The sequence below is a fragment of the Pseudomonas sp. SWRI77 genome, assembly GCF_014269105.1.
Classification (GTDB): Bacteria; Pseudomonadota; Gammaproteobacteria; order Pseudomonadales; family Pseudomonadaceae; genus Aquipseudomonas; species Aquipseudomonas capeferrum.
The window spans coordinates 115344-171463 of sequence record NZ_JABWRV010000001.1 but is presented as its reverse complement, the minus strand read 5'-3'; the positions used below and the strand labels follow the sequence as shown (position 1 = coordinate 171463).

54 protein-coding genes (1 of these 54 only partly in view) are annotated in these 56120 nt (G+C 62.7%); 42 read left to right on the top strand and 12 right to left on the bottom strand.

Going from position 1 to position 56120, the window contains the following annotated elements; all coding sequences use genetic code 11:
- Together amn and HU766_RS00770 are read left to right on the top strand one after the other, a co-directional pair.
- Window positions 1–173: the end of an AMP nucleosidase gene (amn, locus tag HU766_RS00775; protein ID WP_033701693.1), read on the top strand. The gene continues 1291 nt to the left of window position 1, outside the view; only the last 173 of its 1464 coding nucleotides appear in the window; its start codon lies off the left edge, out of view; it ends in the stop codon at window positions 171–173.
- A 6-nt stretch (window positions 174–179) separates the two neighbouring features.
- Window positions 180–815, top strand: coding sequence for a pseudouridine synthase (locus tag HU766_RS00770; protein WP_047582401.1), 636 nt, complete (start codon window positions 180–182; stop codon window positions 813–815).
- 54 nt (window positions 816–869) lie between these two features.
- Here the strand turns inward: HU766_RS00770 and HU766_RS00765 are convergent, their stop codons facing one another.
- Together HU766_RS00765 and HU766_RS00760 are read right to left on the bottom strand one after the other, a co-directional pair.
- Entirely contained in the window at window positions 870–1073 is a 204-nt protein-coding gene (locus tag HU766_RS00765) for a DUF2788 domain-containing protein (RefSeq protein WP_033701689.1), read from the bottom strand.
- Between the two features lie 53 nt (window positions 1074–1126).
- Window positions 1127–1603 (bottom strand): Lrp/AsnC family transcriptional regulator, encoded by a 477-nt coding sequence (locus HU766_RS00760; protein WP_003249795.1) that lies wholly within the window; start codon window positions 1601–1603, stop codon window positions 1127–1129.
- 397 nt (window positions 1604–2000) lie between these two features.
- Between HU766_RS00760 and HU766_RS00755 the strand changes: the two genes are divergently transcribed.
- Entirely contained in the window at window positions 2001–2828 is an 828-nt protein-coding gene (locus HU766_RS00755; protein ID WP_095063854.1) for a DUF6515 family protein, read from the top strand.
- 11 nt (window positions 2829–2839) lie between these two features.
- Here the strand turns inward: HU766_RS00755 and HU766_RS00750 are convergent, their stop codons facing one another.
- Together HU766_RS00750 and HU766_RS00745 are read right to left on the bottom strand one after the other, a co-directional pair.
- Entirely contained in the window at window positions 2840–3709 is an 870-nt protein-coding gene (locus tag HU766_RS00750; RefSeq protein ID WP_186652650.1) for a cation diffusion facilitator family transporter, read from the bottom strand.
- A 25-nt stretch (window positions 3710–3734) separates the two neighbouring features.
- Window positions 3735–4154: a polyribonucleotide nucleotidyltransferase gene (locus HU766_RS00745; RefSeq protein ID WP_186652648.1), complete on the bottom strand. Its 420-nt coding sequence runs from the start codon at window positions 4152–4154 to the stop codon at window positions 3735–3737.
- A gap of 117 nt (window positions 4155–4271) precedes the next feature.
- On the opposite strand from HU766_RS00745, the gene hrpB reads away from it, so the two are divergent.
- Entirely contained in the window at window positions 4272–6797 is a 2526-nt protein-coding gene (gene hrpB, locus HU766_RS00740; RefSeq protein ID WP_186652646.1) for an ATP-dependent helicase HrpB, read from the top strand.
- Window positions 6798–6803: 6 nt separating this feature from the next.
- Here the strand turns inward: hrpB and HU766_RS00735 are convergent, their stop codons facing one another.
- Window positions 6804–7388 (bottom strand): hypothetical protein, encoded by a 585-nt coding sequence (locus HU766_RS00735; RefSeq protein WP_186652644.1) that lies wholly within the window; start codon window positions 7386–7388, stop codon window positions 6804–6806.
- A gap of 107 nt (window positions 7389–7495) precedes the next feature.
- On the bottom strand, window positions 7496–8152 hold the full coding sequence (locus tag HU766_RS00730) for a YciC family protein (RefSeq protein WP_047582415.1): 657 nt from the start codon (window positions 8150–8152) through the stop codon (window positions 7496–7498).
- A gap of 167 nt (window positions 8153–8319) precedes the next feature.
- On the opposite strand from HU766_RS00730, the gene HU766_RS00725 reads away from it, so the two are divergent.
- From HU766_RS00725 to HU766_RS00710, 4 genes are all read left to right on the top strand, one after another.
- Window positions 8320–9081, top strand: a complete 762-nt coding sequence (locus tag HU766_RS00725) for a DUF2076 domain-containing protein (RefSeq protein WP_186652642.1) — start codon at window positions 8320–8322, stop codon at window positions 9079–9081.
- Between the two features lie 57 nt (window positions 9082–9138).
- A complete protein-coding gene (locus HU766_RS00720; protein ID WP_156311438.1) occupies window positions 9139–9633 on the top strand; it encodes an NYN domain-containing protein in 495 nt (164 codons plus the stop codon).
- Window positions 9634–9835: 202 nt separating this feature from the next.
- Entirely contained in the window at window positions 9836–10756 is a 921-nt protein-coding gene (gene yedA, locus HU766_RS00715) for a drug/metabolite exporter YedA (RefSeq protein ID WP_186652640.1), read from the top strand.
- 55 nt (window positions 10757–10811) lie between these two features.
- Window positions 10812–12143, top strand: a complete 1332-nt coding sequence (locus tag HU766_RS00710; protein WP_033701681.1) for a DEAD/DEAH box helicase — start codon at window positions 10812–10814, stop codon at window positions 12141–12143.
- Window positions 12144–12216: 73 nt separating this feature from the next.
- Here the strand turns inward: HU766_RS00710 and HU766_RS00705 are convergent, their stop codons facing one another.
- Both HU766_RS00705 and HU766_RS00700 read right to left on the bottom strand, forming a co-directional pair.
- On the bottom strand, window positions 12217–13464 hold the full coding sequence (locus tag HU766_RS00705; RefSeq protein ID WP_186652639.1) for a TIGR03862 family flavoprotein: 1248 nt from the start codon (window positions 13462–13464) through the stop codon (window positions 12217–12219).
- Between the two features lie 149 nt (window positions 13465–13613).
- Window positions 13614–14528: a histone deacetylase gene (locus tag HU766_RS00700; RefSeq protein WP_186652638.1), complete on the bottom strand. Its 915-nt coding sequence runs from the start codon at window positions 14526–14528 to the stop codon at window positions 13614–13616.
- 191 nt (window positions 14529–14719) lie between these two features.
- Between HU766_RS00700 and HU766_RS00695 the strand changes: the two genes are divergently transcribed.
- The 7 genes from HU766_RS00695 (at window position 14720) to HU766_RS00665 (ending at window position 20974) form a co-directional block, all read left to right on the top strand.
- The gene (locus tag HU766_RS00695; protein ID WP_033701678.1) at window positions 14720–15289 is read left to right on the top strand and encodes a GNAT family N-acetyltransferase; all 570 of its coding nucleotides are present in this window, start codon (window positions 14720–14722) and stop codon (window positions 15287–15289) included.
- A gap of 95 nt (window positions 15290–15384) precedes the next feature.
- Window positions 15385–16254: an acyl-CoA thioesterase II gene (tesB, locus tag HU766_RS00690; protein WP_033701677.1), complete on the top strand. Its 870-nt coding sequence runs from the start codon at window positions 15385–15387 to the stop codon at window positions 16252–16254.
- Window positions 16251–16841, top strand: coding sequence for an HAD family hydrolase (locus HU766_RS00685; protein ID WP_033701675.1), 591 nt, complete (start codon window positions 16251–16253; stop codon window positions 16839–16841). Before tesB ends, HU766_RS00685 begins: the two co-directional genes overlap by 4 nt.
- Before the next feature lie 71 nt (window positions 16842–16912).
- Window positions 16913–17923: an NAD(P)-dependent alcohol dehydrogenase gene (locus HU766_RS00680; protein ID WP_033701674.1), complete on the top strand. Its 1011-nt coding sequence runs from the start codon at window positions 16913–16915 to the stop codon at window positions 17921–17923.
- Window positions 17924–18105: 182 nt separating this feature from the next.
- The gene (locus tag HU766_RS00675; RefSeq protein ID WP_238338544.1) at window positions 18106–19158 is read left to right on the top strand and encodes an ABC transporter substrate-binding protein; all 1053 of its coding nucleotides are present in this window, start codon (window positions 18106–18108) and stop codon (window positions 19156–19158) included.
- Window positions 19155–20216, top strand: a complete 1062-nt coding sequence (locus HU766_RS00670; RefSeq protein ID WP_258714173.1) for an iron ABC transporter permease — start codon at window positions 19155–19157, stop codon at window positions 20214–20216. Before HU766_RS00675 ends, HU766_RS00670 begins: the two co-directional genes overlap by 4 nt.
- Window positions 20213–20974: an ATP-binding cassette domain-containing protein gene (locus HU766_RS00665; protein ID WP_186652636.1), complete on the top strand. Its 762-nt coding sequence runs from the start codon at window positions 20213–20215 to the stop codon at window positions 20972–20974. Before HU766_RS00670 ends, HU766_RS00665 begins: the two co-directional genes overlap by 4 nt.
- 158 nt (window positions 20975–21132) lie before the next feature.
- Here the strand turns inward: HU766_RS00665 and HU766_RS00660 are convergent, their stop codons facing one another.
- Window positions 21133–21834: a FadR/GntR family transcriptional regulator gene (locus HU766_RS00660; protein ID WP_186652635.1), complete on the bottom strand. Its 702-nt coding sequence runs from the start codon at window positions 21832–21834 to the stop codon at window positions 21133–21135.
- 256 nt (window positions 21835–22090) lie between these two features.
- On the opposite strand from HU766_RS00660, the gene HU766_RS00655 reads away from it, so the two are divergent.
- From HU766_RS00655 to gabP, 3 genes are all read left to right on the top strand, one after another.
- Window positions 22091–23443 carry an MFS transporter gene (locus HU766_RS00655; protein ID WP_186652634.1) on the top strand — a complete coding sequence of 451 codons (1353 nt, stop codon included), beginning with the start codon at window positions 22091–22093 and terminating at the stop codon, window positions 23441–23443.
- Between the two features lie 19 nt (window positions 23444–23462).
- Window positions 23463–24818: a glucarate dehydratase gene (gudD, locus tag HU766_RS00650; protein WP_186652633.1), complete on the top strand. Its 1356-nt coding sequence runs from the start codon at window positions 23463–23465 to the stop codon at window positions 24816–24818.
- Window positions 24819–25197: 379 nt separating this feature from the next.
- Window positions 25198–26589: a GABA permease gene (gabP, locus tag HU766_RS00645; protein ID WP_186652632.1), complete on the top strand. Its 1392-nt coding sequence runs from the start codon at window positions 25198–25200 to the stop codon at window positions 26587–26589.
- Window positions 26590–26700: 111 nt separating this feature from the next.
- Here the strand turns inward: gabP and HU766_RS00640 are convergent, their stop codons facing one another.
- Entirely contained in the window at window positions 26701–27564 is an 864-nt protein-coding gene (locus tag HU766_RS00640) for a LysR family transcriptional regulator (RefSeq protein ID WP_186652631.1), read from the bottom strand.
- 176 nt (window positions 27565–27740) lie between these two features.
- On the opposite strand from HU766_RS00640, the gene HU766_RS00635 reads away from it, so the two are divergent.
- The 24 genes from HU766_RS00635 to HU766_RS00520 all read left to right on the top strand — a co-directional run bounded on the left by HU766_RS00635 (window position 27741) and on the right by HU766_RS00520 (window position 54797).
- The gene (locus HU766_RS00635; protein WP_186652630.1) at window positions 27741–29288 is read left to right on the top strand and encodes an MFS transporter; all 1548 of its coding nucleotides are present in this window, start codon (window positions 27741–27743) and stop codon (window positions 29286–29288) included.
- Between the two features lie 117 nt (window positions 29289–29405).
- Window positions 29406–31799: a TonB-dependent siderophore receptor gene (locus HU766_RS00630; protein ID WP_186652629.1), complete on the top strand. Its 2394-nt coding sequence runs from the start codon at window positions 29406–29408 to the stop codon at window positions 31797–31799.
- Window positions 31800–32665: 866 nt separating this feature from the next.
- Window positions 32666–32932, top strand: coding sequence for a hypothetical protein (locus tag HU766_RS00625; RefSeq protein WP_095063969.1), 267 nt, complete (start codon window positions 32666–32668; stop codon window positions 32930–32932).
- Complete coding sequence (locus tag HU766_RS00620; protein ID WP_095063844.1) at window positions 32922–33686, top strand: DotI/IcmL family type IV secretion protein; 765 nt, start codon at window positions 32922–32924, stop codon at window positions 33684–33686. Before HU766_RS00625 ends, HU766_RS00620 begins: the two co-directional genes overlap by 11 nt.
- A 2-nt stretch (window positions 33687–33688) precedes the next feature.
- The gene (locus HU766_RS00615) at window positions 33689–34708 is read left to right on the top strand and encodes a DotH/IcmK family type IV secretion protein (protein ID WP_186652628.1); all 1020 of its coding nucleotides are present in this window, start codon (window positions 33689–33691) and stop codon (window positions 34706–34708) included.
- Window positions 34705–36147, top strand: coding sequence for a DotG/IcmE/VirB10 family protein (locus HU766_RS00610; protein ID WP_186652627.1), 1443 nt, complete (start codon window positions 34705–34707; stop codon window positions 36145–36147). The genes HU766_RS00615 and HU766_RS00610 overlap by 4 nt, the downstream gene beginning before the upstream one ends.
- Window positions 36148–36157: 10 nt before the next feature.
- Window positions 36158–36778, top strand: a complete 621-nt coding sequence (locus tag HU766_RS00605) for a type IV secretion protein DotF (protein WP_095063841.1) — start codon at window positions 36158–36160, stop codon at window positions 36776–36778.
- Between the two features lie 14 nt (window positions 36779–36792).
- Window positions 36793–37377 carry a type IV secretion protein DotIE gene (locus tag HU766_RS00600; protein WP_095063840.1) on the top strand — a complete coding sequence of 195 codons (585 nt, stop codon included), beginning with the start codon at window positions 36793–36795 and terminating at the stop codon, window positions 37375–37377.
- 37 nt (window positions 37378–37414) lie between these two features.
- The gene (locus tag HU766_RS00595; protein WP_095063839.1) at window positions 37415–37795 is read left to right on the top strand and encodes a hypothetical protein; all 381 of its coding nucleotides are present in this window, start codon (window positions 37415–37417) and stop codon (window positions 37793–37795) included.
- A gap of 73 nt (window positions 37796–37868) precedes the next feature.
- Complete coding sequence (locus tag HU766_RS00590) at window positions 37869–38615, top strand: HNH endonuclease (RefSeq protein WP_095063838.1); 747 nt, start codon at window positions 37869–37871, stop codon at window positions 38613–38615.
- A 63-nt stretch (window positions 38616–38678) separates the two neighbouring features.
- Window positions 38679–41741: a type IV secretion protein DotO gene (locus HU766_RS00585; protein WP_095063837.1), complete on the top strand. Its 3063-nt coding sequence runs from the start codon at window positions 38679–38681 to the stop codon at window positions 41739–41741.
- Window positions 41742–41752: 11 nt separating this feature from the next.
- The gene (locus tag HU766_RS00580) at window positions 41753–44692 is read left to right on the top strand and encodes a TraM recognition domain-containing protein (RefSeq protein WP_095063836.1); all 2940 of its coding nucleotides are present in this window, start codon (window positions 41753–41755) and stop codon (window positions 44690–44692) included.
- A gap of 109 nt (window positions 44693–44801) precedes the next feature.
- Complete coding sequence (locus tag HU766_RS00575; RefSeq protein ID WP_095063835.1) at window positions 44802–45419, top strand: hypothetical protein; 618 nt, start codon at window positions 44802–44804, stop codon at window positions 45417–45419.
- 2 nt (window positions 45420–45421) lie between these two features.
- The gene (locus tag HU766_RS00570; protein ID WP_227696470.1) at window positions 45422–45946 is read left to right on the top strand and encodes a transglycosylase SLT domain-containing protein; all 525 of its coding nucleotides are present in this window, start codon (window positions 45422–45424) and stop codon (window positions 45944–45946) included.
- An 81-nt stretch (window positions 45947–46027) separates the two neighbouring features.
- A complete protein-coding gene (locus tag HU766_RS00565; protein ID WP_238338538.1) occupies window positions 46028–46531 on the top strand; it encodes a DotD/TraH family lipoprotein in 504 nt (167 codons plus the stop codon).
- 14 nt (window positions 46532–46545) lie between these two features.
- On the top strand, window positions 46546–47493 hold the full coding sequence (locus HU766_RS00560; RefSeq protein WP_227696468.1) for a type IV secretory system conjugative DNA transfer family protein: 948 nt from the start codon (window positions 46546–46548) through the stop codon (window positions 47491–47493).
- Window positions 47490–48689, top strand: a complete 1200-nt coding sequence (locus tag HU766_RS00555) for an ATPase, T2SS/T4P/T4SS family (RefSeq protein WP_095063833.1) — start codon at window positions 47490–47492, stop codon at window positions 48687–48689. Before HU766_RS00560 ends, HU766_RS00555 begins: the two co-directional genes overlap by 4 nt.
- 48 nt (window positions 48690–48737) lie before the next feature.
- Entirely contained in the window at window positions 48738–49010 is a 273-nt protein-coding gene (locus HU766_RS00550; RefSeq protein ID WP_095063832.1) for a hypothetical protein, read from the top strand.
- A 79-nt stretch (window positions 49011–49089) separates the two neighbouring features.
- Window positions 49090–50409, top strand: a complete 1320-nt coding sequence (locus tag HU766_RS00545) for a type IV secretion protein (protein ID WP_186652626.1) — start codon at window positions 49090–49092, stop codon at window positions 50407–50409.
- A 134-nt stretch (window positions 50410–50543) separates the two neighbouring features.
- On the top strand, window positions 50544–51512 hold the full coding sequence (locus HU766_RS00540) for a hypothetical protein (RefSeq protein WP_186652625.1): 969 nt from the start codon (window positions 50544–50546) through the stop codon (window positions 51510–51512).
- 12 nt (window positions 51513–51524) lie between these two features.
- Window positions 51525–52316 carry a hypothetical protein gene (locus tag HU766_RS00535; protein ID WP_186652624.1) on the top strand — a complete coding sequence of 264 codons (792 nt, stop codon included), beginning with the start codon at window positions 51525–51527 and terminating at the stop codon, window positions 52314–52316.
- A gap of 174 nt (window positions 52317–52490) precedes the next feature.
- Window positions 52491–53333 (top strand): hypothetical protein, encoded by an 843-nt coding sequence (locus HU766_RS00530; protein ID WP_095063828.1) that lies wholly within the window; start codon window positions 52491–52493, stop codon window positions 53331–53333.
- Window positions 53333–53911, top strand: a complete 579-nt coding sequence (locus HU766_RS00525) for a hypothetical protein (RefSeq protein ID WP_238338537.1) — start codon at window positions 53333–53335, stop codon at window positions 53909–53911. The genes HU766_RS00530 and HU766_RS00525 overlap by 1 nt, the downstream gene beginning before the upstream one ends.
- 37 nt (window positions 53912–53948) lie before the next feature.
- Window positions 53949–54797 (top strand): hypothetical protein, encoded by an 849-nt coding sequence (locus HU766_RS00520; protein ID WP_186652623.1) that lies wholly within the window; start codon window positions 53949–53951, stop codon window positions 54795–54797.
- A 133-nt stretch (window positions 54798–54930) separates the two neighbouring features.
- Here HU766_RS00520 and HU766_RS00515 read toward each other — a convergent pair whose 3' ends face one another.
- Together HU766_RS00515 and HU766_RS00510 are read right to left on the bottom strand one after the other, a co-directional pair.
- On the bottom strand, window positions 54931–55284 hold the full coding sequence (locus HU766_RS00515) for a hypothetical protein (protein WP_095063826.1): 354 nt from the start codon (window positions 55282–55284) through the stop codon (window positions 54931–54933).
- Between the two features lie 11 nt (window positions 55285–55295).
- The gene (locus HU766_RS00510) at window positions 55296–55892 is read right to left on the bottom strand and encodes a hypothetical protein (RefSeq protein ID WP_095063825.1); all 597 of its coding nucleotides are present in this window, start codon (window positions 55890–55892) and stop codon (window positions 55296–55298) included.
- Window positions 55893–56120: the final 228 nt, after the last annotated feature.

The window sequence follows — 56120 nt, the reverse complement described above, 5'->3', positions numbered from 1 at the left end:
ACAAACCTCTGCACAGTGAGATCAAGCTGCCGGGGTCGGCCAACGCGTTTTACAACCGCGCGGTCAGCCAGCACTTGAAGATCGGCATCGCCGCACTGGATCTGCTGCGTACCGAGCTCAATTCGCTGCACTCGCGTAAACTGCGTAGCTTCGATGAGCCGCCGTTCCGCTGAGGATCCATGCCCCTGCCACCCCGTTCCAAGCCGCGCCGCCCCCAGGCGCGGCCTGCTGACCAGCGTCGCCAGCCCAAGGCGCCGCCGGCCGAGCCACGCCTGATCCTGTTCAACAAGCCGTTCGACGTGCTGACCCAGTTCAGCGATGGCGAAGGGCGTGCGACCCTCAAGGACTTCATCGACATCCCCGGAGTGTACCCGGCCGGGCGGCTGGACCGTGACAGCGAAGGCTTGTTGCTGCTGACCAACGATGGTGGCCTGCAGGCGCGCATCGCCGACCCCAAGCACAAACTGGCCAAGACCTATTGGGTGCAGGTGGAAGGCGAGGCGAGCGACGAGCAACTGCAACGCCTGCGCGAAGGCGTGGCACTCAATGATGGGCCGACATTGCCGGCTGAAGCACGGCGCCTGGATGAGCCCGAGCTGTGGCCACGCAACCCGCCGGTGCGCTTTCGCAAGAGCGTGCCGACCAGTTGGCTGGAGCTGGTGATTCGCGAGGGGCGTAACCGCCAGGTGCGGCGGATGACGGCGGCGGTAGGGTTACCGACATTGCGCCTGGTGCGGGTGCGCATTGGTGACTGGGCGCTGGATGGGCTGGAGCAGGGGTGCTGGCGGGAAGTTGCAGCGAAGCTGTCGAGGTAGGTGCAGGGGGCCGCTTTGCGGCCCATTCGCTACGCAAGGTAAAGCGCCGCGCGCCTACACGCCTTCCAGGAATGCCACCACCACGCTCTTGATGATGAAGGCCAGCACCCCCAGCCCCAGCACGAAGAACAGGATCATCGTGCCAAACCGCCCGGCCTTGGACTTTTTCGCCAGGTCCCAGACGATGAAACCCATGAAACCGATCAGCACGGTGACCAGGATAATCATCATCCATTCTTCGAATACGGCGGGATCCATCTGTGTTCTCCAGGCAGTCTGAGCGCTCGATCATACGCCGGGCGCCCGGGTATTCAACGCAGGTGCGTCAAGGGCAGTTCGGTACTGGCCAGCACCTGGTTGAGCACGAAGCTCGAACGCACGCTGGTGACGCCTTCGATGCGGGTCAGGCTGCCTAGTAGCAATTTCTGGTAATGGTCCATGTCTGGCACCACCACTTTGAGCTGGTAGTCGGCGTCCATACCGGTGACCAGGCTGCATTCGAGCACCTGCGGCAAGTTGCGGATGGCGGCCTCGAAGGTTTCGAAGCGCTCCGGGGTGTGGCGGTCCATGCCGATCAGCACATAGGCGGTCAGGCTCAGGCCGAGCTTCTTGCGGTCGAGCAGGGCAACCTGACGCGAAATGTAGCCGTCGTCCTCCAGCTGCTTGACCCGACGCGAGCACGGCGAAGGTGACAAGCCGATGCGTTCGGCCAGCTCCTGGTTGGAAATGCGCGCATCGCGCTGCAATTCGGCAAGGATGCTCAGGTCGTAGCGGTCAAGTTTGCTCATGGAATATGCCTTTTCTGTTCCGATTGCGGTGAATTATCAATCCGCGATGAAAAATTGCGCAAGTGCTATTTATCTGAGCAATCTTCGCAATCCTCTGTCACCTCCGGTTCGGTATCTTTATCAACAGAATCACTGCCCGGACAACAGTCCACGGCGACGCGCCCTAGGCGGGCGGTCGCGGCCAGCCATCCAACAGGATCCGCCAGGCCCCCGGGCTACACACCGTCCAGAAGACGATGTGAGGTGAGCCGGCGCCACAAGTGCCGAGCACGGACGACAATTCCCAAAGGGAGGCCCCACGGCCTCCCTTTTTTCATGTCCGCGATTTTAACTTGCCGCTGTGGCCGGCGCGGTAGACTGGCAGCGGCTGCAGTCATTTTTTACCGAGAGGAACACCATGAAGTCGCGCATCTGGCAGTTGGCAGGTGTTGGTTTGGTTGCGTTGAGCATCAGTCTGGGCGCCTTGGCCCAAGGCCCGGATGAGGCGCACGGTGGGCATGGCGGCGACCCCAATGGCGCCCCTGCGGGCCGCTCCCCGCTCAACTCGCGCGACGAAGTGCGCCAGACGCAGCCGCCGCGCGAGGGCTATTACCAGGACATCCCTCGGCGCAATGGCGATAACCGTCACTGGCAGGCCGGTGGGCCTGGGCAGCGGCCGGGCGGTGACTGGCAGGGGCGCCCGGACGGGCATGGCAATGGCTGGGGGCCGGGGCCGCAGTATCGGCCAGGGCAAAGCATCGACCGCTTCCCTGACCGCTACTGGAAGGTGCCCTACCGCGGGCAGGACTACTTCTACTCGGGCGGCTACTGGTACCGGCCGCATGGCGGCAGTTACATCGTCGTGGCGCCGCCCTATGGGGTAAGGGTGGAATACTTGCCGTCGTATGCCCGCGAGGTATGGTTGGGCGGGGCGTTGTTCTTCCTGGTTGCCGATACCTATTACCAGTACCTGGCGGACAGCCGCGAGTACGTGGTGGTCAACCCGCCGGGGGTGGCGCCGGCGCCTGTGCCGGCTGGCAACGGTTACGACGTGGTGGCCTATCCGATGAATGGCCAGGGGCAGGAGCAGCAGGAGCAGGACCGCTACCAATGCCATCGTTGGGCGGTGAGCCAGTCTGGGTTTGATCCGGCCACGGCGGTTTATGCGCCACCGGGCAATGTCACAGACACCTACCGGCGTGCGCTGGGGGCCTGTTTCAGTGGGCGTGGTTACAGCATCAACTGAGGCTGACGCGCCTACACCGGGTCCGCGTGCACCATCACATCCGCCTGTGGATAACGCTGGCGGATCACCTTCGATGCCGCCACGCACAAGCCGTGCGCCTCATGCAGCGCCAGCTCCCCAGGCAACTCCAGGTGCAACTGCACGAACCACTGGTTGCCCGATACCCGCGTGCGCAGGTCATGCACCCCTTTCACCCCGGGGATGGCCAGCACCAGGGCGGCCATCTGCTCGCCAACCTCGCCGGGCAGCGCCTTGTCCATCAGGATGGCGGTGCTTTCCCGCGCGATCTGCAGGGCGCTCCAGAGAATGTAGAAAGCAATGGCCAGGCCGAACAGGGCGTCCAGTTGCGACCAGCCAAACTGCGTCAGCAACAGGGCAAGCAAGATGCTGCCATTGAGCAGCAGGTCGGAGCGGTAGTGCAGTGAGTCGGCGCGCACCGCCGTAGAGCCGGTCAGGCGAATGACCTTGTGCTGCAACGCCAGCAGGGCAATGGTCAGCACCAGCGAAAGCAGCATCACCGCGATGCCGACCGTGGTGTCGCCCAACGGTTGTGGCGTTTGCAGGCGTTCGACCGCCTGCACCCCGATCAACACCGCGCTGACCCCGATAAACAGCGCCTGCGCCATGCCGGCCAGGGCCTCGGCCTTGCCGTGGCCGAACCGGTGGTCGTCATCGGCTGGGCGCAAGGCGTAATGCACGGCGAGCAGGTTGAGAAACGAGGCCACGGCGTCCAGTGCCGAATCGGTCAGCCCGGCCAGCAAGCTGACCGAGCCGCTCAGCCACCAGGCCAGTGCCTTGCTCAGCACCAGGATGCTGGCCACCGCCAGTGAGGCGCGGGTGGCCAGGCGCAGCAGGCGCTGGTGTTCAGCCGGGGTGATCATGCTGTGGGCGATGTCCTTGTGTGGTTCAGGCAGCCGGTACCCGCTGGTAGGCCGCCAGTTGCTCGACGCTGCCACGCTGCTGGATCAGGCGCGGGTCGTTCAGCGGCAGGCGCTGGCCCAGCTCGCTTTCGAGGATGGCCTGCAGCTTGAGGTTGTCGACCTTGCCATCGGGGCTTACCGCATCGCGCAGTTTTTCCGGGGCGACCTGGGCGGTGCGGCCGCCGGGGTAGTAGATGGCGCCGGTGGCGAAGTCGATGCCGAAGGCGATCAGCCCGGGGATCACGTAGAACAGGATGCCGATGGCGTCCATGGCGGCGACCACGGGGTCGATCTTGCCGTCGATCTGCCCGCGACGGTCTGGGTAGAACAGCGTGCCGCAGGCCGTCAGCTGGGTCAGCAAGGTGACGATGAGGGCGCCGCCGATGACACGGGATGGGATACGCATGTAAATCTCCGAAAAGGTATTCAGCAGGGGCAAGCGAAGCGCCAGCACCTGAAGCTAAGACCATGATAGAGCAGGCTGGGTTCGCCGTTATACTCGCCCGACTGTTCGAGGACCACCATGATTTCATTACCGATCGATACCGTGTTGCCCGCCTTGCGCCAGGCATTGGAAAACCGCGACGAAGCCGTGCTCGAAGCGCCGCCCGGCGCCGGCAAGACCACCCGCGTGCCGCTGGCGTTGCTGGACGCGCCATGGCTGGCCGGGCAGACCATCGTGATGCTCGAACCGCGCCGCCTGGCGGCTCGCGCGGCCGCCGAAAGGCTGGCCAGCGAGCTGGGGGAAAAGGTCGGGGAAACCGTCGGCTACCGCATCCGTCTGGACAGCAAGGTCGGGCCCCAGACCCGTATCGAAGTGGTCACCGAGGGTATCCTCACCCGCCGGCTGCAGGCCGACCCAGGGCTGGAGGGCGTGGGGTTGCTGATTTTCGATGAGTTTCACGAACGCAGCCTGGACGCCGACCTGGCGCTGGCGCTGAGCCTCAATGGCCGCGAGTTGCTGCGTGACGAGCCGCTGAAGATCTTGCTGATGTCGGCGACCCTGGAAGGCGAGCGCCTGTCGCGGCTACTCGACGACGCGCCGGTGGTCAGCAGTGAAGGGCGCATGCACCCGGTGGATATCCGCTGGGGGCGGCCCTACCAGCCTGGTGAATTCGTCGAGCCACGGGTCGTCGAGTGTGTCCTGCAGGCCCTGGCGGAGCAGCCAGGCAGCGTACTGGTGTTTCTGCCTGGCCAGGCGGAGATTCGCCGGGTGCATCAGCACCTTCAGGAAGCATTGGCTGACCGCCCGGGTATCCTGCTGTGCCCGCTGCATGGCGAACTCGACCTGAACGCGCAGCGCGCGGCCATCGACCCCGCGCCCAGCGGTATGCGCAAGGTGGTGTTGGCCACCAACATCGCGGAAACCAGCCTGACCATCGACGGCGTGCGCGTGGTGGTGGACGCAGGCCTGGCGCGAGTGCCGCGCTTCGACCCCGGCAGCGGCATGACGCGGCTCGATACCCAGCGCATCTCCCGCGCCAGTGCCACCCAACGCGCCGGCCGTGCCGGGCGCCTGGAACCGGGGGTGTGCTTCCGGCTGTGGTCCGAGGCCCAGCATGACCAGCTGGCCGCCCATGGCAGCGCAGAAATACTCCAGGCCGACCTTGCGGGGCTGGCCTTGCAACTGGCCCGCTGGGGCGTCACCCCCGATCAGTTGCGCTGGCTGGACCAGCCGCCAGCGGCGGCGTTCTCCCAGGCCCAGGACCTGCTGGCACGGCTCAACGCGTTCAAGGCCGGCAGCCGCGACAACTTGAGCGAGCACGGCCAGGCGATGGCCGAATTGCCGGCCCATCCGCGCATCGCTCACTTGCTGCTGCGCGGCCAGGACCTGGGGCTGGCCACCATGGCCTGTGATGTTGCGGCCTTGCTGGGCGAGCGTGATATCCAGCGTGGCGGCGGCGCCGACCTGCACAGCCGGCTGGCGCTGGTCAGTGGTGAAAGCAAAGCATCCCGAGGCGGTCAGGGCGGTGTGCAGCGTGCGCGGCAGCTGGCCCGCCAGTACCGTGGGCTGCTGCGCGGCAAGGTGGGTGCGGGCGTCGCCGACCCCGACCATCCACGCTGGTTGGGCGCGTTGCTGGCGCTGGCCTACCCCGACCGGGTCGCCCAGCAGCGACGCGAAGGCGGCGCCGAGTACCGCCTGGCCAATGGCCGCGCGGCATTGTTCGCCGAGGTCGATGCCTTGATGAAGTGCCCGTGGCTGGTGATTGCCGACCTGGGCAGCCGTCAGGGCCAGCGTGAGGAACGCATCTACCTGGCCGCCGAGTTCGACCCGGCGCTGCTCGACGGTGTGCTGGCCGAGCAGGTCGAGCGTGTCGACCTGCTCGACTGGGACGAACGCGAACAGGTGCTGCGTGCCGAACGCCAGACCAAGGTCGGCGAGCTGGTGCTCAGCCGCGAACCGTTGCCTGGCCTGGACGATGAAGCCCGCGCCAAGGCGCTGCTCGGCCTGGTACGGCGCAAAGGCCTGAACCTGCTGACCTGGACGCCAGAGTTGCGCCAGTGGCAGGCGCGGGTGGCCTTGCTGCGCCAGCTGGACCTGGAGAAGAACGGGCAGAGCGAGTGGCCTGATCTGGGCGACGAAGCGCTGCTGGCCAGCCTGGAAGATTGGCTGCAACCCTACCTGGGCAAGGTCTCGCGCTTGAGCCATTTTGCCGCGCTGGACCTGTCGTCGATCCTGCGCAACCTGCTGCCATGGCCGTTGCCGCAGCGTCTGGATGAGTGGGCGCCGGCGCATCTGGCCGTGCCGTCTGGCTCGAACATCCGCCTGGACTACAGTGAATACCCGCCCATTCTCGCCGTGCGTTTGCAGGAGCTGTTCGGCCTGGCAGACACCCCACGCATTGCCCAGGGGCGTCAGCAGGTCAAGCTGCACCTGCTGTCACCGGCACGCCGGCCGGTGCAGGTGACCCAGGACCTGGCCAACTTCTGGCGCACGACCTATGCCGAGGTGAAGAAGGACCTCAAGGGCCGCTACCCCAAGCACTACTGGCCGGATGACCCACTGGTGGCCGAAGCCACGGCGCGGGCCAAGCCTCGGGGTACCTGATGGGTTTCAGGCGGAATTACTCGGTGCCTGCACAGGGCGTCCGTTGCAAACCCGCGTGAGGAGGAAGATGGTTTCTTTGCCCTCCAAGACTCGCAAGTAAGAAAAGAAAGGATCGGCCACGGTCTGGTCGTGGTCGAGCCGCACCGTATGCCCTTGATGATCACGCCAACGGCATATCAAGCTGTCGTCGCTCCAGTACAGGGGATCGAACTTGAAGGGGGCGGACACGCTGGCGTACTGGTATAGCCCAAGGTAGCCGTTGCGGCTGACCCCCATCTTCTTCTCGTGGTCCGCTCCGCTGCCGGTGATCATGAAATGCAGGCGATCGGGTTCTTTCGAGTGAGACAGAAAACGAAACACGCTGGCAGGCTTCTGATGGCCTGCAATCAGCCAATCACTTTGGCCGCTGATCACCTGCTGATCAGCGTCTTTGAACAGGCTGAGGTAGACGGATTTGGGCTTCTCGCGCGGAAGGCTTTCGAGAGTGGTTGCCGGATCGAGGGCCTGCAGAGTGCCGAGGAATATCTCGGCACTTTCTGCCCAATGGCTATCGCTTGCTGCCCAACGGCAATCGGCTGTGGAAGTGATCATGGCGGCTCCGTGTCTTAAGGTCGCGAGCCGCCACGTTCACTGATACGGGACCATGCTGGCAGCGTGCAGGTCTTCCACGGCGCACGCCTTGTGCAAGGTCACTGGCGTCAGGCGCCGCTATCCGCTTCCAGTAACGTGAACAGGCGGTACAGCACCACAGTACTGAACAGCTGCAAGAAGCCGCTCAGGCTGTCCATGGCCAGTTCCATGCCGGGGGCTGGCTCCGGGAAGGCCATCAGCAACAGCCCGTCGATCAGCCAGATCGGTGCCAGCACGCCCAGCACGCAGATCATGATGCGCATGAAGTGGCCGGTGGTCATCCGCGCGCTTTCGCGCATCGCCTGCACCACCGGCAGGCCACGCAGCACCAGCAGGTATTCGGCGAACACCAGGTTGATCATGATCCACACGCCCGGGAAGATGAACAGCGCCAGGCCCGCCATGATCAGCAGCGAGCTGATCAGAATCAGCAGGGCCAGTTGCGGCCACAGTTGCAGGGCGCGGGCGAACAGGTCGCGCTTGGCGATGTCCTGGCCGTTGCTGCGGGTGTCGAGGTAAAGGATCAGCGCCGCGCTGTACAACGGGTAGAACAGCAGGCTGACCAGCATGCCGTAAGCCGGCGACGCCTGGTCGCCCAGCTGCCGGTACAGCAGCTGGGTGAGCAAGGCTTCAAGCACCACCAGCGGCAGGCACAGCTGGAGAATGTTTGGCAGGTGGCGGCGGAAGAAGTACAGGGAGTCGCGCAGAACGCTCAGCGGATTCATCGGTCAACATCGCATGGCAGTAAAAGCAGGGGCCTAACTTTAGCCCAAAGCGGGCGCGCAGCTGTCACTTGCTGAAAAAAGTTTCACCGCCGTGGTGATTGAATCCCATGCCTGCACCCCCCATCTTTGACGCTGTCCGTTGTCCCGCTTCCCCACGAGGTTGCCTCATGAACACTGAAGAACAAACCCTGATCGATAGCCTGTTCGGCCGCATCAAGCAAGCTGAAGACCCAAGCCAGCCCCGCGATGCCCAGGCCCAGGCGTGCATCGAGGAACACCTGCGTCAGCAGCCGGCGGCGCCGTATTACATGGCCCAGGCGATCCTGGTTCAGGAAGCTGCGCTCAAGCGCCTGGACGAGCAGAACAAGCAACTGGAAGCGGAGCTCAAGCAGGCCCGCGCTCAAGCCGAAGCCAGCCGTGCGGGTAGCAACGCCCCGAGCAACAGCGGCGGTGGTTTCCTGTCGAGCATCTTTGGTTCGGGCGGGCGCAGTGCGCCACCGGCGGTGCAACCGCAGCGGCCTTCGGCGCCTGTTCCTGCCGGCGGTGGCTGGCGTGAACCGTCTGCGCCGGGCTTTAACCCGCAGCCTGCGCAGCAACAGCAGCAAGGCTTCGGCGCCGCCCCGGCGCGGGGTGGCGCCAGCAGCTTCCTGGGCGGCGCGATGCAGACTGCTGCCGGTGTGGCAGGCGGGGTGTTGCTGGCGCAAGGTATCAGCAGCCTGTTCAACCACAACTCGCAGCCTGAGGAAGTGGCCGAGGTGATCAAGGAAGAACCGACCCCTGCCAGCGACAGCGGTGGCTGGAATGACCAGGGCGGGCAGCAGCAAGTGGCCGACAACGGCGGCTGGAGCAATGACCAGGGCGGTTACGCCGATACCGATTATGGCAGTGATGATGGGGGCTTCTTCTCCGACGACGATTCCTACGTCTGACGGGTCTGGCATACTGCTGGCATTTTGGGGCTGCAGGGCAGCCCCGAATTCCATCAGATGAAGGGGTTCCAGGTGAAAAAGATCGCGTTGTTCGCCGACGTGCAGAACCTCTACTACACCGTGCGCCAGGCGCACGGTTGTCATTTCAACTACGCCGCGCTGTGGGCCGAGGTCAGCCGTGAAGGGCAGATCGTCGAGGCCGTGGCCTATGCCATCGACCGCGGTGACAGCAAGCAGCAGCAGTTTCAGCAAATTTTGCGCAACCTGGGTTTCGAGGTACGCCTGAAACCGTTCATCCAGCGCAGCGATGGCTCGGCCAAAGGTGACTGGGATGTGGGCATCACCCTGGATGTGATCGATGCGGCCAGCCGCGTGGACCAGGTGGTGCTGGCCTCGGGTGATGGTGACTTCGACCTGTTGCTGGAGCGGGTCATCCAGCGTCACGGTGCTGAAGCGGTGGTGTATGGCGTGCCCGGGCTTACTGCGATGTCACTGATCCGCGCTGCGAGCCGGTATGTGCCTATTGAGGGGCGGTTGTTGTTGCGTCATTGAGGGGGTCGCCATTACATCTTCAGCGCCCATAAGATCGAGCGCCGCGCGGGCGGCGCTCGACCTTATGGGCGCTGAAAACCTACCGTCAAACTCGCTCCCCCCACCAAGTGTGCCGCTCATTTATTCTGGTTTTGTAACTTATTATTGCTCGGTAGCCTTTCTAAACTAGGCCACCCGTAAACGGATTTTGAGTAACCTTGCCATGCCTGCCTCCCGTCGCTTCCCGCTGCTGCTTATCGGCGCCTTTATGGCCCTGTATCTGGTCTGGGGGTCCACCTATCTGTTCATCCGCATTGGCGTCGAGTCCTGGCCACCGATGCTCATGGCGGGGGTGCGCTTTCTGATCGCCGGGGGCTTGCTGTACGGCTTCCTGCGCTGGCGGGGTGTGCCGGCGCCGACCTGGCCGCAATGGCGGGCGGCGGGGGCAATCGGCTTTCTGCTGCTCAGCTGCGGCAATGGCGGTGTGACCGTGGCCGAGCACGCCGGTGTCGCCTCAGGCGTGGCGGCGCTGGCGGTGGCGACGGTGCCGCTGTTCACCCTGGTGTTCGGCTTGCTGTTCGGTCACCGTAATTCGCGGCTCGAGTGGGCGGGCATCGGCCTTGGGCTGGTCGGTATCGGCCTGCTCAACCTCGGTTCCAACTTGCAGGCAAGCCCGATTGGCGCGGCACTGATTCTGTTCGCGGCGGCGTCGTGGGCATTCGGTTCGGTGTGGAGCAAGAGCTTGCCGTTGCCCCAGGGGCCGATGGCCAGTGCTGCCGAAATGCTGGTGGGCGGGGCAGTGTTGCTGCTGGGCAGCGTGGTGTCGGGCGAGCGCATGACCCAGATGCCGACCGCCGCCGGTTGGGGCGCGCTGGCCTACCTGGTGTTCTTCGGCTCGATCCTCGCGTTCAGTGCCTACATGTACCTGCTCAAGCATGTACGCCCGGCAGCCGCGACCAGCTATGCCTACGTCAACCCGGCGGTGGCGGTGCTGTTGGGTATCGTCTTCGCCGGTGAGCAGATCGGCGCCGAGGAATGCGTGGCCATGGCAGTCATCATTGGCGCAGTGGTGCTGATTGGCCTGCCGCAGTGGCGCAAGGCACCACAACCTGCGCAACCGCTGAAGGGCGAAATCTGCAAGTAAGCGGGGGTGTTGCGGTAAACTTGCCGCCTTCGCTGAACCCCCTGACGGTATTGCCATGAATTTCGCCAAACTCGGCCTGATCGAACCCTTGCTGCGTACCCTGCAGCAGCTGGACTACACCACCCCGACCCCGGTCCAGGCCCAGGCCATCCCTGCCGTGCTGGCCGGCCGCGACCTGATGGCCGCAGCCCAGACTGGCACCGGCAAGACCGCAGGTTTCGCCCTGCCGGTGCTGCAGCGCCTGGCGCTGGAAGGTGAGAAGGTTGCCAGCAACTCGATCCGCGCGCTGGTGCTGGTACCCACCCGCGAGCTGGCCGAGCAGGTACACAACAACGTGCGCGAATATGCCGAGAACCTGCCGCTGAGCACCTATGCGGTGTATGGCGGCGTCAGTATCAACCCGCAGATGATGCGCCTGCGCCGTGGCGTCGACCTGCTGGTGGCAACCCCAGGTCGCTTGCTCGACCTGTTCCGCCAGAACGCCGTGAAGTTCAACCAGGTGCAAACCCTGGTGCTCGACGAAGCCGACCGCATGCTCGACCTGGGCTTTGCCGAAGAGCTGCAGTCGGTGTACGCCGCGCTGCCGCGCAAGCGCCAGACGTTGCTGTTTTCCGCGACCTTCTCGGACCAGATCCGGGTGCTCGCCGGCCTGGCCCTGAACGACCCGCTGAGCATCGAAGTCAGCCCGCGCAACGCCGCCGCCTCCACCGTCAAGCAGTGGCTGGTGCCTGTGGACAAGAAGCGCAAGGCCGACCTGTTCTGCCACTTGCTGCGCAAGCAGCGCTGGAGCCAGGTGCTGGTGTTCGCCAAGACCCGCAACGGTGTCGACCAGTTGGTGGAGCGCTTGCTCAGCGAAGGTATCAACGCCGATGGCATCCATGGCGACCGCCCGCAAGCGACGCGCCAGCGTGCCCTGGATACCTTCAAGGCGCGTGAGATCCAGGTATTGGTGGCAACCGATGTGGCCGCACGCGGGCTGGACATCGACGACCTGCCGCTGGTGGTCAACCTCGACCTGCCGATTGTCGCCGAGGATTACGTGCACCGTATCGGCCGCACGGGGCGTGCTGGCAACAAAGGTGAGGCCATTTCGCTGGTGTGTGCCGACGAAGTGCAGATGCTGGCGTCGATCGAAACGCTGATTCGCCAGACTTTGCCGCGGCACGAAGAGCCGGACTTCATCCCTGAACACCGGGTGCCGATGACCGATGCCAGTGGGCAGGTGATCAAGAAGCCGAAGAAGGCCAAGAAGCCGAAAGAGAACAGCGCCAAGCGTGGCCTGGGGCGCTGGATGGACAGTGCCGAGGCGGCTAGCCCGGCGCCAGCTGTTAAAGCGGTGCGTAAGGTGCCTAGCTTCAATGGCGGACCGCGTAAGCGTAAGCCTTGAGCTAGCGGCGGCTCTGTGGGCGCGGGCTTGCCCCGCGAACACCGGCGAAGCCGGTGCCAGGCACTGCGTGCCTCTATTCGTGGAACAAGCCCGCCACCCAATCCGCCGCTGCCCGCCCGGCCCGCAACCCACTGGCAAAGCACGCCGTCAGCAGATAACCCCCCGTCGGCGCCTCCCAGTCCAGCATCTCGCCGGCACAGAACACCCCCGGCAGCGCCTTGACCATCAACCCCGCATCCAGCCCCTCGAAGCGCACCCCACCGGCACTGCTGATCGCTTCATCCAGCGGCCTGGCGCGCACCAAGGTAATCGGCAACGCCTTGATCGCCCGAGCCAGCGCTTGCGGATCGGCGAAGGTCGCCTGGTCCGTCAACTCCCGCAACAAGCCTGCCTTGACCCCGTCGATACCCAGCTGGCTGTGCAGGTGCTTGGCCATCGAGCGTGAACCACGCGGCCTGGCCAACGCTTCAGCAATTTTATCCACAGGCCGGTCTGGCAACAGATCCAGTAGCAGCACCCCGCGGCCCTCACGCTTGATGGCCTCGCGCACCGGCGCCGACCAGGCGTACACCAGGCTGCCTTCGACCCCTTGCGCAGTGAGAATGAACTCGCCCTTGCGCGGCAGGCTGCCCGGCACGCTGAGGGCAATGTTCTTCAGCGGTGCGCCGGCAAACTTGTCCTTGAGCAAGGTGCTCCAGCCTTCGACTTCAAACCCACAGTTGCTCGGCTGCAAGGGCGAGATATCCACAGCCCGCTCAGCCAGCAGTGGTTGCCACGCACCGTCTGAACCCAGGCGCGCCCAACTGCCCCCACCCAGCGCAAGCACCACTGCTGCCGCTTTCACCCGTCGTTCACCCTGTGGATAAGCGATCCGCAGGCTGCCATCTTCATGCCAGCCCAGCCAGCGATGGCGGGTGTGGATAACTACGCCGCTGTCGCGCAGGCGCTTGAGCCAGGCGCGCAGCAGCGGGGCGGCTTTCATGTCGCGAGGGAATACCCTGCCCGAGGTGCCGACGAAGGTTTCGATACCCAGGCCGTGAATCCACTGGCGCAGGGCTTGGGCATCGAAGCTGCGCAGCAGGGCGTCGATCTCGCCCTGGCGTTCGGCGTAGCGCGCGACGAAAGCGGGGTAGGGCTCGGAATGGGTGATGTTCATGCCGCCGACACCGGCCAGCAGGAACTTGCGGCCTACCGAGGGCATGGCATCGAACACCTCGACCGCCAAGCCCGCCTGGGCCAGCGCTTCGGCGGCCATCAGGCCGGCGGGGCCGCCACCGATGACGGCGACAAGGGGAGGGGATGAAGGGCGTAGATCGGGCATGGGCGGCGGCAGGCTGTGGAAAAGAGTGCGCATTCTAGCGCAGCCGGCCCTGCGGAAGCACTGGTCAAAAAATGATCAGATCTTTGCAGGGCACGCAGGCAAAGGGCTGCAGCAGCTTTCGCGCAGCTTATCCACAGGCGGTTCCACAGTCATTGTGAACAACTGATGACCTTCGCCGCGCTGTGATGGAGGATGCCATGGCGCCGCGCCAAGGCTGCGCGGTCCTTGCTGTAGCCACCGCCGATCACCCCCACCACCGGGATATCGCGGCCCAGGCAATGGCGCATGACCCTTTCGTCGCGGGCCGCCAGGCCTTCGTCGGTCAGTTGCAGGTAGCCCAGGGCGTCGTCCTTGTGTACATCCACGCCGGCGTCGTACAGCACCAGGTCGGGTTGGTACAGCGGCAGCAGGTAGTTGAGGGCATCGTCCACGACCTTGAGGTAGGCGGTGTCGCCCATGCCGCGGGGCAGGGGGATGTCCCAGTCGCTCTGCGCCTTGCGGGCCGGGAAGTTCTGTTCACAGTGCAGGGACACGGTGATCGCGTCGGGTATGTCCTGGAGGATGCGCGCGGTGCCGTCGCCCTGGTGCACGTCGCAGTCGAAGATCAGCACCCGGTGCACCCGCCCGGCCTCCAGCAGGTAGCGGCTGATCACGGCCAGGTCGTTGAAGATGCAGAAGCCGGCGGGGTGATCGTAATGGGCGTGGTGGGTGCCGCCGGCCAGGTGGCAGGCGATGCCGTGCTCTAGGGCCAATTCGGCGCACAGCAGCGAGCCGCCCACGGCGCGCACGGTGCGCCGGGCCAGCGCCTCGCTCCAGGGCAGGCCGAGGCGGCGCTGGTCCTCGCGGGACAGGTCGCCGTTCATGTAGCGCTCGATGTAACCGCGGTCGTGGGCCAGGGCGAGGATGTCGTTGGGGCAGATCTGCGGGCGCAACAGGTCCTGGTCGCGGGTCAGGCCGCTGTCGACCAGGTGGTCGCGCAGCAGGCGAAACTTGTCCATCGGGAAGCGGTGGTCGGCGGGGAACGCCGGGCTGTAGTCATCGTGGTAGATCAGCGGCAACGGCATGGTGAGTTCGCAATCGGGGCCAGTGCTGATCTTGCCAGTTCTTGGGCGGTCGGTGTTATTGCCTGTGGGCGCTGGCTGGGCCAGGTGCTTCACGGGAGGTGTTTAGCGCCCGTCATACGCCCCTCACTGGGTTAAACCTTCGCCCGCGCCTACGCTGTAAACTGCAAGACAGCAAAACCGGAGCACACCCCATGACCCCCATCCCCCAACTGGAAAGCGCACGGCTGGTGCTGCGCCAATGGCATGACGACGACCTGCGCGAGTTCGCCGCGCTGTGCGCCGACCCTCAGGTGATGCGCTACTTCCCGGCACCGCTGACGCGCCTTGAGGCGGCTGCGCTGATCGGGCGTATCCGTGGCCACTTCAATGAGTACGGGTTCGGCCTGTGGGCGCTGGAGCGCAAGGACAGCGGCGCGTTCATCGGCATGACCGGGCTGTTGCACGTCAGCTTCGATGCCGACTTTGCGCCTGCAGTGGAAATCGGCTGGCGCCTGGCGCGGCGCCACTGGGGCCTGGGCTTTGCCAGCGAGGCCGCCTGGACGTGCCTGCGTTGTGCCTTTGCCCAATTGCGCCTGGATGAGGTGGTGTCGTTCACTAGCGAGAGCAACTTGCCCTCGCAAAAGGTCATGCAGGCCGTTGGCATGCTGCAAGACCCGAGCGGCAGTTTCGAACACCCGCGCCTGCCGGCCGGCCACCCGTTGCGCCCGCATGTGCTGTACCGCATCGACCGTGCACACTGGGAGCAGACCCTGCGTGGCTGAATGGATGGCCATGCGCGGTGCGAATGACAAACCCTGTATCATTTGCCTTCATGAAAGTGCTGTAGAGCCGTGATGCCTTGCTAGGAGAACCCCCGATGAGTCATGTGTTGGACGACCTGGTCGACCTGTTGAGCCTCGAGTCCATCGAGGAGAACCTGTTCCGTGGACGCAGCCAGGACCTGGGCTTCCGCCAGCTGTACGGCGGGCAGGTGCTGGGCCAGTCATTGTCGGCGGCCAGCCAGACGGTCGAGGACGCGCGCCACGTGCATTCGTTGCACGGCTACTTCCTGCGCCCTGGCGATGCCAGCCTGCCGGTGGTCTATTCGGTAGACCGGGTACGTGACGGTGGCAGCTTCAGCACCCGGCGGGTGACCGCGATTCAGAAGGGCCACACCATCTTCACCTGCAGCGCGTCGTTCCAGTACGACGAAGAGGGCTTTGAGCACCAGGCGCAGATGCCGGATGTGGTCGGCCCGGAAAACCTGCCCAGCGAAGTCGAACTGGCCAGTGCCATGGCCGAGCACCTGCCCGAACGCATCCGCGACAAGGTGTTGTGCGCCAAGCCGATCGAAATCCGCCCGGTCACAGAACGCGACCCGTTCAACCCCAAGCCGGGTGACCCGGTGAAGTACGCCTGGTTCCGTGCCGACGGCAACCTGCCGGACGTGCCAGCGCTGCACAAGTACCTGCTGGCCTATGCCTCTGACTTCGGCCTGCTGACCACCGCGCTGCTGCCCCATGGCAAATCGGTGTGGCAGCGCGACATGCAGATCGCCAGCCTCGATCATTCGCTGTGGTTCCATGGCAACCTGCGTGCAGACGAGTGGTTGCTGTACGCCACCGACAGCCCTTGGGCCGGCAATGCCCGCGGCTTCTGCCGGGGCAGTATCTTCAACCAGGCCGGGCAGCTGGTGGCATCGTCGTGCCAGGAAGGCCTCATTCGTCATCGCAAGGACTGGGCATGAACCTGAGCGAAGTGCGTAACTGGGTGTTCGACATGGACGGCACCCTGACCGTGGCGGTGCACGATTTTGCGGCAATCCGCGAAGCGCTGGAGATCCCGGCCGAGCACGACATCCTGACCCACCTGGCGGCGTTGCCGGCGGCGCAAGCGGCGGCCAAGCACGCCTGGCTGCTGGAGCATGAACGCGACCTGGCGCTGGCCTCGACGGCAGCGACGGGCGCGGTGGAACTGGTGCGCGAGCTGGCCGAGCGCGGCTGTCGGCTGGCGATCCTGACCCGCAATGCCCGCGAGCTTGCGCATGTCACGCTAGAGGCCATCGGCCTGGCTGACTGCTTCGCGGTGGAGCATATTCTTGGCCGTGACGAGGCCGCGCCCAAGCCTAGCCCGGACGGCCTTTTGAAAATTGCCGGGGCGTGGGGCGTGGCGCCCCGCGAGCTGGTGATGGTCGGTGACTACCGCTTCGACCTGGATTGCGGGCGCGCGGCCGGGGCGCGGACCATACTGGTCAACCTGCCGGACAACCCGTGGCCGCAATTGACCGATTGGCATGCGGCGGATTGCCGGGCGTTGCGGGTGATGCTCGGCTGATCGTTGGTGTTGGCAAGCTGCCTGCACTGGCTATGCTGAACCGAAATTTTTCCCTTGATGGAGACCCAGCCATGAGCAGCAAGGCCATCTACGTCCAACCTGGCGGCGGCTACGCCAACGTCCAGGTCGGCACCTGCGAGGCGCTTGCGCCACAGGCCGGCGAAATCACCGTGCGTTTGCACGCCAGTTCCCTCAACTACCACGACTTCGCCGTGGTCAGCGGCATGTGGGGGCCGAGCGAGCGGCGCATTCCCATGGCCGACGGTGCCGGTGAAGTGACGGCGGTGGGGGCCGGCGTCAGCGAATTCCAGGTGGGTGACAACGTTGTCAGCACCTTCTTCCCCGACTGGCTCGACGGCCAGGCCAATGTCGAAGGGTTTGCCCGGGTGCCCGGTGATGGCCTGGATGGCTACGCCCGTGCGCAGGTCACCGCGCGTGCCACGTCCTTTACCCTGGCGCCCAAGGGTTACAGCCACGCCGAAGCGGCCACGCTGACCACCGCAGGCCTTACCGCCTGGCGTGCCTTGATGAGCGACGACCACCTCAAACCCGGCGATACCGTGCTGGTGCAGGGTACCGGCGGGGTGTCGATATTCGCCTTGCAGTTCGCCAAGCTGGCGGGTGCGACGGTGATCGCCACGTCGTCCAGCGATGCCAAGCTCGAGCGCCTCAAGGCCCTGGGCGCCGACCACCTGATCAACTACAAGAGCACCCCGGCCTGGGGCGAGAAGGTGCGTGAGCTTACCGGCAATCGCGGTGTCGACCATGTGATCGAAGTCGGCGGCCCGGCGACCCTGGAGCAATCGATGATTGCCGCGCGTATCGGCGGGCATGTGTCGTTGATCGGTATCCTTACCGGGGTGGCAGGGCAGTTGCCGCTGGTGCAGGCGCTGGTGCGGCAGATCCGCTTGCAGGGCGTGCTGGTCGGCAGCCGGGCTCAGCAGCAGGCAATGGTGCGGGCGATCGATGCCAATGGCTTGCGGCCGGTGGTGGACAAACACTTCGAGCTGGAGCAGATCGTCGATGCCTTCCGCTATCAGGAGAGCAACAAGCATTTCGGCAAGATCTGCCTGACCTGGTAGTTGCTGCGCCGACAAGGCGTTTGTAACGAGCGACCTACAACCCGATACATTCCCGCACATGGGTAGCACCAGGCGGCTGGCTAGAATGCCCCGCTTCTGATGCGACTGATTCTCTTGAAGAGGATGCCCCCATGTGCGTACTTCCCCGCCTCTGGCAGCGCTTGCTGCCTTTTCTGTTGTCGATGGCGTTCATCCAGACCGCCAGTGCCGTGCAAGCCACCGATGTGCTGGGGCGCAAGGTCGAGCTCGACCATGCGCCCCAGCACATCGTGCTCGGCGAGGGCCGGTTGTTCTTCGCCCTGGCACTGCTCGACCGCGACAACCCCTTCCAGCGCGTGGTGGGTTGGCAGAACGACATGCGCCTGCTCGACCCCCACACCTATGCGGTGTATGCGCAAAAGTACCCGCAGATCACCCAGTTGCCGCTGATCGGCCAGGCCACCGAGCAAAGCGTCAGCGCTGAACAGATTCTCGCGCTCAAGCCCGACCTGGCGATCTTCAGCATTGCCGGCGAGGGCCCGACCCAGCACAGCCCGGTGGCAGACCTGCTGGCCAAAGCCGGCGTACCGGTGCTGTTCATCGACTTTCGTGTACACCCCATCCGCAATACCCGGGTCAGCATGCAAGCGCTGGGCACGCTGCTCGGTCGCGAGGCCCGGGCCCAGCAATACCTCAGCCTGTATGACCGCCACCTGAAGCGGGTGACCGAGGGCGTGGCCGGCCTGCCGGACAACGCGCGGCCCAAGGTCTTCCTCGAACTGTTGGCCGGGGTCTGGCAGGCGCCTGGGCACACCACCGGCAAGAGCGGCCTGGGCAGCGTGGTCGAGGCCGTGGGCGGGCATAATATTGGTGCCGATGTGGTGCCGGGCGCGCTCGGCGATGTGAGCGTCGAATACGTGCTGCAGGCCGACCCAGATGTGTATATCGCCACCGGCAACCGCGCACCCGGCGTGCTAATGGGGGCTGGGGTGTCGCTCGATACCGCGCGCCAGAGCCTGGCCAAGATCGCCGCACGGCCGGAATTCGCGCCACTGCGGCCAATCCAGGCGGGCCAGGCGCATGGCCTGTGGCATGACTTCTACAATTCGCCGTTCAACATCCTCGCCATCGAAGCCATGGCCCGCTGGGTACACCCCGAGCGCTTCGAGGGCCTCGACCCGCAGGCGACCCTGGCCGAGATCAACCAGCTGCTCAAGGTCGGCCTGGACGGCCAGTACTGGGTCGACGCCAAGTGACTGCACTGGCTCAGGATGGCGCCGCACTGGCCGCCTGGCACTATCGCCGGCTGCTGTGGCGGCGCGGGTTGCTGGTAGCGGGGCTGGCGCTGGTGCTGCTGGTGTCGGTGCTGGGCGACCTGGCCAGTGGCGCCTCGGGCATGAGCCTGGGGCGTTTGCTGCAGGGCATTTTCGAGCCGACCACGCTCAGTGCCACCGAGCGGGTGATCATCTGGAACGTGCGCCTGCCGTACGCGTTGATGGCGGTACTGGTGGGGGCGGCGCTGTCGCTGGCCGGTGCCGAGATGCAGGCGATCCTCGACAACCCGCTGGCCAGCCCCTTCACCCTGGGGGTGTCGTCGTCTGCTGCGCTGGGCGCTTCGCTGGCGATTGCCTACCCGCTCGGGGTTGCCTGGCTGGCGCCGAGCGCCCAGGTGACAGTGATGGCGTTTGCCTTCGCCTGCCTGTCGGTGGTGCTGCTGCAGATGATGTCGCGCTTGCGCGGTGCCGGTGTGCAGAGCCTGGTGCTGTTTGGCATCGCCTTGGTGTTCAGTTGCAACGCGCTGGTGTCGCTGCTGCAATTGCTGGCCACCGAAGACGTGTTGCAGCAACTGGTGTTCTGGACGTTGGGCAGCCTGGCGCGGGCCGACTGGCACAAGCTTGGCCTGTTGGCTCTGGTGCTGGCGGTGCTGCTGCCGTTTTCGCTGCGCGCCGCGCCAGCGATGACCTTGCTGCGTATGGGCGAGGACCGCGCGCGCAGCTTTGGTGTGGACACCCGGCGCCTGCGCCTGGCCTCGTTGCTGCGCATCAGCCTGCTGTCGGCCACTGCGGTGGCGTTTGTCGGCACCATTGGCTTCGTCGGCCTGGTCGGGCCGCACATCGCGCGTTTGCTGGTGGGTGAGGACCAGCGGTTTCTGTTGCCGGCCAGTGCGCTGGTGGGCGCACTGATGCTGTCGTTGTCGTCGCTCGCCAGCAAGCTGCTGCTCCCTGGCGTGATCGTGCCGGTGGGCATCGTCACGGCCCTGGTGGGTGTGCCGGTGTTCGTGGTGCTGGTGTTTCGACGGGGGAGAAGCCTGTGAGCCTGTCGATCGATCATCTTTGCGTTGCCTACAGCGCACGGCAGATTCTGCATGGGGTGACGCTGCCTGCGTTGCCGGCGGGTAGCCTGGTGGCGCTGGTCGGCCCCAACGGCGCGGGCAAGTCCACACTGCTGCGGGCCTTGGCCGGGCTGGAGCGAATGCAGGGCACACTGCGCCTGGATGGCCAGGATGTGACGCGGCTGGGCTTTGCCGAGCGCGCCCGGCGCCTGGCCTACATGCCGCAACAGCTGCCGCCGGGGCTTGCCTTGGGCGTGCTGGAAAGCATCGTTGCGGCGTTGCGTGTCGGCGGCAGTGACGACCTGCTCGGCCATGCCTTTGAGGCGCTGCGGCAGTTGGGCATCGAGGGCCTGGCCGAGCGCTCGCTCGACAGCCTGTCGGGTGGCCAGCGGCAGTTGGTGGCGCTGGCGCAGTTGCTGGCGCGCAATCCGCAGGTACTGCTGCTGGATGAGCCGACCAGTGCGCTGGACCTGCACTACCAGTTGCGGGTGATGGGCGCGGTGCGTGAGCGGGTAGTGGCGCATCGGCTGCTGGCGGTGGCGGTGCTGCATGACATCAACCTGGCGGCCAGCCAGGCCGATTGCCTGGTGGTGTTGCGCGAGGGCCGGGTGGTCGCCTGTGGGGCGCCTGCGGATGTGCTGAAACCGGCGATGCTGGCCGAGGTGTATGGGGTCGAGGCGAGGGTCGAGCAGTGCTCGCAGGGGCGCTTGCAGGTGTTGGTGGATCGGGCGCTGGCCTGATGCCCGGCCTGCGGTTTGTAGGAGCGGCCTTGCGTCGCGAAAGGGCTGCGAAGCGGCCCCGGCAATCTCTGCTGTGACATAGAACCTGGGGCTGCTGCGCACCCCTTTCGCGACGCAAGGCCGCTCCTACAAAGGCCCGCAAGGTGGTTTCCACAAGGTCATTCGGGCAGCAATCTGTCGCGGCTGTTGGACAGGTGCAGGCACATCGCCGCCCGCGCGGCATCCGGATCCTGGCGGCGGATGGCATTGAGAATCGCCTCATGCTCCAGGTTGGCCAGGTACGCATGCCGGGCCAACCTGGCCCCGGCACGTTCGGCCAGGGCCATGCGGTTACGTGGGATCAGGCCGCTGCCAAGCTGCACCATCATTTCGCTGAAATACAGGTTGCCGGTGGCCTCGGCGATCAACAGGTGGAAGCGCCGGTCAGCCTCGATGCAACTGTCGCCGGCGGCCGCCAGGTCTTGATAGTCGTCCAGCGCCTGGCGCATGCGTGCCACGTGCCCGTCGTTGCGACGCACCGCGGCGAGGGCGGCGGCCTGGCCTTCGAGGCCGATGCGCAGCTCCAGCAGGTCGCGCACGCTGGCGGCGTTTTCTGCGCCAACGCGCAGGCCTGCCTGGCGCTGGCGCTCGATCACGAATGTACCGATACCGTGGCGGGGCTCCACCAGCCCTGAGGCCTGCAACTTCGACAAGGCTTCGCGCACCACAGTGCGGCTGACCCCATGCTCGCGCACCAGGGTGTTTTCCGAGGGCAACTTGTCGCCGGGTTTGAACGTGCCCAGCAAAATCTGCTGGGTCAGGCTGGAAACCAGGTCGTGGGCGCGGCTGTGGCCGCGAACACGGGTGGGGGCTGTGTCCATGGTGGGCTCGGTGTTATCGGTTGGCTTGTACGACAAGTTAATTCATAAAAATAATTTTTGCTGGTTTTTAGTCTGATGAAGCCAGCGCTGTGCGCAGTTGTTTTTGAAAGATCGCAGCATTTTCTCATTATGGCAGCTTGTATTTTGCCTTTTTGGCGACTTTATCGATCTTGTCGTACAACTTCGCGAAGCCTATGCTCCCCCCACTGTCATGTCAGACAACCCGCATAAAAACAACTAGTGGGAGACCCGCAAAGTGAACGACACCCTCGCTCCGCCTGCCTGCAATGGCGGCGACACACTGGCCAGCGCCGTGGCCAAGGTCAAACGCCATGTGCTGCCGCTGTTCGTCATCATGTTCATCGTCAACTACCTCGACCGCGTCAACATCGGCTTCGTCCGCCCCCACCTTGAAAGCGACCTGGGCATCAGTGCGGCGGCCTATGGGTTTGGCGCCGGGCTGTTCTTCATCGGCTATGCACTGTTCGAAGTGCCCTCCAACATGCTGCTGCAGCGTGTCGGCGCTCGGCTGTGGCTGACCCGCATCATGTTCACCTGGGGGCTGGTGGCCACGGCCATGGCCTTCGTCCAGACCGAAACCCAGTTCTATGTGCTGCGGTTTCTGCTGGGCGTTGCCGAGGCCGGCTTCTTCCCCGGGGTGATCTACTACTTCACCCGCTGGTTGCCAGGCGCCGAGCGCGGCAAGGCGATTGCCATCTTCCTCAGCGGTTCGGCGCTGGCCTCGCTGATCTCCGGCCCGCTGGCCGGCGCATTGATGCAGATTCAGGGGCTGGGCTTGCACGGCTGGCAGTGGATGCTGTTCATCGAAGGCATGGCGTCGGTGACGCTGTGCTTCTTCGTATTCTTCTGGCTCGACTCCAAACCGCAGGATGCCAAGTGGTTGAGCCAGGCCGAGCAGGCGGCGCTGGTGCAGGCCATCGACAGCGAGCAACGTCAGCGTGAGGCAGTCGGCGCGGTCAAGCTTTCTGCCTGGAGCCTGCTCAAGGATCGCCAGATCGTGCTGTTCTGCCTGATCTACTTCTGCATCCAGTTGACCATCTATGCCGCGACCTTCTGGTTGCCGAGCATCATCAAGCGCATGGGCGACCTCAGCGACCTGCAAGTCGGCTTTTTCAACTCGATCCCCTGGCTGATCTCGATTCTGGCCATGTACGCCTTCGCTTCCGGTTCCAGCCGCTGGAAGTTCCAGCAGGCCTGGGTGGCCGCCGCGTTGGTGATCGCCGCCATCGGCATGTTCATGTCCACCACCGGTGGCCCGGTGTTCGCCTTCGTCGCCATCTGTTTTGCCGCCATCGGGTTCAAGTCGGCCTCATCACTGTTCTGGCCGATCCCCCAGGGCTACCTGGACGCCCGCATCGCGGCGGCCGTGATCGCGCTGATCAACTCGGTCGGCAACCTCGGCGGCTTCGTCGCGCCCACCACCTTCGGCCTGCTCGAACAACAGACCGGCTCGATACAGGGCGGCCTGTACGCCTTGGCGGTGACGTCGGTGCTGGCGGCGATCGCCGTGTTCTTCGTCCGCACCCGCCCCAAGGGCACCCCTTCCGATGAGTTCAAGGCGCCTTCGGCCCTGGGCCAGACCCACTGATGACTGCGAGATAAAAACCATGAACATGCAGACGACACCCGCCGTGCACTCCGCCACCCTCGTGGTCACCGACCTGCGCGTGATCCCGGTGGCCGGCCACGACAGCATGCTGCTCAACCTCAGTGGCGCCCATGGCCCGTACTTCACCCGCAACGTGGTGGTGCTGCGCGACAGCGCGGGCAACACCGGCCTGGGCGAAGTGCCGGGTGGCGAGATGATCCGCCAGACCCTGGAAGACGCCCGCAGCCTGGTAGTCGGTCAGCCCATTGGCCATTACCAGCGCGTGCTCAATGCCATGCGCCAGGCGTTCGCCAACCGCGATGCCGGCGGCCGCGGGTTACAGACCTTCGACCTGCGCATCGCTGTGCACGCGGTCACTGCCGTCGAGTCGGCCTTGCTCGACTTGCTCGGCCAGCACTTGCACGTGCCCATGGCCGCACTGCTGGGTGAAGGGCAGCAACGTGAAGCGGTGAAGATGCTGGGTTACCTGTTCTACATCGGCGACCGCCAGCAGACCGACCTGGCCTACCGCGCCGAGGCCGATGCTGACAATGACTGGTTCCGCCTGCGCCATGAGCCGGCGCTGACGCCCGAAGCCGTCGTGCGCCTGGCCGAAGCCGCCCGCCAGCGCTATGGCTTCAGCGACTTCAAGCTCAAAGGTGGCGTACTGCGCGGCGAGGAAGAAATGGAAGCGGTGACCGCCCTGGCCGAGCGCTTCCCCGATGCACGCATCACCCTCGACCCGAACGGCGCCTGGTCACTCAAAGAGGCCATTGCCCTGTGCCGTGACAAGCACGACGTGCTGGCCTATGCCGAAGACCCTTGCGGTGCCGAGAACGGTTACTCGGGCCGTGAGGTGATGGCCGAGTTCCGCCGCGCCACTGGGTTGCCCACCGCCACCAACATGATCGCCACCGACTGGCGGCAGATGGGCCATGCGATCCAGTTGCAGTCCGTGGACATCCCCCTGGCCGACCCGCACTTCTGGACCTTGCAGGGCTCGGTACGGGTGGCGCAGATGTGCCATGACTGGGGGCTGACCTGGGGCTCGCACTCCAACAACCATTTCGATATCTCGCTGGCCATGTTCACTCAGGTGGCCGCAGCGGCGCCGGGCGAGATCACCGCCATCGATACCCACTGGATCTGGCAGGACGGCCAACGCCTGACGCGTGAGCCGCTGCGCATCGTCGATGGCCAGGTGCGCGTGCCTGCGCGGCCGGGGCTAGGGGTGGAGATCGATGAGGACCAGTTGGCCAAGGCGCATGAGTGCTACTGCAACATGGGGCTCGGCGCGCGCGATGACAGCGTGGCGATGCAGTTTCTGATACCGGGCTGGCGCTTCGACAACAAGCGGCCTTGCCTGGTGCGCTGAGTCACGGCGGTTCGTTACCCCGATAAACCCGCTCCCGCTTGGGAGCGGGTTTTTTCATGCTTGGCCGATACACACCCAAATGAAAAGCGATAGCGCCAGACGGCCGGATGGCGCGTTTGGACATGCCAATCGCGACATCTGACGGGAATGGAAAAGCGTTGTCGTGATCGCACACCTGCGGGACGTTCTCGTGTAATTTTCCTACGCCTTACGGGGCTTAAATGAACCCCGAATTCTACTGATGTGTTGCTCTGAAAGCGTGCAGAAGGCCAACAACAGCGCGTGAGCGACGTGTCATTTCAATGGCCTCTCAAGGAGATACTGTTCGCCTACGCCTGCCCCCGTCCTTCCTTGTGTCAGCAAAAAGAGAACAAGATCAATGAACACCGTGGGATCTGATGGCAACCTTGCACAAGGTTTCAAGCCACGTCATGTAACGATGTTGTCCATCGCGGGCATCATCGGTGCGGGACTTTTCGTAGGCTCCGGGCACGCGATCGCTGCGGCCGGGCCAGCCACCATAATTTCATACTTCGTGGCCGGTACCTTGGTGGTACTGGTCATGCGCATGCTCGGCGAGATGGCCGTAGCGCACCCTGACACCGGATCGTTCTCCACCTACGCTGACCAGGCCATCGGCCGCTGGGCTGGCTACACCATCGGCTGGTTGTACTGGTGGTTCTGGGTGTTGGTGATCCCCATCGAGGCACTGGCGGCAGGGCATGTGCTGAACGCCTGGTTCCCGCAGGTGGACAGCTGGATCTTCGCCCTGGCTTCGGTGCTGCTGCTGGCGGGCACCAACCTGTTCAGCGTGGCCAAGTACGGTGAGTTCGAATTCTGGTTCGCGATTCTCAAGGTCACGGCGATCCTTGGCTTCATCGGCCTGGGCTTCGCGGCGCTGATGGGCTGGTTGCCAAACCGTGAAGTCAGCGGGTTGAGCGGGTTGATCGCCGAGCACGGTGGCTTCGCGCCCAAGGGCTGGTCAGCGGTCATCGGCGCGTTCATTACCGTGATGTTCAGCTTCATCGGTACCGAGGCTGTGACCATCGCCGCCTCCGAGTCCAGCGACCCTTCACGCAACATCGCCAAGGCCACGCGTTCGGTGATCTGGCGGATCAGTACCTTCTACATCCTGTCGATCTTCGTGATCATCTCGGTGGTGCCGTGGAACGATCCACAGCTGGCGGTGGTGGGCTCCTACCAGCGTGCGCTGGAGATCATGAACATCCCCAACGCGGCCTTCATGGTCGACCTGGTGGTGCTGGTGGCGGTGACCAGCTGCATGAACTCGTCGATCTACATTGCTTCGCGGATGATGTATTCGCTGGCCAAGCGCGGTGATGCACCGGCCTTCCTGAACAAAACTTCGAAAGTCGGCGTGCCGCGCTCTGCGGTGTTCGGCAGTACCTTGATCGGCGCGGCCATTGCTGTGCTCAATTACTTCGCGCCCAAGGGCGTGTTCGAGTTCCTGCTGGCCAGCTCCGGCGCCATCGCCTTGCTGGTGTACCTGGTCATCGCCATCTCCCAGTTGCGCATGCGCCGCCGGCTGGAGCGCGAGAACACCGAGCTGAAGTTCCGCATGTGGCTGTTCCCGTGGTTGACCTGGGCCGTGATCATCTTCATCGCGGCGGCGCTGGCGGTGATGATGTACACGCCTGAGCACCGGGTGGAAGTGAGCTCGACACTGGGCTTGGCGATTGTGATTTCCTTCTTGGGGATCGTCACTTCGCGGGGGCATGCGCAGGTGGTGGCGGCGCGGTCGGTGGGGTGATGGAGTGGTGGGGGCAGGTGCTTGGCTTGGGTTTTGTAGTGGCGCTCGATCTCACAGGCGCTGAAAATGCCGAGGCGAACACTGACGCCCCACCACCCTTCAAACAGCCAATCAGCGGCGCACCCTTTCGATATACCTGACCACCGCTGGCGCCTTCTCGAAACGCCGATGAATCAGGCTCAGCCACGAACTGGCCTGGCAATCGGCAATGCGTCGGTAATTCACCTGCGCCAAGCTGATGCGCTGCACCACCGACTCCGGCACCACGGCTATGCCCTGGCCCAACGACACCAACGTGATCACCGCCACCAGGCTACCGGGTTGCGGGCCCAGTCGCGGGACAAAACCCCCTTGTGCCGCCACTTCCAGCGTGCCGGAAATCTGCTCGGGCAGGATGAAGGTTTCACCGGCCAGGCGTGCCGCCGGGATCTGTGGCAGCTCGTTGATCCGTGAGCTGGCGGGCAGGGCGAGGACAAAACCTTCCTGGTGCAGGCCGATGGCTTGCAGCGTGTCAGGCAGCTCCATGGGCGAACGCACGTAGGCGAGGTCGAGCAGGCCGTCGCTGACCCTGTCGGGCAGCTCGGCCATGGGCAGTTCGCGGATGTTCAGGCGCACGCCGGGGTGGCTTTCGCTGAAGCCGATCACTTGCCGCTGCAGCATGCCCGAATAGGCAGCAGAGGCCACATAGCCCAACTCGATGCTGCCACTCTCGCCTCGGCCCGCACGCTGCGCACCCAGTTGCGCCGCGTCGAACTGGCGTACGGCCTGTTCGGCTTCGATCAGCAAGGCTTGGCCGGCGGCGGTGAGGTTGACCTCGCGCTGGCTGCGTTCGAACAGGCGTACGCCCAGCTCGCGTTCCATGTCCTGGATCTGCCGGCTGAGGGTGGGCGGGGCGATGCCCAGCTGTTCCGCAGCCCGGGTGAAATGGCCATGTTGGGCGACGCAGAGGAAGTAGCGGAAATGGCGGATTTCCATGCGGTGTTACCTGCAAGCTAATGACGCGGGCCTTGGCGGCTAACAAGCCTCGGGGCTGACGGCGTTAAGGTGAGGACAACACTACAAGGCTGGTGGCGTGGCGGCAAAGGTATCGGCAGTTGCCGGTGACACAGCAAGGGGCCCCATGACAACCAGCCCGCTTCTGGAGCCTTGCCATGCCCATCACCGCTTCCCCGCGCTTCACCTTGCTCACCGCCTCGCTGGTCTGTGCGCTGATCATCCTCGACACCAACATCGTTGCCGTCAGCCTGCCCAGTATCGCCCGTGACTTGTCCGGCTCGTTTGCCGACATCGAATGGGTGGTCAGCGCATATCTGCTGGCCTTCGCCGCGTGCCTGCTGCCCGCCGGCAGCCTGGCCGACCGCTTCGGCCGGCGGCGCATGCTGCTTATCGGCCTGGCCGTGTTTGGTGCCGCTTCGCTGGCCTGTGGCGCCGCCCCCACCCTGATGTTCCTTGACCTGGCCAGGGCCGCCAAGGGCATCGGCGCGGCCATGCTACTGACAGCCGCCCTCGCGGCCATCGGCCATCGCTTCCACGAACCCCAGCAACGCCTGAGCGCCTGGGCCTTCTGGGGCGCCTGCATGGGCGCCACCATCACCTTCGCACCCCTGCTCGGCGGGGTGATTGCCAGCACCCTGGGCTGGCGCTGGATCTTCTACATCAACCTGCCGCTGGTGGTGGTGCTGGCAGTGATGGTGCTGCGCAGCGTCGAGCCCTCGCGCGACAGCGCCGCAGCACGCCTCGACCCGTGGGGTAGCCTGACGTTCGCCGGCAGCCTGGGTTACCTGATCTGGGCCATGATCGACGCCAACCAGGTCGGCTGGGGCAGCGCCCAGACCCTGGGGCGGATGCTGATCAGCGCGTTCCTGTTCGGCCTGTTCATCATGGTCGAGCGCAGCCAGGCGCGGCCGATGATCGACTTGCGGCTGATGCGCAGCGGGCGCTTCGTCGGTGCCTTGCTGGGCATGTTCGCCTACGCCGCCTGCGCCCAGGTGATGATGACCCTGTTGCCGCTGTACCTGCAGAACGGCCTGCAACTGTCGGCCCTGGCGGCCGGTGCGGGCATGCTGCCATTCGCCGTGGCCATGTTGCTGACCCCGCGGCTGGGCATGCGCCTGGCTGCGCACTTGAGCCCGGCGCAGGTGTTCACCCTTGGCCTGGTGCTGGTGGGGGTGGGCAACCTGCTGTGTGCCTGGGCCGCAGGCTACGGCGGCTACACCGCCTTTGCCCTGGCCAGCCTGGTGCTGGGCGCGGGCGCAGGCCTGCTCAATGGCGATACGCAGAAGAACATTATGGCCTGCGTGCCGCGTGAGCGCACCGGCATGGCTTCCGGGCTGAGCACTACCACGCGGTTCGGCGCGATTGTGCTGGCCATCGGTGTGCTTGGGGGTGTACTGGCTACCCGTAGCGGGCAATTGCTCTACGACTCGATGGCCGCCGTGGCGCCCGCGCAGCTGGGCCAGGTTGCCGTGATGGCCACGCGGGTTGCGGCGGGCGACTTGCAGGCGGCGTTGGCCGTGCTTGAGCCCTGCTTGCGGGAGGCGGTGGCCCCCTTGGCCCGCCAGGCGTTCATGGGTGGGTTCGAGGCAGTGTTGCAGGCCGCAGGTGTGGCGGCGCTGCTGTTCGCGGTATTGGTCGGCGCGTTGCTGAGCCGGCCACTGCCCGCCCTGCAGGAAGCGCTGGTGGCGGACGGGCAGTTATAGGGCCGGCGGCTTTTGCACAATGTTGTGAAAATAAATGAGGTGTTTTCTCATTCTCGTTCGGCTTGTAGGGAAGGCCGGAATACAGGCCAGTCCGCCAGCACTCCACGGAGCGAGAAAATGAGTTCGACCCCGGTTCCCCAGCGCCACCCCTTGAATCGAGCCTTGCACGGCGCCTTCCTGGGGCTGGTTGTCAGCAGCTATGCGTTGCCGTCGCTAGCGCAACCATTGCCTGCTGATCACAACAACCCGCTGCAGCAGTGGAGCATCCCTGCCGGCCCGCTGGCGCCGGCGCTTGACCGCTTTGCGCGACAGGCAGGTGTCAGCCTTTCCTACGATGCGCAGAGCATCGCCGACCGCACGACCCAAGGCGTACAAGGCCCGCTTGAAACACCGGCAGCCCTGTCGTCGTTGTTGCAGGGCACCGAGCTACAGGCGCAGCAGCAAGGCCCGAACGCCTACCTGGTGATCCCGCAAGTAAAGCCTGCCGGCCCGCTCGAACTGGGTGCGACCGAGGACTATCGCCTTGCGCCGGTCATCATCAATGCCAAGGTCAAGGCCAGTGCTGACGACGACACCGACTCGGTGGTTGCCAAGGAGCTTTGGGTGGGTGGCAAGGTCGCCACCAGCATCCTCAACACACCTGCGTCCGTGTCTGTGGTTACCCGCAAGGAAATGGAGCAGCGCAGTGTCAGCACCACGGAAGAGGCGCTGCTCTACACCCCCGGCGTCATCAGCGACTTTTATGGCTCGGACGACCGCAACGACTACTTCCAGATCCGCGGCTTCCAGGCCACGACCTACCGCGATGGCCTCACCTTGAGCTCGATGCGCGGCGTGCGTGAAGACCCGTTCGCCTACGAGCGCATCGAGATTCTGCGCGGCGCCAACTCCACCCTGTTTGGCCCGGCAGACCCAGGCGGCTCGGTAAACTTCGTGACCAAACAGCCGCGCTTCGAGCAGTTCGGCCAAGGCTACGTGACCTACGGCTCCTATGACCATGCCGAAACAGGCATCGATGTAGGCGATGCCCTGAACGACGAAAAAACCCTGGCCGGCCGCTTCACCGCCAAGCTGCAGAACAGCGACCGCGAGTACGACCATTCCCAGGACGACAACCGCTTCGTGATGGGTGGCCTGACCTGGGCGCCCACCGACTACACCTCCGCCACAATGATTCTGGACTACCTGAAGACCGACAGTTCGCCGAACAGCGGTGGTTACCCGCTGGACAAGGAATACGACCGCAGCGATTTTTACGGTGAGCCCAGCTACAACTTCCACAACGTCGAGCGCACCAGCCTCAGCGGTAATATCACCCACGACTTCGACAACGGCTTCGTGCTGCGCAGCAACCTGCGTTACAGCGAGTTGAGCGATGACTTTGGCTACGCCTACCTCAGCGATAGCCCGACGCGCGTTGGCACCACCATTCCCCGCTACGTGTTTGGTACCGACAGCGACGCCGACCAACTCAACGGCAACCTGATGCTGCAGTACGATGCCCAGTTCGAGCACGTCGACAGCAGCACCCTGGTGGGTGTGGAATATCTGGACTCGACCACCAAGCAAAGCTCCGTCTATGGCCTGGCGCCTTCGATCGACATCGCCAACCCGGTATTCACCGGTGTGCCAGGCGGCATCACGCCCTATACCCGCAAAAAGAATGACGCCACGACCAAGGCGGTGTTCCTGCAGCAGAACCTGTCGTTCTACGACCGCGTCATCGCCACTGCGGGCGTGCGTAATGACTCCATGGAGCTGTCCAGCAAGGAGTACATCGGCGCGGTGGGGAGTGAAAGCGACAACTTCTCCGAAACCTCTTACCGCGGTGCGCTGACCTACATCGTCAACGATGAGGTTTCGACCTACGTGAGCATGGTCGAATCGGTCTCGCCGCCCCAGGTCGGCGTCACCCCGCAGACCGGCCGGCAGTACGAAGTGGGTATCAAGTATTCGCCCATGGGCATGGACGCGTTGTTCTCCGCTGCCATTTATGACCTGACCCAGGAAAACGTCACCATCGCCGTGGTGCTACCGAGCGGCATCATCGAGCAGCAGACGGTAGGTGAGTCCCGCGTGCGCGGCCTTGATCTGGAAGCCAAGGCGCAAGTGACGCAGAACATCAGCGTGATCGGGGCTTATTCGTATATGGAGTCCGAAGTGCTGCGCGGGGCGTTGTATGACGGCTCGTCGCTCAAGGGTAAGGAATTTACCACCGCGCCGAAGCATTCGGCTTCGTTGTGGAGTTACTACAGCATTCCCGATACAGACGTGAGCGTCGGCCTGGGCGCGCGGTATGTTGGCGCTTATTACATGGATGCTGCCAATACCAAGAAGAGCGATGGGACCACGTTGTTCGATGCGGCTTTGAACTACCGAATTGCCAAGGGCACCGACCTTGCCCTGAACGTCAGCAACCTGTTTGATGAGCAGCATGTGGTGGGTTCCGGCACGGCGAACTACTACAACCCGGGGCGCGAATTCACGGCCAAGTTGAGTTACAACTGGTAAGGCGGGCTTTTGTGAGGCCCGCCTCGCGGCGGGCCAGCAAGCGGCCTGATGCGCTAGCCAGGCTGCCCAGAGGTGGCGTAATGCAATTATTTTTACCCGCTCGTCCAACAATTTAAGCCAGAAAATTTGGGCTGCGACGCAACGTTCGCGGTGGCTAGGGGTCAATCAAGCAAGTTGATGGCAAAAGGCCCCTATCGCATAAAGGTGAATGGATAGTGGAAAATCGCCGTCCGACCCTCGGCAGGGTCCATCGTAGCGGCCCCAGGCGCGCTTGAAAGCAGGATGGACAGACCGGGTCGAGGGCGAACTTCAAGCCTTGAACGATCACACTCTAAACGCGAAATACCCTGTGTCCGTACAGGGTTTATGGAGAGGTCTGGACCACGATCTAGGCCTGTCATGGAGGATATGTTGCGAAATCTGCTGTTCACCCTGCCCGCCATCCTGTCGGCCTGGCCCTTGCGCCAGCGCTGCCCGGTCGCCTGCCCGGCATTCTGAACGCTCATGAATGACCAGGCTGTATAGATCGAAAGATTAGTCCTGCCACGCATTTTTCAAAGTGGTGTTCTGATGGTGCGCCTCCTCGCCTAAGGGGTGCGGCACCTTATGGCCTTGCCAATGAATAAAACCCTTTGAAATCAGGTATTTATTGCCTTTTAGCGGCAGTGCGCAGCTATGGATAACCCTTTCTTTTCCATGGTCAAGGCGTCATGAAGGGTGGTCCAGAAATGGCATGAGGGTTTATGAAGGGGTAACAGAGGCGTGCAAAAATACGTCGCGGATTGCAAGGATTGTCCCTATCTGTCAAAATTTCGGTGTTGCACCTTTCTAAGTTTTGGCTGAAAATGCTGCTCACGGAGCGAGATATGGATGAACTCGAGTCAACGACAACATCATGGGGCAGCAGGTCCAGCGAAGACGTGGATGTACGCGCGCTGCGCCGCTACAACCGAATGCTCTGCGTGCTGCTGGATGTCGGTGAGTGGGCCTGCATGGCCTTGCTCCCCTGTGTAGCGGTCGCCGCCATCTGGCTCGTGACACAAACGAATTTTGAAAACGTCGTGTTCTATGACGGAACCGACTCGATTTGCATTTACGACGGAACGACAGGGGAAATCCGGAATGTCGAGTAAGGAAACCCAGCACGGAACCCCGAGTGGCGATGGGCCGGAAGCTCGTCGGGGCACCGATGAAGAGAAGCTGCTGGAGCTGGCGCTGGACGAAACGCCCGGGGAGGCAGCGGCTACCGTCCGGGAAGTCAAGCGTCTGCAGCTGGAGTGCCTCGACCTCAAGCGCCGTAACAAGCGCGTCTGGGGCCAACTGTTGGCACTCACATGCGTATTCGGCTTGACCATCGGCGCCGTCGTTTTCTGGTACCCCAAGTACCGCTGGATCCCGACCACGGATAACCACGCCATCTGTGAAGTCTCGACTGAAAGCAACCCACGGGTCACCCCTGCGACCTTGGCTGAGTACGCCAAAGACGCCGTCGTCAATTCGTATTCCTACGACTATGTGAATTACCGCTCCAACCTCAATGCCGCCGGTGCCCGCTGGTACACGGATGACGGGCGCAAGGCCTTCCTGAAGACGCTGGACGACTCGGGGAACCTGGAGCGCGTGCTCAAGGGCCGGATGATATTGCGTGCCATGGCGACTCAAGTTGCCCAGGTCGAAGAAAGCGGTGTGCTCGCAACAGGTCAGAACTACTGGCTGGTACAGGTGCCTGTCGCCATCGAATTCTATGTCGGTGGTGACCAGCAGGCGCGCTCGCGCCAGGACTTCCTGGCGGCTGTCACCATCGTTCAGATCCCGGCTTCGGCCACTAACACCAAAGGGATCGCCGTCGATTCTGTTCAGCTGTCGCCGTATATCTCAAGGAAGTGACCATGAAGAAGCATCTGATCGCATCGTTGATTGCGAGCGCTATTGTCATGCCTGCGTTTGCCAACGAGCCGCAAATCGCGCCCGTTACCGTCGATGGCGCCGGGCAAGTCGATGCCGCGCAGGCCAATGAAGCGCCACCCCTGCCGCCCATGAACGGCCTCGGTCGGCAAGTAGCCAGCGCTGCTCAAGTGGTCTACCCACGTCCGGAAGATGTCGTCAACGAAACCATTCAGGATGTGCAGGACTCGCAACTGACCCCTGCGCAACTGGAGCTGGTCAAAAAGCTCTGGCTCGATCGTGAAAAACAGAAAGCCACGCCCTACGTCAGCCCGGCCAAGCCTGTGACTCGCACCCTGGCACTGAACCTGGATCCGGGCGTGTCGCCGCCCATCGTTCGCCTGAGCAAAGGCCAGCAATCATCGATCGTGTTCTCTGACTATGCCGGGCAACCGTGGATGATCCAGAACGTCTCGATCAACCGTGAGTTGTTCAGCGATGGGCGCGAGCGCGGTGCGCAAGGCGGTCAGGGGCAGGGCGGCGGGGTGACGCCTACCAACATCCTGACCCTGGACCCAGCCACTGCTGCTGCCTACGGCAACGTGACCGTCACCCTGCGTGGCCTGTCCACCCCGATCATTCTGATTCTGGCCGCAGGCCAGGAGGAAGTGGACATGCGGGTGGATGCCAAGGTGCCAGGGCGCAACCCTGACGCTGCGGCCTCGGTTGCCCTGCAGAACATGCCAAGCATCGACAATGCGCTGACCTACTTCCTCGATGGCGTGCCGCCGAAGGAAGCGCTGCGCCTGAGGGTGACCGGGTTGGATGGCGTGGAGGCCTGGAGCTATCGCCAGAACATGTATGTGAAAGCGAAGGCTGACGCTCAGTACCCGGCGTACACCAACGCTGCGCGCAGCACGACTGGGGTGGCCGTGTATCGCTACGCCGGCTTGCAGAACAGCGTCACGTTCACGACCGGTGGGCAAGCCGTTACCGTCTTCATCGAGCAAGGGAATCTGCAATGAGTGAGAACAATACACCGCCCAGTGACGCAGGCTTTGATGAAGAGCACGATCACCTGGTGGCCGATCGCGACGAAGCCTCTGCCGGGAAGTCGGACAAGGCGCGCAAGTCGAACGAGATGCAGCGCAATCTGCAAGCCGTGTTCGGCTCGGGTGTTGGCAAGGTCTCGCTGATTGCTGCTGGCATCGTGGTGGTTGCGTTGGGGGCGCTGGCCTACAACGGCATGACCGCCAAGGACGAGCCGGTCGGCCAGACGGCCAAGGTCGATGTGCCTCGTGCGCCACAGCCCGAAGTGTCGGTCGATCCGATTTCGGCTGCCGAAGCCGAACGTCGCAACCAGCGCAGCTCACTGGAAGCTCAGCAGGCCGCCGAGCGCGGCATGTCGTATCAGCCGGGCTTCGACCCCAACATCGTGGCCTCCACCAGCAAGGACTACGCCCGCGATCAGGCGGTGCAGTTCAATGTACCTGGGCAACCCTACAACGATACCAGTGCTCCGCCGCCGATCTATGTCGGGGCCGGCCAACCGCCCCGCGAAGAGGCGGCGAACGCTGCGCTAGCGGCTCGCCAGCAAGGTGGTGCGGGCAACGCCCAGGTAGAGGAGCAGGAGCGTCGGCGCCTGGAGGAAGAGCTGAAAAAGGCCCGCCAAGAGCGCGATGCCTACGTTAGCGAGCTGAAAAGCGAAACGCTCAAGTCGATCAAGCAGCTCATGGGCGAGTCGGAAAGCGCCAAAGGGTTTGCTGAAAAAAGCAGCTTCAGCACGGTCAGCTACTACCCGGCCGAGCGCGCTGTGGCCGACGACGGGGGCGCTATGGCGCGTACCGCCAAGGACAAGAAAGACCCCAGCGCCATCGAGGCCGTGGGCGATACCGACCGCGAATTGCTGATCAAGACCGGCACGATCATGTATGCCACGCTCGATGCCGAGGTCAACACCGATGACGGCGGCGATGTCCTGGCAACCATCCGTGGCGGCAAGTGGAACGGCTCCAAACTGATCGGCAAGATCGAGCAGGCGCCGGACAACATCCGCGTCAAGTTCACCATTCTTGCGCCGCCGGTAAACGACACACGCCCCACCATGCGTATCAGTGCAGTGGCGCTTCGCGAAGACGATGCCAAGCAAGGCATTGCCGAGACGAAGGACCACCACACCATGGAGCGCTACTTTGCACTGGGCGCTGCCTCGCTGCTGTCCGGTTACGGCCGGGCCTACCAGCAGACGGCGGGCACCACGGTCATCAGCCCGAGCGGCGTAGTGGCCCAGACCACCACCGAGCCTTCCTCCAAGCAGGTTATCGGCATGTCGGTTGGTGAGCTGGGTACCTCCATCGCCTCGGAAGTGCGCCGTGGGTTCAACCGGCCTGCTACTTACGCGACGCCTGCGAACAAGGGCTTTGGCCTGTTCTTCCTGCAAGACGTTCACGATCAATCTCGATAAGGAGTTCGACATGAAGAACTGGTCGTTCGGAAAACTTTTAGGCGTTTTTGCCGGCAGCTTCGTGGCCCTCATCCTCATCGCCGTGATGGTGATGAAGGTGTCGTCGTCGCCCGCCAAAGCCAAGCGCATGACGCCAGCCCAGGCGCAGGCTGCGCAACAGCCGCGGATGGATGTGCTGAGCATTGAGTTGGCCAAGTCCAAGGAGCAGGCGCAAGCCGCCCTCGAGGCCCAGCAGAACAGTGAGAAACAGCTGAAGATCGTGCGTCAGGAATCCCAGCACAATACCCAGCTGCTGCTCAACCAGATCAAGCAGCTGGATAGCACCCTCTCTGGGCTGAACCAGCGCATGGACTATTTCGAGGCGAGCCGTCAGCGGGTAGACATCGTCAAGCCGCCGCGCAAGGCCCCGGTAGCCACCCCGGCGCAAGGGCTTGCCAAAGGCGGCCATGCAATCCCGCAGTCCAGTGGCTACAAGGTGCAGGCGATTGTCGGGCACCGCGCCTGGGTCAAGAGCGGCGAGCGTGAAGACAGCGTAAAAGCCGGCGAAAGATTGCCGCCTGTACAGCGTGAACTGAATGTACTCGCGGTGGATGGCAACAGTGGCATCGTGGTCACCGCGCCCGCGCTTTAAATAGGGAAATACACATGGCAGCCGGATATGCCGATCTCGTAGATGTGATGGTCAACATCGGTAAAGTCATACCGACGGCGATCATGATGTGCCAGGGTATTGCCGCGCTTATCGGGCTTTACCTGACCTCTGCTGCGTTGGTGGAAATTTGGGGCGTTACCCACGACAACGCATTGAAGTATGTTGCCGGGCGCCAGCGGTTTTCCGTCGGTTCAGCGTGTGTGCAATTGGTCATTGGCTCGATTTTACTGGCCATCGGCACACTGGAGTGGATGGGTATCATGTCGCGCACGTTGACAGGCGATTATGCCAACTCGCGCATGCTGTCTTATTCCTCTTCCGGGAGCACGTTGCAAGCGCAAGCACAACTGGCAACGCTGGCCCTGTTGGGCATCATGCAAGTGGTCGGTTTCATTGCCATGGTGAAAGGCTGGTTGACGGTTAACGGTTATTACAACAATCAAACGCAAGCCGGCTTGGGTACTGCCAGTGGGTGGATTATTGGCGGCATCTTGGCGTGGAACTTCAAATGGTTCAGCGATGTACTCAACAACACAATCGGATTCAATCTGGTTGGACTTTTCACGCCGTGGTCGTAACGGCTTCACGCACTATGAAACCCAAGGAGCGTCACTCATGAAAGCACTCAAAACCCTTAAAGCTGCTTACGATTCGGCCAAAGTTCGCGCAATTACCGCTGCTGTCGGCGCCCTGACCGCGCCATCGGCATTCGCCATCACCAAGACCGACCTGACCCAGGATACCTCTGGCGGCAAGACGGCCAGCGATGTCATGACCAACATCGACGACACCGCCCAGGGCGGTGCCACGCTGCTGATCTCCCTGGTGTCGATTGGTGGCTTCGTGGTCGTGGCCATGTCGCTTTACACCCTGTGGAAAGCTTCCAAGGACGAGCGTGAAAAGCCACTGTCCGCCATCGTCGGCCTGTTCATCGGCGGCTTGATGGCGGGTGTCGGTACCGTGATGTGGATCATGCGCAACACCACCGTCGGCTAAGGCTGCGCGCCGCCTACCGTAGCGCGGGGCGCAATGCCCCGCATTCTCAATAACCGTTTCGGGGATTTCAGACGTGAGCGAACAACCCTCTCCTGAGAACAAGGCCGTCAATGTCCCCACCCTGGCAAGTGGCTATCTCAGCCGTACTGCCAACCAGCCGGTATTTGGTGTGCGTCGACCGCTTTGGCGCTCCGACGATGACCAACGCACGTTGCTGAGTGAAGCGAACGCCAAACTTCGCACGGCCGTGTGGCAGCGCGACAATTACACCTGCCGCTTCTGTGGTTTCAAGTCTGCCAAGTTTCAGGAACTTCACGCGCTGGATGGCAATGCCGAAAACTGCAGCAAAGAGAATCTCGTCACTGCGTGCAACTTGTGCCGCCAGGTGCATCACCTGGGCGCGTGTGCCATGAACAACACGGGCTTTTTCGTGGCCGTTCAGGAGTTGACGCAGACCGAAATCAACCTTATTGCCCGTTGTATTTACGTGAACGAATTACTGGGCGATGTGGCCGTCAATGAGAAACTGGCCAGCCTGCTGGCGGCGTTCAAGTTTCGTGGCAGCGACACCCTCAAGGAAGTGTATGGCGGTGAACTGATCACCGTGCTTGGCGTGGCAGAAACACTCGCCAGCAAGCACCTGGTCAGTGATGAGGAATACGCCAGGCGTGGTGAGTGGCTGGCCCCGCTGCGCCTGTTTCCCACCAAGCGCGCATTCAAGGACGGGCAACTTGAATACTACGCAACGCATAACCGCGCGCTGTTTTTGCCCGACAGTTGGTCTGCATTGACCGGCCAACTATTCAAGCATTTTGCTTAATGCACCCGAACGCAGAGCTGATCAGCCTCGCCGTTGAGAACGTTATCAAGGGAGAACAAGGACATGTTTAACAAACTCGAGGCGGTGATCCTGACGGTTCTGAGCCAGCTCAAAGCAGACGTGCAGGACTACTGCGACCTGGAGACGGTCGATGGTGGGCAGTCCATCGTCGCCAACGACGGTTCGCTGGCTTCAATCGTGCGCTTCAACGGCACCAAGAGCGTGCTGGGTCGCGAACAGTTCGAACGGCTCGTGAGCTTGCTGGAAGCATCGCTTGCCGTGTACTTCAAGGTGCGCGGCCATCACCTGCAGATTGTCTTCAGCCGTGACCTGGATGCCACCGCGCCGCTGGAGCAGAACGCCTTGCAGCAGGCGGCTACCGCCGAGCGGCTGAACCTGAACGTACGCCACCTGATCAATGAAGGGGTAAAAAAGTACGCGCAGTATGTGTATGACGAAGAATGCTACCTGGTGTTCTGGTCGCGGCCCGCGCTGCTTGACCAGACTGAAAAGACGATGGCCCGCGAAGCCACCAACGAGTTCAGAAAAGCCTCGGACTGGCCCGCTACCGCCGAGGCGCAGAACCTGCTGCGCCCCATCTCCTACCTCAAGGATCGCCACCTTTCCTTCGTCGCCAAGATTACCGAGGACCTGACGTCCCCCGAGTTCGGCTGCTCGGCCGATGTGCTCGACGTCAGCGAAGCGATTCGCGCAATCCGTGCCAAGGTGAACCCCGACATTACTCCGCGTAGCTGGAAGCCTTATATTCCTGGCAGCGCAATCCCGATGCGCTGGAAGGCCAACAACCGCAGCAATGACAAGTCGGAGTTCATGTACCCCACGCTGCCCAGCCAGATCATGGTCACCTCTGGCGAAATTGGCAGTGGGCAACGCACAAGCCTGCTGCCAGACCCCACCAGCGTCAGGGTCGGCTCGCGGGTGTATGCGCCTTTGCTGATGTCGATTCCGCCGGCAGAGCCGCAGTACTTCAATACCCTGTTCAACAGCCTCAACCGTGCAGAAACCCAGGAAAACGGCGTGTCCAGGGCCTTGCCGTACTCCATGTCGATCATGCTGTCTTCCGATGGCATGAGTGTGCTGGCCTGGAAAAGCCTGTTTGCCCAACTGCTTTCGGTCACCTCCGAACAGAACCGCAACATCAACCTGGCCACCAAAGAACTGCGCGAGCGTGTGCGCGACGGCGAGTGCATGGTAAAGCTGCAAATTGCCGCGATGACCTGGTCCAGCCCCGACGAGAAAGGCGTGAAGGAACTTGCGCTGCGCAAATCGAAGCTGTGGCGCACCCTGGAGGCATGGGGGCAACCGGTATTCATCGAGCGTACCGGCAACCCGATGCAGGCGTTCCAGTCCAACTGCCTGGCCTTGACCACCAAGCACCTCGGCGACCCTGCGGCCGCGCCGCTGGGCGATGCGGTGGCCATGCTGCCGCTGACCCGGCCCGCGTCGCCGTTCCAGGAGGGGTCGACCATCTACCGTAGCCTGGATGGCAAGATCCTCAAGTATCAGCGCTTCTCGTCCCAGCAGACCACATGGATCACCTTGATCGCCGGCAAGCCGGGTTCGGGCAAATCGGTGTTGATGAACAACAACCATTTCGAGTCCTGCCTGATGCCGGGCCTGACGGGCCTGCCCTACATCGGCATTACCGATATCGGGATTTCCTCGTCCGGCTTCTGCGACCTGGTTCGCGACAACCTGCCACCCAGGCTTCATCACCTGGTGGTGTACAAACGTTTGCAGAACGCCAGAAAGGACTGCATCAACCCGCTTGATACGCCGCTGGGCCAGCGTTATCCACTGCCAAAGGACCGTGAGTTCAACAAGAACTTCCTGACCATCCTGGTGACGCCGCCCGAGCGCGAAAAACCTTACGAAGGGATGAGCAACTTTGTGGGGCGCATGGTCGACCTGGCCTACCGACGCAAGGACGACAAGATCGAGCGGGCCAGCCCGGAGACCTACAAGCCCGGGCACAACGACGTGGTGGACACGGCGGTGGCGCAGCTGGGCTTCCGCATTCTTCCTGCCACCACCTACTGGGAACTGGTCGATGCGATGTTCGACGCCGGCATGGTGTACGAAGCCGAGGTGACCCAGCGCTATGCGGTGCCGACCCTCAATGATCTGGTAGCGGTGGCATCGACCGAAGAGGTTCGCGCCGAATACGAAGGCTCTGGCGAGGTGGGGCGCAGCCTGGTCGATGCCTTCATCCTCGGCATTCGCGAATCAGTCGGCGACTTCCCGGTGTTCTCCGACCACACCCGCTTCGACGTGGGCAGTGCCCGCATCGTTGCCCTCGACCTGCAGGACGTTGCGCTGCAGGGCTCTGCTTCGGCCAAGAAGCAGACTGCACTGATGTACATGATCGCTCGCCAGTGCTTCATGAAAAAGGTGGCCTTCTCGAAAGAGGACTTCCCCTTCTTCACCGAGAAGTACCTGCCGTTCTACGAGCGTCTGGTCGCCGACCTGGTAGACGAATACAAGGTCATGTGCATGGACGAGTTCCACAAGACTGGCGGCCACTCCGGGCTTCAGGAACAGATGCAGACCGACGGCCGTGAGGCGCGAAAGTGGAACATGGAAATCATCCTGGCTTCCCAGTTGATGGAGGACTTCGGCCCGCTCACCAAGATCGCCACGGCCACGTTCATCCTCGACTCGGGCACCAAGGAAACCCGCGACTGGCTCCGCAAGAACATTGGCCTTTCCGATACCGAAGAACATGCGCTGGTCAATTTCGTCCACGGTGCGAACAAGCACGGCTGTACGTTCCTGGCGCGTTTCGAGACCAAGAACGCCAGTTACAGCCAGCTGTTCACCATGTCTGCCGGGCCGATGCGGCTCTGGGCACTGACCACCACCGCCGAAGACCGCAAGCTGCGCACCATGCTCTATGAGCATATGCCGCGCCCGGATGCGTTGGCGCTGCTTGCCCGACGCTTCCCGTCAGGGGGCTGCAAGGACATGGTCGAGCGGCTCAAGCGCGAAACGTTCAAGGACGTCGAGTTTGTCGATGACGACATGGAGCAGTCCGTGATTGCGCGGATCGCCAAGGATTTGGTCGCTGACTACATCAGCGCCAGTGCATTCGAAGACGTGGTTTAAGGGGGCGACAGATGGCTCAGTACAAGGGCGCATCCCGTCAGCATGAAGTCAGCAGCAGCCGGCGGCGCAAAGATACTCGCCTGGCCGGGCAGCGCTTCAGTGACTTCTTTCAATCTGCCGAAGGTGCGGTGTTCGGTACGTTCGCGTTGCCGATCCTGGCCCTGGTACTGATCAAGGTGCCTTTTTCGGGTGAGCTGCTGTTGCTGCTGGCCTGGGCCTTCAAGCGCAAGTTCGTGGCGGTGGATAACCGGGCGTTCGATTTCCCGTACCGGGTGCCAAAGCTGGCGGATGTCAACGATGGTTCCTACAAGGGCAAGAAGAAGGGCGAGGGTGTCACCCTCTTCGGCAACGACCTGGAAACCAAAGAGCAGATCTACGCCGGCGACAGTGACCTGAGGACGCACCAGCTGGTACTGGGCACCACCGGTTCTGGCAAGCCTCAGCCCAAGCATGCCAAGGTACTCACGCCGAAGGGCTGGGTTGCGATGGGCCAGGTCAAGGTGGGCGATAGCGTGTGCACACCCGATGGCAAGCACGCCGCTGTGTTGCGGGTGATCGAGCAGGGCATCCAGCCGATCTGGACCATCGCCACGCGCGACGGCCGCCGTGCCCAGGCGACCGGCGACCACCTGTGGCGCGTCCTCAGCCGCGAACCGGACGGCACTGAACAAGCCCATACCGTGACCACCGATGCCATTCGGGCGCTGATGGCCCGTGGCGTCGTGGTGATGCTGCCGAAGGTGCGCAAGAAGCGCGGTACGGCCAAGTTCGACGGTTGGGCAGAGGTCTGGAAAGTCACCGCTGCCGGCCAGGCGCAGTGCCAGTGCATCGAGATCGATCACCCACACCACCTGTACATCACCGACGACAGCCTGGTCACCCATAACACCGAGCTGTTGCTGGGCATCGTGTTCAACGCACTGGTACAGAACACGGGCTTCATCTATGTCGATGGCAAGGGCGACCCCAAGCTGCAGAAGGAAATATTCCGCCTGTCGCGCTACCTGGGGCGTGAAGATGACCTGTTGATCATCAACTTCATCACCTCTGGCCGCGACTTCGTGGAGAAGCAGGTCGACAAGGTCACCAACAACATGAACATGATGGGGAACACCTCGTCCGGCATGTTGATCGAGCTGATCGTCTCGCTGATGGATGACTCGGGCGGTGGCGGCGACATGTGGAAAGGCCGCGCAATCATGTTCGTGGCGGCGTTGACCCGGCCACTGACCTACCTGCGTGACAAGGGGCACATCAACCTGTCGCCAGAGAAGTACCTGGAATACTTCGAGCTGAACATCATCGAAGAACTGGTGTGGGAGCACGGTGGCAAATACGGCGACATGTTCGATGTCATCGTCGCACCGTTGCGCTCGTACCTGCTGACGCTGCCGGGCTATCAGAAAGCCAAGTTGAAGAAGCAGGAAACCAAGACCCTCGAACAGCACGGTTACATCGTGATGCAGCTGGGGCGGATCTTCAACGACCTGACGTTCAACTATGGGCACATCTTCAAGACCCGGGTCGGCGATGTCGATTTCTACGATGTGGTGATCAACCGACGGCTGCTGGTGGTGCTGCTGCCTGCACTGGAGCGGGCACCGGACAGCATGCGCATGCTCGGCAAGATGATCGTCGGCAGCATCAAGCAGATGATGGCCGGCTGCCTGGGTAACCGGGTTGAAGGGGTTGTGCGCGAAATCATCGACAGCCGCCCCACGGGCTCGGAGTTCCCGTTCTATACCATCCTCGATGAATACGGCTATTACGCCGTGGTCGGCTTCGCGGTGGCCCCGGCCCAGGCGCGCAGCCTGGGCTTCAGCGTGACGTTTGCCGCGCAGGACTTCTCTTCGCTTAAAAAATCCAGTGCCGAAGAAGCCGATGCCACCTGGGAAAACACCAATATCCGGGCCGTCGGCCGACTGACTTCGGGTACCGAGTCCGAGACCTGGCGGCGCGTGCAGGGTGCGGCGGCGGAGTCTTCGCAGGCCATGGTAGGTAATTTCGAGCGCTCGCCGGGGGGCGCCAATGAAAAACTGCGACAGTCCGACAATGTCGCGATCGAGCAGCGTAGCCGGTTGAACTACGACGACGTCGCCATGCAGGAAAACGGCGAATTCACGTTCCTGATCGGCAAGAAATCGCAGAATGGCAAAACCGGTGGCGTGGCGCTTATCCGTGGCCTTGGCTTCTACACCGCTGGCCCTGCACCCAAAGAAATGCGGATCAACGACTTCATCCCTGTCGAGCCGCCAGAGCCTTCGGACCTGCCTCAGAGCAGGGCGTCGCGCAAGGCGTTTGTCGACAGCCTGAAAGACGGCTCATTCGCCAAGCGGGTGCGCTCGGTGGTGAAGGGCGACCCGACCTTTGCTCGCATGCACAGCGCCTTCGAGCATAACTATGCAGATGCCGACCGGCCTGTGCTTGGCCGCCTGGACACCTCGTTCGCTGTACTTGGGGCATATCTGTCGGGCAGTTTGCAAAAGCCACCGGCCGCTGCGCCCTTGCCGGTAACGCCAGCGCCTGAGGCCGTGGCGCAAGTTGCTGTTGCGCCTGCACCCACGCCGCAGCCTGACCCGCTGAGCCAGGCGTCGATCGAAGCAAGCCTGCTGGCCGTGGCGGACATGATCGCTGAGACGGCAGTGGCGCCGGTGGTTGCCGCCCCGGATGAAAAGGTATTGGACGCGGCGTGGGAGGGTGAATTGGCCATTGCCGAGCCGCAGCAGTTGCTCGACATGCAGCTGATGGCGGCCGGCGAGGGCTTTGAATCGTTGTCCGACAAATGGGCCGCGCAGGAGCGGATCCAGACTACCTGCGATGCCATCGCCCGCGAAACGGCCTATGTCATCGCGCCCGAGCCTGAAGCACTCGGCGTGGCTGGGGTACGCAAACAGTTGAGTGACCTGGATGCGCGATGCCGTGAGTTGATCAAGGGGCAGCCAGACAGCTAAGTGGCAACCCGTTGGTCGGAAGCTGTTTGATGGTTGTGTCATAAATTGACGACGATATAAATCTGACAGATAATCAGAAACTAGAATTTCTGCATGCTATGGTGAGGCGATGGGGCTGTTCAGCACAGGGAAGAAAGTAGCGAAGTACGCGTTCATCAAAATGCCGATGGCGGCGTTGGGCGTAAACCAGCTGCGCATGGGCAACCAGCACATCAAGTCGCTGTGGCAGTCGAATTTCAGCCCCGCCTGCCCGGAGTGCGAGCGGGGTGTGCTGCTCAAGGCCGAAGGCGATCACCAGGAGCTTGAACAAAGCCCCAAGGGCAAGATCCGCGTACTGCACAGCTGGGGCTGCAACAACTGCGACTTTGCGTTGTTCGAAGAGGATGACGTCAAGAAGGTCCGGGATCACGCCGCGCGCTATCGCAACGAGCGGGTCAAAGAACAGCTGACGACCATCGAGCGCGATGAGATCGACCGCATCGCTCGCAACCACCGGTTGCATTCCAGGGCGTTTTTCATCGCCAGCGTTGTCGCCATCCTCGGGTTTATCTACATGCTCGCAACCGGCGCGGGCGTGATGGTGGCCCTGAACTGGCTGTCGATCGGCTTCGCGCTGTGGGTCTTCGGCATGAAGAAGTCCTACCGCTGCTGGCAGGTTTCGACAGGGCAGTTGTTCGTCGAAGGGGCATTCTGGTTCTGGTTCCAGCACCAGAAGTGGATCATCTGAGCATGGCCGGCAAGTGGTTGTACCGCGTAGTCGTCCCGTTGACGCTGTGGCCCGCGTTGGCCCAGGCGGACGACTTTTATGCCGTGCGGCCGGCGGACATCGAATGTGTCGTTCAGGCAGCCCAGCGCCAAGGCGTACCTGCCAATGTGCTGCTGGCCATTTCCAGCAAGGAAAGTGGCAAGAACGGGCAGAGTGTCTCGAACAGCAACGGCACTTTCGACCTTGGCCACTTCCAGATCAACACCACCCATTGGGGCCCGAAAGGCGTGTTCGCCTCATACCCGGCAATCACCAAGTCCGATGTCGCCTGGCGGGGCTGTTACAACGCGGAATTGGCAGCATGGCTGCTGCGTCAGAAGCTCGACGAAAGAAACGGTCAGGATTTCTGGACCCGCGCTGCCAATTACCATTCCCGTACCAAAAAATTCAACGACATCTACAAGAAAGGCCTGATTCCGCTCGCGGTGAAATGGGGCAAGTACCTCGAACAGCAGCGCCACGCCCAGTACGTGGTGAGCTACCAGTAGAACAGGCCACCGCCAGTGCCCGAAGCGCTTGAGCGTAGGGCACGCCGGGTCGATCAGAATGACAACTTCAGGAGTTTTTACATGAAAGGAATGCTCATGGGTGCACGCGGCGGCTGCAAGGCTGGGGGCATGCTGCTTGCGCTGTTTGTGCTGGGTGGGTGCGCAAGCTCTGCCAAACCGACCACCGATGACACCGAGGCCTTTGCCAGCCGCATCATCGCGGACAAGGTGGCCGTGGCGGTCAACTCGCAGCACAACTATGTTTCGTCGCTGACGGCCGACCGCGTCAAAGCGGCCTCCAGGCAGGCTGCGGTCGACACCGACCAGGTGGATATCGACTTCATCGGCAAGCCCCAGGAGCTGTTGCAGACGTTCGCCAGCCGCTATGGCTATGCCTATGTCGAAAGCGGCAAGCGCGTGGACCTCAAGCCGATCAACATCTGGGTGCGTAAAGCCACGCCCATTAACGTGCTCAAGGATGTGGGCGTGCAGATCGACACCGGCGCCGATGTGGTACTCGACAAGAGCACCAACACGCTGCGCCTGATCTACAAGCCTGTACCGCTGGCTTTGGGGAGGGGCTGAACATGGCGATGGACATGCCCCCGATGACCCTCGAAGACGCTGAGCGCCTTTACGACAAGCCGGCTTATGTTCAGCAGCAGGGTGACGCCGGTGATGCCAGGTCGGCCGTGGAAGCCATGCGTGACGAGAAGAACCAGGCCTCGGCGGCCCGCGGCGAGGCCATTCTCGATGCGGCATTGCAGGTGGGGGTAAAGGCTGGCCTGGCGTGGCAGCTGACCAACATCAACAAGGCACTGAAGGAGCGCGAGCGTGAGTTCGATACGGTCTACGACTTCAGCAACCTGATGATCCAGGACCGTGTGGTGCCGCCGGTGATCACCGAGGCGCGCGATCTGTACAACCAGGACGGTGACTACACGCTTCGCCTTTCGGGCGCGTCCTACAAGATCGAGTCGCAGGCACGCTTTTCGTCGGTCCCGCCAAGCTGGCGCGAGTACCTGAGCTTCCCGCTGCCCGCCATGGACCGCACGTCCCTGGTGTCGGCGCTGATGCCACGCTCGGACGAAGAAGAACGCGTGTGGAAACTGGCCGTCCGTGACGGTTGGAAGCAAGGCGTCGAGCAGGCCAACCTGATGCTGACCTATGGTTTCGACCGGATGAACCGCGACATCGATGGCATGCGCCGTTTCAGCACGTTCGCCCGCCACGGCCAGATCACGATGCCGATCATTTCCGGTGCCGCGATCCCTGTCACCAAAGAGGGGCAGACCATGGCGGTGGACGAGACCCTGCTGCGCATCACCGCGTTGCCGCAGTTCAACGACAACATGAATGTATGGCGCAGTTCGATTGCAACGTCGACCGCAGCCGACCCTGTGCGCAGGCCGCCGGCACCGCGTGCACCCAGCCCGGCGCCGGCGCCTGGTGTTTCCAGCCAGCCCGGTGCGGCCAAGGCATTTGCCGTGCCCGGTGGTGGTGAGCTGCGCACCCAGCCTTCGGGCAGTGAAGGCGGGCCGCAATGAAGCAGGACTTTCACGATGACGTGATGATGCTGGAACCCGGTGCGATGATCGAGCGCCTGGAACGGCTGACCAGTTATGAAGACCCCTTTCGCTTCGACCGTGCCGAGCAGTTCAAGGCGATGATGCTGGAAACGCTGAGCCATGGCGTCAGCGACATCTTCATTCAGCCCGCATTGCCGGTCGTGGTGAAGAAGTACGGCCGTCTGTATGCGGTCACCCGCCGTGCGCTGGATGTCGGGGAGGTCAACGAGCTGCTCAAGATGGCCGCCAACCGCGACACAGCCACCACCGATATCGTGTCCGGTACTGCGGTCAACGAGCGCTACGAGTTGTTCGACCCGCAGCGCAAGGATGCCCGCGGTGCTCGGCTGCGGTATGCCTACCGGGTTAACGCCTCGCCCATTGCCTGCCATGGCGATACGTCCTGCCAGATCGTCATCCGGGCGATCCCCGACGACCCACCGCGAATTCAGGACGTAGGCCTGAGCGAAGACATCGTGAGGATGGCCACGCCGCGTGACGGCATCGTGTATATCGCGGGGGCGACCGGTCATGGCAAGACCACCACCTTTGCCGCCATCAACCGCTTCATTCTTGAAAATGACACGCCGATCAAGGGCAACCTGATCAGCCACGAAGAGCCCATCGAATTTACGTACGAAAAGATTCAGAGCAAGCATTCGATTTTCGTGCAGTCGCAGATCCCTACGCACTTCAAAGACTTCTACAGGGCCAACCGCGAGGCCATGCGGCGTGCGCCCGGCCTGTGTGTGATCGGTGAATTGCGTGACCAGGAAACCATTCGGGCGGCGGTCGAGCTGTCGCTGACAGGCCACCCGGTGTTCGGCACGGTTCACGCCAAGGATGTCGCGGCGATCATGCGCAGGATGATCTCCCGCTTCCCCGAACAGGAGCGGGCGACCGCGATTTACGACCTGGTCGATACCAGCCGGTTCATGATGGCGCAGAAGCTCGTGCCCACGGTGGATGGCAAGCGTACGGCGGCCCGTTCCTGGCTGCGGTTCACCGAGCAGGTACGCGACACCTTGATGGACTTGACCGACATGGGCCGTGTGACCCAGCGGGTCGCCGAATTCGTGCGTGAGGAAGGGCATACCTTTGCTGCTGAAGCAGATCGCCTGCTGGCAGCAGGTTTGATCAGCGAGTCGACCGCCCGCGATCTGCGGCACGGTTGAGCGGGAAGCGCCCTGTAATGGCATTGCAAACGAGATTTTGGAGGGGTTATGGCAAAGGGACGGTACCACTGGAGCAGAAGCGCGCCACCGGCACGCTTTTTCGTCATCAACGCAAGCGCCGCCTTGCCTTGGTTGATGTTGCTGCTGGTGCCAGCGTTGTGGAAGTTTCTGCTGCCGTTGGCGCTGTGCATGACGTTCGGCCTGGTCTACATCGAAGTCGTGAAAAAAATGACCGTGCGCGCGGTGTTTCGCCAGGCCGGGGTTTTCCTGGTAGGGCGGGTGCGCACCACGCACAACATTCTCAAAGAGCTGGTCAGGTAGAAAGTACGCTGCACAGGGCCGGCACATGGCGTGGCGGCGTTGCGGGTGTGAAGGCATTTTTGGCCCAGGGAGGCGTTGAATGAAACAGCAAGGCGGTGGGCAAAGAAGCTTTACCTGGGATGACCCCGCCGTGCTCATCGGCATCATTCTGGTGCTGTACCTGGGGGGCTGGGGCGCGTGGTCTTTCGCCCATGACAAGATTGCGACTGTCTATGTCTACATCCGTTACGTGGAGCTCTGGCTGTTGAGCGTTGCGGGCGAATTCGCGGCGCTTCCGGGTATTGCTTCGATCAACCAATGGGTCGGGCGGATGTGTGCGCCGGACGGTATTGTCGGCGCCTGCCAGCGCGATTTTTCGACGGTGGCATGGAGTGAAATCACCTCGTCTTCCCTGGTGGTGAACGGGTTCCTGCTTGTGGTGATGGTGGTGCTGTCGGTGCGCATGTTCATCCGCATCAACAAGACCCACCCCAAACTCAAATTCACCAAGACGCACAACATCAAGAGTTATGTGCAAGAGAGCAAGGCGCAGTACCCGCACCTGCGTATGTTCGCGGAACTCGACCTGATTGCTCAGCCGCTTGATCATCCGGTATTCGGCATGTCGCAGACATCCCGCCAGTTTGCCTATGAGCACCTGCTGATCAGCGGGTGGGCAGAGCAGGCGGACCGCAGCTGGGCGCCGACCCTGGATCGTGAAAAAGCCACCGAGGTGATGCGTCGTCAGTTGGGCCAGCACTGGACCCGGGTGGGTAACCTGACCCCTGCCGAAACCCTGCTGGTGGCCATCGCGCTCCCTCGTGTGGTTGCCACGGATGCTGCCCTGGACGACGCCGCCTTCAAGGCGGCCATGGCCGACAGTGATTACATGATTGCCTGGTGCTGGGACCAGTTCAAAGCGCCTTCGGGCAAGGGCAGCAAGGGGCAGGGCGCGCCCGACCCTTATGCGTGGTTGAAACCTGAAGTGCCACTGGAAGTGCCGCGGGCGATCATTCAGAAGTACATCAAGCACCCTAACGCAAGCGCGATCCTGCACGCCCATGCGTTTGTCAGAACCATCATTTTCGCCATGTTCTTCCAGGCCCGGCGCCTGGGGGTATTGCCACCGGCGGAGATGCGCTGGTTGCGTTTCTTTGATCGGGACATGTGGTACGCCCTGCAGACCATCGGGCGCCAGGCGGGCTTCCCGGAGGCGCCGGGGATCCTGTCGCACTTTCTTTACGAGTGCAAAGCGGGTATGTCGCTGGCAGAGCCTCAGCTCGACAAGGCGGTTAACGGCCTTGAGCAAGCCATGTCGGCGTACAAGTACCTGGATGCCGACAAGAAGCGCTACGAGGCAGTGCAACAAGAGAAGCATGCTGCGGCCCAGGCGGCAGCACTTGCTGAGGGTGCGCCCTGACGCTGCGGCCTTGAGCGTATCGGTACCACTAAAGGGCCCTCTTTAAAGATGGCCCTTTTTTGTTTTTTTGGTGCCAAGTTCTACTTTTTTGTTAGAATACGGTCGTATTGGATTATTAATAAGGACATCGAGCCATGAAAGGTATGATTGCAAGACCTGTAGCCGTGTTGGCGGCGCTTGCGGCGGGGGTTTCAGCCGCCCATGCCGACCCTGCTCAAACGGCAGACCTCTCTTCCTTCATCACCGCTCAAGGTGCCGTTGCGGCAAACCCTGCGCAACAGCCACTCGATGACCTGACTGCGCAGCGGGTATCGCGCTACGGCCGCATCGTCAACGCCCGCCCTGTCGGCCTGGGCGGCTTGACTGCCTGGACCGTGGAAAAGAACGGCCACCAAGTGGTGCTGTTCAGCACGCCGGATTCCTCGGTGCTGTTCACCGGGGTGGCCTGGAATGCTGAAACAGGCGCGAACATATCCGACGCCTTCCTGCCGGGTGTGGCCCAGCTGAACAACACTCGCCCGGCAAGCCAGCCCGTAGCCGCTGCACCGGCCGCGCCGCAGATGTCGCCGGTTGAAGCCACGAACGTGCGGGAAGCTGCAGCCATGGACGGTAAATACCAGGGCGCGGTACCTGAGTCGATGAAGACGGTTGACTCGCTGGCGGGCGTCAAGGAAGGCGATGGCAGTATCGGCGATACCGTCTACATCATCATTGACCCACGCTGCCCGTATTGTCGCGAGGCGTACAACTTAACAAGGGCTTACGCGGCAAAGGGCCACACCATCAAGTGGATCCCGTCGGCTGCGCTGGGCAACCCGGCAGATGGCGTGCCGCTTGCTGCCACGATCCTGCAGGCCAAGGACCAGCGCACGCTTGAGCGGGTGCTCGGCAAGCACGAACAGATTCGCTCCGAGCCTTCGCCGGAGACGGTGGAGCAGCTGAGCACCAACCTGGCGTTTCTGTACGCAGCATTCGAAAACAACGGCAAGGAGCAAGCGGGTGTCCCGGCTGCCTTCTTCGTCGACCACCGCACAGGGAAGCCAAGGATGATGACGGGCCTTTCGCAGGCCGTCGTGCTTGAAGACATCTTTGGAAAACTTTAAGGAGCAAAGTACATGAAAGCCAAAGCCCCGAACTTCGAATTCGACCCCAGCATCCGCCTCTTCGGCTCGGCCGAGCACTTGTTGGTGGTGTTCGACAGCCAGAGCCCACATGACGCGCTGCGGGCTACCCGCACCGTGCGCATCCCCAAGGCGTTCAAGCAGCTGTCCCTGGTGGTGGCAGGGCTGGACGCCGCTGAAGACGATGGGCACCGGCGCATGCTGACGGGAAGTGTCAGCCTGGCGATCCAGGATGATGCCGACGTGTTGTCGAGCTACGAGCTGGCTGCCCTGCAGTTGGTGTTCCATGCCGAGGCGGATCGCAAGGGCGCGCTCACCCACATCGACCCGGCACTGGTTGCCTATCAGGTGCGCCAGGCGCTTTCGGAATGTTTGAACGAGGCCCTGAACGACTACTTCCAGCGTGAAGAAGCGCAAAAGGTTAGCGTGCAGCCGGAGACCTTGCAGCCGGCTGTGGCGAGTGCGCAGTACCACGCTGCAGCGCCCCAGCCGTCACGCAAGGCGCTGCGCGAGCAGGCCGCCAGCGACGCAGAGCGCCAGGCCCGGTCACGCCGGCGCAAGGCGGTATTGGCGTGGGTCGTGCCGCCGGTTCTGGTCATTGCCGTATTGTCGACTCTGTCACATCTTGCTTCCAGTCAGTCGCCGATTGAAAATGCTGTCGCGCAGCAGATGGCGAACGATCCCGAGTCGATCAAGGCGCAGGTCGAGCTGACCAAGCAGACGCTGCAGTCCATGGGGCTTGACCCAGGGCAGGGCGGAGACCTCGGATGCCTGGCACCGCAATGATCTCAATTGCTCCCATCTTCGCTGCTAGGCAGGTGCCGAAGGAGGATCTTTTCCAGGATTGGAGATAAGCAGGCGATGCTCGTGAAGCCTTCGTCTGCTGTTCTGCTTGAGCGGGGTTCTGCGCCCGCCAGCACTTGAAGACTATTTTGGATTGGAGAACCTTTAGGTACGTATATGCGACCAGCGAATGAAGTAAAAGACGGGGCTAAATTATTATCCCTTGCCCAAGGCCTGAGGTCGCTGCTGGTCCCCTCGCCGGATGTACTGGCAGATACCGTCAAAGAGTTGCACCCCTTGGTCAACTTGTCTGACAAGGTGCTGCCGTTGAAGTCGTATTTCAACATGGTCCAGGACATTCAGCGGACCAAGCATACCCACGCCGCCATGCGCGCCGCGGGTGAGGCGCTGAGCCGCGAAGCCATTCAGCAAGGCGTCTCGCGCAAGCTCTGCACCGAAGACATTTTCATGGTGGCGTGTTCTTTCCTGGAAGTGGAAATCGCCAAACAAGGCTCGGTGTACTACCTGAGCGGCGAGTCGCCCGACTTTAAAGAAACGAAGAAGAACCGAAACCCGCTCGATCTGTCCGATGAAGTCGTGCTGAAGAACCTTTCGAGCGGGTTGGCCCGCCCCGACACCGATCGCGGTGCAGTAGAGCGTGGGCAGATCGACAGTGGCTTCAACCACCTGGTGCGGTTGAACCAGTTGCATAACCTGATGCTGGAAAGTGTGCGGTTGATGAAGGCGGATGAGCGGCTGACCAAGGTCGATATCCGCAAGAAGTTCAACATCTCGCACACGGATTACGAGCGCATGATGTCGATGGCGCGCCGGTCGGGGCTTATTTCCTTCCGCAATCGGAAAAAGGACCCGTCAAACTCTTACACCTTGCGCAATGACAACCATGAGCGCGTTTCCGAACATGCGAAAAACTTCGGCCACACGCCGCAGAAGATGTTGAACAAGATCCTTGATGACTTCTTCGGCATGCTGGAAAAACGCAAAAAGCACGAGGACTGATGCAGATGGGTATCCAGGGCCAAAAGGATGTGGGGCCGGCAATCAGCGCAGAAGAGCGGGCACGGGTAACGCGGGCTGCCAGGCAAGTGGTGGCCTACGCCAACTTTCTGCGTTGGACGGCGAACTTCAAGCGGGACGAAGTGCTGCGTCATCCCCGGCATGAGCGCGTGATGTTGCTTTCGCCCATGCAAAGTGGGCGTTTCAGTTATGCGCTGGAGGGCGACACCCTGTATGTGGGTGTTCAGCCATTCGAGGCGGCCTGGGCTGCTCACATGCCTTTCCAGGCCGCTTACGTCTCCGATCGCCTGTACCTGTCGGTCGAAGGCGTCAGCTTCATGGATGCCCGCATGCCGCCCTTGTCGCTCGGCATTTTTGTTGATGAGAGCAGCAAGCGTGCGCTCATGGCGCGCGCCAAGTTCGTTCGGTTCGTGCATGTGAATGTGCGTGACGGCTACGTGATCGATGTCGGTGAGCCTTGTGGCGAGCCTGTCGAGATGCGCCCAGGTGATGTGGTGCAGCAACTGCAGCAGACCCAGCAGGCGAAAGTTCAGCAGCAAGACATGGGGCGATTCTTCTGATCGCGCTCAAGCAGAATTCACAAGTAAGGATACGAGCATGACCAAGTGCACACTCATCCTGCCTATTCTGGCCGCTGTGGCCATGGCGGGCTGTGTAACCACCGAGAAGATGCCGGACGGGACTACCAAGATTCGCTTTTCCGATGAGGCCGCCAATTCCCTGGCCTCGTTGATGCCTACTGGCGTCGTGACCGGGATCGCAGGTGGCGCGGGCAGTGGTGGGCTGGATCTCAACTACAGCCTGAGCCCCCTCAACAGTGGCGAGTACCTGTACCTGAACGGGCAATACGACTTCGAATGTGCCGCAGCCATGCTGTACAGCGCGAAGTCGGGCCAGCCCATGGATGCAAAAATCAGCAAAACCTGCCGCGACGGCTATTTCTTGCGCCAGGAGCAACTGCGCATGGCGGGCAAACCGTACGACAGGGGCGTGCCTGCCTATGACCCTGCCAACCCGTCCAATGCCTACTGGGAAAGAGTGGCCGGCCGAACCGTCAGCCAGCTAGCGCCGATCAACCAGTTCAAGGTCCGTTTTGCCGGGTATCCGCGCGTTGATCGCAACGGCAACATCTCCATTCGCGTGAGCTTCATGGGTGCTGCCGATGGGCAGTATGCAGACTTGGTCACCACGCCCGAGCGCACGCCGGTGGTGCTGGACGATGCTGGCTTCGCGCAGGGCATGCGCAAGCGAGTGGCAGAGCTCAACACCCAGATTGGTGAGTTGATTGCCTGTGAGGCGGTGCTTGGGTACAGCAAGGCCGTCGATAAAGGCCCTCGGCCTTCGAACATTTCAGCTGGCGACTATTCGCGTTATGAAGTGCGCTTCACGGTGGCATCGATGGGCTGCAAGGACCACTCCCGGCAGTTCTCGGCGGCTGCACGCTAGCGCTGCCAGTGGGCTTGCTGCGCAGTTGATCGCCGGCAAGCCCAGTCCCGCAGTGTGGAGGTGGTTGCCCATCATCTTCCATGCTGCGGGGTACTTGCCTGCGTTTGCTGCGCCACTCAGGTGCCGAGGGCGGTCATGGCGCCATGTTCCATGTATCGTCAGCCGCCACCGCTGCCTCATTGATGCCGGGGCCGTGCCTGTCTGCGGCGTTCAGCCATTCCTGGCTGAGGTCCGCCTGTTGAGCGGCACGCTCGTGCGCAAACTCGCGCAGCAGAATGGCGTCCTCGATCGAGGTGACGACCTGCGCAGTCGCGCCGCCATACTCGCTGAGCAGCGTTCGGGTCGCTTCGGGTGGGAGCTGGTTGATGGCGCTGCGCAGCTCTCGGCCGTAATCGGCCAGAACAGGCTGCTTGTCAATGACGATCTCCGCCGCTTGAGAGGGGAATACGGAGGCTGTGAAGCTCTGGAAATCCTGTGCGCTCGGCATGGCGTGCGTCCTTACATGCTGTAGTCGTCGAGGCCCTCGCTGCGTGACAGCGATGGATTGGCGTAACGGGCAAATGTCTTGTCCAGGTCGGCGGCCAGGTACGCCTGTTCACTGTCGCGCAGCGCGCGCTTCATGAAGTCGCCGTCGCCCGCTACCGCAACCACCTGATCGCGCAGATTGCTCAGCAGCCCTTCACGGTCGGCCCGTGAGCCGGGCGTGTTGTCGATCGCTTCGAGTACATGCAGCAGCGATTGGCGAAGTTCGGTTTCGGCGGCGCCTTTTTCGGCTTGTGGGGCCGCGTCGAAGGCCACGGTGCTGATCACGGCGCGGTGGATGGCTGTGAATGCGCTGATTTCGGCTGCCCGGCTCTGCATGACCCGATCGGAGTTCAGGGTGTGAGGCGGCGTATTGCGCAGCCAGGCCGATTCCTGGTCAGCCAGCGTGTCGATGGTTTGCCGGATTTTCTGGCCGTCGGGGCCTTCGCGCAGTGCGGCTTGCGCTACGTTCTCAAAACTAATTGCCGGGTTGCCCGAGGCCTCGATGGCTTTCTGGCGCATTAACCCGGCGCCGATCACGAATCGGCTGGCATCACGTATTGATAGCTGCATCTATGTCCGTCGTTTTTCACAGGGCTTGAACGTGCCCGAATCAGTCGGCATCCAGCAACGTCAGCTTCCCTGCGCGGCTCACCGTACGCCAGTCGCATCGGCTGATGCGAAGCGTCGATTGCGGCTTTGCGACGTGCTGTGGGTGCTCCCTCGCAGACCTGGGTGCGTCTGCCATGAGTGACCATAGCATTTTTACTGTTTTATTTCTTGTGAGCGAGTCGAGTCAAA

What these genes read in the sequence shown, in the direction of transcription:
- HU766_RS00770 (WP_047582401.1), top strand. Translation starts at nt 180, where the DNA reads ATGCCCCTGCCACCCCGTTCCAAGCCGCGCCGCCCCCAGGCGCGGCCT.
- HU766_RS00765 (WP_033701689.1), bottom strand. Translation starts at nt 1,073, where the DNA reads ATGGATCCCGCCGTATTCGAAGAATGGATGATGATTATCCTGGTCACC.
- HU766_RS00760 (WP_003249795.1), bottom strand. Translation starts at nt 1,603, where the DNA reads ATGAGCAAACTTGACCGCTACGACCTGAGCATCCTTGCCGAATTGCAG.
- HU766_RS00755 (WP_095063854.1), top strand. Translation starts at nt 2,001, where the DNA reads ATGAAGTCGCGCATCTGGCAGTTGGCAGGTGTTGGTTTGGTTGCGTTG.
- HU766_RS00750 (WP_186652650.1), bottom strand. Translation starts at nt 3,709, where the DNA reads ATGATCACCCCGGCTGAACACCAGCGCCTGCTGCGCCTGGCCACCCGC.
- HU766_RS00745 (WP_186652648.1), bottom strand. Translation starts at nt 4,154, where the DNA reads ATGCGTATCCCATCCCGTGTCATCGGCGGCGCCCTCATCGTCACCTTG.
- hrpB (WP_186652646.1), top strand. Translation starts at nt 4,272, where the DNA reads ATGATTTCATTACCGATCGATACCGTGTTGCCCGCCTTGCGCCAGGCA.
- HU766_RS00735 (WP_186652644.1), bottom strand. Translation starts at nt 7,388, where the DNA reads ATGATCACTTCCACAGCCGATTGCCGTTGGGCAGCAAGCGATAGCCAT.
- HU766_RS00730 (WP_047582415.1), bottom strand. Translation starts at nt 8,152, where the DNA reads ATGAATCCGCTGAGCGTTCTGCGCGACTCCCTGTACTTCTTCCGCCGC.
- HU766_RS00725 (WP_186652642.1), top strand. Translation starts at nt 8,320, where the DNA reads ATGAACACTGAAGAACAAACCCTGATCGATAGCCTGTTCGGCCGCATC.
- HU766_RS00720 (WP_156311438.1), top strand. Translation starts at nt 9,139, where the DNA reads ATGAAGGGGTTCCAGGTGAAAAAGATCGCGTTGTTCGCCGACGTGCAG.
- yedA (WP_186652640.1), top strand. Translation starts at nt 9,836, where the DNA reads ATGCCTGCCTCCCGTCGCTTCCCGCTGCTGCTTATCGGCGCCTTTATG.
- HU766_RS00710 (WP_033701681.1), top strand. Translation starts at nt 10,812, where the DNA reads ATGAATTTCGCCAAACTCGGCCTGATCGAACCCTTGCTGCGTACCCTG.
- HU766_RS00705 (WP_186652639.1), bottom strand. Translation starts at nt 13,464, where the DNA reads ATGCCCGATCTACGCCCTTCATCCCCTCCCCTTGTCGCCGTCATCGGT.
- HU766_RS00700 (WP_186652638.1), bottom strand. Translation starts at nt 14,528, where the DNA reads ATGCCGTTGCCGCTGATCTACCACGATGACTACAGCCCGGCGTTCCCC.
- HU766_RS00695 (WP_033701678.1), top strand. Translation starts at nt 14,720, where the DNA reads ATGACCCCCATCCCCCAACTGGAAAGCGCACGGCTGGTGCTGCGCCAA.
- tesB (WP_033701677.1), top strand. Translation starts at nt 15,385, where the DNA reads ATGAGTCATGTGTTGGACGACCTGGTCGACCTGTTGAGCCTCGAGTCC.
- HU766_RS00685 (WP_033701675.1), top strand. Translation starts at nt 16,251, where the DNA reads ATGAACCTGAGCGAAGTGCGTAACTGGGTGTTCGACATGGACGGCACC.
- HU766_RS00680 (WP_033701674.1), top strand. Translation starts at nt 16,913, where the DNA reads ATGAGCAGCAAGGCCATCTACGTCCAACCTGGCGGCGGCTACGCCAAC.
- HU766_RS00675 (WP_238338544.1), top strand. Translation starts at nt 18,106, where the DNA reads ATGGCGTTCATCCAGACCGCCAGTGCCGTGCAAGCCACCGATGTGCTG.
- HU766_RS00660 (WP_186652635.1), bottom strand. Translation starts at nt 21,834, where the DNA reads ATGGACACAGCCCCCACCCGTGTTCGCGGCCACAGCCGCGCCCACGAC.
- gudD (WP_186652633.1), top strand. Translation starts at nt 23,463, where the DNA reads ATGAACATGCAGACGACACCCGCCGTGCACTCCGCCACCCTCGTGGTC.
- gabP (WP_186652632.1), top strand. Translation starts at nt 25,198, where the DNA reads ATGAACACCGTGGGATCTGATGGCAACCTTGCACAAGGTTTCAAGCCA.
- HU766_RS00640 (WP_186652631.1), bottom strand. Translation starts at nt 27,564, where the DNA reads ATGGAAATCCGCCATTTCCGCTACTTCCTCTGCGTCGCCCAACATGGC.
- HU766_RS00635 (WP_186652630.1), top strand. Translation starts at nt 27,741, where the DNA reads ATGCCCATCACCGCTTCCCCGCGCTTCACCTTGCTCACCGCCTCGCTG.
- HU766_RS00630 (WP_186652629.1), top strand. Translation starts at nt 29,406, where the DNA reads ATGAGTTCGACCCCGGTTCCCCAGCGCCACCCCTTGAATCGAGCCTTG.
- HU766_RS00625 (WP_095063969.1), top strand. Translation starts at nt 32,666, where the DNA reads ATGGATGAACTCGAGTCAACGACAACATCATGGGGCAGCAGGTCCAGC.
- HU766_RS00620 (WP_095063844.1), top strand. Translation starts at nt 32,922, where the DNA reads ATGTCGAGTAAGGAAACCCAGCACGGAACCCCGAGTGGCGATGGGCCG.
- HU766_RS00615 (WP_186652628.1), top strand. Translation starts at nt 33,689, where the DNA reads ATGAAGAAGCATCTGATCGCATCGTTGATTGCGAGCGCTATTGTCATG.
- HU766_RS00610 (WP_186652627.1), top strand. Translation starts at nt 34,705, where the DNA reads ATGAGTGAGAACAATACACCGCCCAGTGACGCAGGCTTTGATGAAGAG.
- HU766_RS00605 (WP_095063841.1), top strand. Translation starts at nt 36,158, where the DNA reads ATGAAGAACTGGTCGTTCGGAAAACTTTTAGGCGTTTTTGCCGGCAGC.
- HU766_RS00600 (WP_095063840.1), top strand. Translation starts at nt 36,793, where the DNA reads ATGGCAGCCGGATATGCCGATCTCGTAGATGTGATGGTCAACATCGGT.
- HU766_RS00595 (WP_095063839.1), top strand. Translation starts at nt 37,415, where the DNA reads ATGAAAGCACTCAAAACCCTTAAAGCTGCTTACGATTCGGCCAAAGTT.
- HU766_RS00585 (WP_095063837.1), top strand. Translation starts at nt 38,679, where the DNA reads ATGTTTAACAAACTCGAGGCGGTGATCCTGACGGTTCTGAGCCAGCTC.
- HU766_RS00580 (WP_095063836.1), top strand. Translation starts at nt 41,753, where the DNA reads ATGGCTCAGTACAAGGGCGCATCCCGTCAGCATGAAGTCAGCAGCAGC.
- HU766_RS00575 (WP_095063835.1), top strand. Translation starts at nt 44,802, where the DNA reads ATGGGGCTGTTCAGCACAGGGAAGAAAGTAGCGAAGTACGCGTTCATC.
- HU766_RS00570 (WP_227696470.1), top strand. Translation starts at nt 45,422, where the DNA reads ATGGCCGGCAAGTGGTTGTACCGCGTAGTCGTCCCGTTGACGCTGTGG.
- HU766_RS00565 (WP_238338538.1), top strand. Translation starts at nt 46,028, where the DNA reads ATGAAAGGAATGCTCATGGGTGCACGCGGCGGCTGCAAGGCTGGGGGC.
- HU766_RS00560 (WP_227696468.1), top strand. Translation starts at nt 46,546, where the DNA reads ATGCCCCCGATGACCCTCGAAGACGCTGAGCGCCTTTACGACAAGCCG.
- HU766_RS00555 (WP_095063833.1), top strand. Translation starts at nt 47,490, where the DNA reads ATGAAGCAGGACTTTCACGATGACGTGATGATGCTGGAACCCGGTGCG.
- HU766_RS00550 (WP_095063832.1), top strand. Translation starts at nt 48,738, where the DNA reads ATGGCAAAGGGACGGTACCACTGGAGCAGAAGCGCGCCACCGGCACGC.
- HU766_RS00545 (WP_186652626.1), top strand. Translation starts at nt 49,090, where the DNA reads ATGAAACAGCAAGGCGGTGGGCAAAGAAGCTTTACCTGGGATGACCCC.
- HU766_RS00540 (WP_186652625.1), top strand. Translation starts at nt 50,544, where the DNA reads ATGAAAGGTATGATTGCAAGACCTGTAGCCGTGTTGGCGGCGCTTGCG.
- HU766_RS00535 (WP_186652624.1), top strand. Translation starts at nt 51,525, where the DNA reads ATGAAAGCCAAAGCCCCGAACTTCGAATTCGACCCCAGCATCCGCCTC.
- HU766_RS00530 (WP_095063828.1), top strand. Translation starts at nt 52,491, where the DNA reads ATGCGACCAGCGAATGAAGTAAAAGACGGGGCTAAATTATTATCCCTT.
- HU766_RS00525 (WP_238338537.1), top strand. Translation starts at nt 53,333, where the DNA reads ATGCAGATGGGTATCCAGGGCCAAAAGGATGTGGGGCCGGCAATCAGC.
- HU766_RS00520 (WP_186652623.1), top strand. Translation starts at nt 53,949, where the DNA reads ATGACCAAGTGCACACTCATCCTGCCTATTCTGGCCGCTGTGGCCATG.
- HU766_RS00515 (WP_095063826.1), bottom strand. Translation starts at nt 55,284, where the DNA reads ATGCCGAGCGCACAGGATTTCCAGAGCTTCACAGCCTCCGTATTCCCC.
- HU766_RS00510 (WP_095063825.1), bottom strand. Translation starts at nt 55,892, where the DNA reads ATGCAGCTATCAATACGTGATGCCAGCCGATTCGTGATCGGCGCCGGG.